The sequence below is a fragment of the Actinoallomurus acanthiterrae genome, from assembly GCF_054775715.1.
The window spans coordinates 2535666-2593336 of sequence record NZ_BAAHCO010000001.1; the positions used below are offsets into that span (position 1 = coordinate 2535666).

Sequence of the window (57671 nt, forward strand, 5' to 3'; positions counted from 1 at the left end):
GTCCGTGTCATCCTCGCGACGTAGGAGCGGGACCAGCCGTCCGGCCGCGACCAGCCGTACCTCGGCGTCGGGGTGGTCGGCGTACCGCTCGTACACCTCCCGCGCCCTCGCCGGCTCACCCGCGGCGACGAACAGGTCGGCCACCTCGATCCGCTGCCGGGGGTCGAGGTCCACGAACTCGGCCGCGCCGTACACGTACATCGCGGCGCTCACGCGGTCCCCGGCCTCGGCGCACTCGGTGGCGCGCCGGCGCACCACGTCCACCGCCTCGCGCACGTCGCCCGCCTGGGCGGCCAGGGCAAGCGCCCGCACGGCCTCGGCGTGTCTCCCCTCGGCGAAGGCCTTGTTGGCGACGACGAACAGGTTGCCGGCCGCCGCCTCGACCAGCTCGGCCGGCGCGTCCCCGCCGTCCGCCTCCACCTCGATGGCGGCCACGCGGCCGAAGGCCTCGGCCGAGGCACCGAGGTCTCCGTCCTCGAACGCCCAGGCGCCGAGGATGCTGCCGGCCCGGGCGCGCACCGCCGGGTCGGAGGCGTCGGCCGCGCGCTCCATCTCGGCGTGGGCCTGCGGGCCCTCACCCCGGTCGCGCAGCGTACGGGCCAGGCTGACACGGATGCGCGGGGTGACGTCCTCGTGGCCGACGTCGATGCCCCGCCGGTACAGCCGGATCGCCGCGTCGGCGTCGCCGCGGTCCAGCCGGGAGTCGCCCCACAGCCAGTAGCCGACCGCCGTCGTCTCCGGGTCGCCACTGGTCACCGCGCGCTGGGCGGTCTCCACGACCCCGTCATGATCTTCGGCCTCGGACAGCGTCAGAATCAGGCTGCGCAGCGGGACCAGCGCGGCCGGGTGATCGACGTCGGAGCCCTTTCGGTAGGCCGCGAGGGCTGCGCCCATGTCCTCCTCGTAGTAGCGGTGGATGTCCCCGATGTCGTCGTAGGCCGTGGCCACCTCCGCCGGGTCGCCGTACTCGACGACCAGCTCGAGCATCGCGCGGGCCTGGGCGGGGTCGGTGTCCATCGTCTCGCGGGCGGTGCGGATGACCTGCCGTCCGGCGGCGCCCGCGGCCGGGGTGCCGCTCCGGTTGCTCATCAGCCAGCGCATCGAGTCGATGCCGTCCGGCCCGTCAGATCCGCCGTAATCCTCCGCGAGCGCGAACAGCCCGGCGCGCAGGCGTTCGAGGCCGTCGTCCTCGTGCGCGGGCGGCTCCGCGTGACCGGCCTGTTCGGGCCCACCGACCTGTTCCACGTCGCCGATCTGTTCCACGTCGCCGGCCGGCTGCGGGGCGTCGGCCGGTTGCGAGCCGCCGACGGGTTGCGGGTCGCCGGCCTGTTCGAGCTCACCGGCCGGCTGCGGTTCATCGACCGGCTGCGGCTCGCCGACCGGCTGCGGCTCGCCGACCGGCTGCGGCCCGCCGGCCCGTTCGGGCTCGCCGGCATGCTTCTCGACGCGATCGGGGTTCGGCGCGGCGGCGCCGGACGGCCGGGAGGTCTCCGGCTCGGTGTTCTCGCCCGTGGGGACGGGCGGCTCCTGCCCGGCGGCGCGTGCCGCGATCTCGAGAGCGCGGTCGTTCTCACCGGCCGCGTTGAGCAGCGCGACGAGCTGCATCGTGGCCGCGAGACGGACGCGCGGATCCTCGGAGGCGGCGAGCGGCTCCAGGATCGCCCGGGCCTCGGCGGAGGCGTCGTGCTCGGTGAGTAGTTCGGCGAGTTCCACCAGCAGGCGGGGGTCGCAGTCCGGCGGGAACGCGGCGGCGCCCTTGTAGTAGGTGCGTGCGGCGTCCAGGTCGCCGTTCTCGGCGGCCGCGGTCGCCTGCTCCTTGGCGATCCGCCGGGCGCCATCGGGCGCCGCGACCGCCGCCAGGTGCAGCGCGCGAACGGCCACGGCGTGGTCGCCGGCCTGGTTGGCCTGGTAGGCGACGGAGGCCAGATTGTTCAGCACTCCGTCGCGATAGTCCTCATCCGCGGTCGCGATCCGGGTCCCGGCGGCCACGGCGACTCCGAGCGCTTCGGCGGCGCCCGCGAGCCGTCCCTCGTCGGCCAGCCAGACCCCCAGGTGGCCGCCCGCGAACAGCGCGAGCTCCGGGTCGTCGCAGGACAGCACCTCCTCCAGCGCCCGATACGCCGCCGCCGTCTCGCCGAGCTCCCGCAGCACCTTGCCGAGCTCCAGCCGGAGGTGCGGGACGGCGTCCGGCTCGGCGGTCTCGATCGCCGCGCGGTACCGAGCCGCGGCCTCCTTCAGGTCGCCACGGGCCTTGGCCAGGTCGCCGAGCGTCCAGACACCGATGGTGACCGTCTCCGGATCGCCGCTGTCCTCCGCGCGCCGCGCGGCGGCCTCGGCCGCGCCGTATTCCTCACTCATGACCAGCAGGCCGAGCAGCCGCCGCAGGCAGGAGAGCGCGCCCGGATGGTCGACGTTCGAGCCCCGCCGCAGCACGTCCACCGCGGCGTCGATGTCACCGGCGAGGTCGTACGCGTGACCGAGGTTGTCGCACACGATGGCCACCTGCTCGGGGCCGCCGAACTCCAGCACCAGCTCCGCCAGTTCGGCGGCGCCGTCCGTTCCGCCGCGCAGCCGGTCCAGGACGGCGGTGAGGACGAGGCCAGCCGCCCGTTCGGCATGCTCCGTGCCCGCCGCTCGCTCGACCAGCGATCGCGCGGTCACGGTCTCCCCTTCCACCAGCGCGACGTGCAGTTCGGCGAGCATCGGCGTGCCGTACTCCTCGGCGAACAGCGTCAGCGCGCCCGCCCGGTCGTTCTCGCGCAGTCGCAGCAACGCGCGTTCGCGGGGACTCGCCGTGCCGAGACGTTCCTTGGCCGGGATTCGGATGCCCGGGTCGGCCGACGCGGCGGCCCGCTCGTACGCGGTGCGCGCGCCTTCGGCGTCGCCGGACTCGGTCAGATAGCCGCCGAGCTCGTACGCCACGGTCGCGATGCTCTCCTCGGCATCCACGCCCGCCTCCGCCAGCCGCTCGAAGGCGGCGATGGCGCGCCGGGCGACCTCGGCGGCCCGCGCGGCCTCGCCCTTGCCGGCGAGCAGGCGGGCGAGCATGACGCCTGCGGTCGCGCCGACTTCGCCGCCTGCGGTCGCGGTGACCTCGCCGTCCGCGTCGCCGATCGCCGCCTCGTAGTGCGCGGCGGCGGCGTCGAGATCACCGTGGGCGTCGAGTGCCGTCCCGATCACCAGGTCCACGTGGGGGCCGTCGCCGACCTCCTCCACCTGCAGCGTCCGGGCCTCGGCCGCCCGGCCGGCGGAGACCAGCACCTGGGTCAGGCGATCGATGAGCCCGGGGCGGTCCTCGTCGTCGAAGTCCATCAGGTCGAGCGCCCGCCGGTACGCCGCGGCGGCGCCGTCGAGGTCGCCGAGGTCGCGCCGCGCCGCGGCCAGCCACGAGGCGGCGGGCCCGGCCCAGCGCTCGTCGTCGCCCGCCGCGGCGTGGGCCCACGCTTCGGCGGCACCCGCGCGATCGCCCGCGTCGTTGCGGAGCACGCCGAGGAAGCTCGCGGCCTCCTGAACGCCGTCGGGGGGACCACCCGTGACCGCCAACGACAGGGCGGCGTCGGTGGCCGCAGTGTCCCCGGCCCGCTGCCAGGCGTGCGCGGACTCCAGGATGAGCCGGGTGGTCATGAACGCCCGGTGATCGTCGCCGCGCCCGCGTACGGCGCCCAGCGCGGCCGCGGCACCCGAGAAGTCGCGGTCGAGCAGCCGCCGGGCGAACTCACCGTCCTCGGCGACCTCCGGATGATCCGCGGGAACCCGTGCGAAGGCGGCGCGCGCGGCGTCGAAGTCGTCCAGGCGCACCCGGGTGAAGCCGAGCAGCCAGGCGCTGCGCGGCGCCTGGAGCCGGTCGCCGCGGGCCACGATCCGTTCGTGCACCTCGGCCGCGCCGGCCAGGTCGTTCCGTCCCTCCAGGATCTGGAGCAGCTTCGCCTCGGCCTCGGAACGCAGGCCCGGATGCCCCGAATCGGCGACCGCCTCGTAGGCGCTCAGCGCGTCCTCGAGGTCACCCGGCCGGTCGCGTCCTTCGAGAGCGACGGCGAGCGCGTGGCACACCCATGGCGCCAGCGCGGCATGTCCCTCGGCGCGGGCGCGGCGCAGCAGTTCGATCACCTCGTCGGTCTCCTCGTCGGGGCGGACGATCCAGGAGAGAACGGAGGCGTGGGAGAGCGCGAACGGATCACCGGCCGCCGCGGCCTCGTCGAGCAGCTCGACGCACTGGGAGCGGGGCACCCCGAACGACACGTACACCTGCGCCAGCATGCTCTTGCCCAGCGCGGCCACGGCCGGATCGGCGTGCCCGGCGCACTCCTGGTGGCGCGCGACGCCCGCCTCGCGGCCGAGCCGCTGGTAGTCGACGATGGCGGTGAGCACCGGATGCTCCGCGCCGGCGCCTCCGCCGGAGGCGATCAGCTGCCGGTCGACCGCGGCGGCGAAACCCTCCGCGAAGGCCGCGCCGTCGGCGACGTGCTCGAGCAGTTCGTCGGCCTGCTCGGGGTCACCCGCCCCCACCTCGAGCAGCGCCAGCATGCGCGAGGCGCGCTCGGACGGGCCCGCGATCTCCGCGTCCGTCACCCGCCGCAGCAGAGCACGGGCCGCGTGCGGGTCACCGCCGCGCAGCCGTTCGAGCGCGGCGTCGCAGTCGTCCACGGCCTGTTCGAGCTCCTCGTCCGGCCCCCGGACGGCCGCTTCGGTCTGCGTCAGGATCAGCCGGGCCTGGAAGGCCACGTCCGGGTCGTCGAGCTCGGCCGCCTGGCCCAGCAGCGTGAGGATCTCCTCTCGCCGGGGGTCGTCGTCCGGCAGTCCGTGCAGCAGCGTTCCGAGGAAGTGGACGGCGCCCAGGTGGAAGCCGGAGTCGCTCGCGAGGACCACCCGCCAGCAGGCGACGGCCTGCTCGACCTCGCCCGCCTCGGCGTACACCTGCCCGAGGCAGGCCCGCGCCTCCACGGCGAACCGCGGATGGCCGGACTCGACCACGCGCCACAGGATGGCCCGGGCCCCCTCCTCGTCACCGAGTTCCCGAGTGAACTTCGACTCCTGGATGAGCGCGTCGAGCCGGATCTCCGGGCGATGGTCCTCGGCGGCGCGCCGATACGCCTCCCGGGCCTCCCCGTACTCTCCGAGGTCGAACAGCGCCGCGCCGAGCAGCTTCTCCGCCATGCCGCGCTCGGCCGGACCACCGACCGCGATCGCGTGCTCCATCACCCGGCGGCATTCCCCGAACTCGCCTCGGTCGGCGTAGATCGTGTACAGCCGGAAGGCCGCCTGTGAGCACAGCTCCGGGATACCGTGGGACAGCATCGCGGTCAGCCCGGTCACGATGACCTCGTGGTCGGCCTCGCCCTCGTCCAGGAGAGCGGCGATCGCCTCGTACGCCGCCCAGGCCTGGCGTTCACGCTCGCCGCCGTCCTCCGGCCACTGGGCGACCTCGAGTCCCTCCGTGAGCTCGGCGACGTCCGGGCCCTCGCCGCCCCTGACCCGTTCCAGCGTCTCCGCCGACCCGGTCAGGTCGCCCAGCATGCGCAGGACGCGGACCAGGAGGATGTCGGCCATCACCGCGATCTCGGCGTCGGCGCCGGAGGAGGCGATCCGCAACGGCCGGTGGGCGAGCGCCCACTGCTCCGCGTCCGTCAGCATCATGCCGAGGGCGATCGCGGAGCGCTGCGCGAACACCGGATGCCCGGTGGAGATCACCGACCGGTGGGCGGCCCGCGCGCCGTCCAGATCACCGCGTTCTTGGAGGAGACGCCCAAGAGTATGCGACGCCTCGGGGACGACGGTGTCGTCGCCCGAGACCACGATCTCCCGTAGCAGCGCCGTGGCGCCGTTCAGGTCGCCTTCCTGCCATTTGTCGATCGCCATCTGGAAGCCGTCGGCCGACGAAGACATGCCTGACCCCTGTTTCGAAACCCCGGTGATGATCTTTTCGTGTTGGTTACGGAACGTACACGATCATGAACGGGATTTTGGGTATTTCGCATGGTTGACGCGGTCGCGCATCGCGTGTGGCGCCGTGGGCGGCCGCGATCATTTCGCGGCCGCCCACGGCTGGCTGATCAGGTATTCGAAAATCCGAGCGAGGCCAGCCGTCAGGACATCGACCGCCCACCGGCGAATCCGCATCGAGCGCACCCCGTTTTCGCCATCGTGACCAACCACAGCAACTCAACACCCTCCAGCGACCGCTATCTAACATCACGGATCCCCTAAGGAACCCTCCGAGCCTCAGGTCTCCCGGCATCTCAAGCGCCTACGCCAGGTCGGCCTGGTCACCTCCCGCCGGGAGGGCCGCATGATCTACCACCGCCTGCATGCCCAGCTGCTCCTGAGCCTGGGCTCCGACATACTGACCACGCTCATGCGCTGACGGCGAGCGCCCCCGGACCTGCCCACGTCCGCGACCCGACGGGTACCCCTTCCCGAGGATGGCCACCCGGCCTCTGGCGACCCGCGGCCACCGGACGGATCCGATCTTCGAGGGCTGCCGTCGATAGGATGTCGGCATGCGGTCGGTGCGGGCGGTCTTCTTCGATCTCGACGCGACGCTCGTCGACTACGACCGCGCCGCCTGGACGGCGACGGTGCGCCGGGTCTGCGCCGAGCTGGAGACGGACCTTCCGGAGCTCCGCTCAGACCGCCTGTTCGACGCGTACACCCATGCCTATGCCGCCCATCTGCGGGCGACGGAGGCGACCATCGCGCGTTCGCCCAGCGGAGCCTCGGACGCTCGTTCCATCTGGAAGGAGCTCTGGCAGCGGGCGCTCGCCGAGTGCGGGCACGAGAGCGACGCTCTGGCCGGACGCGCGCTCGACCTCTATGTACGCGACCGGAATCTCAGTTACCGGCTGTTCGACGACGTGACGGACGTCCTCGCCGCCCTGCGGGAGCGCGTCGGCACGCTGGCCGTCGTCACCAACGGCCCGGTCGACGCCCAGCGGGACAAGCTGGCGGCGACAGGGCTCGACCGCCACTTCGACCTGATCGTCGTGTCCGCCGAGGTCGGCGTCGCCAAGCCGGACAAGGCGATCTTCGACCTCGCGACCCGCCGGTTGGGCGTCGAACCGCGGTCCGTGTGGCATGTCGGCGACAACCTCACCACCGATGTCGGCGGTGCCCGGAACGCACGGCTGGGCGCCGGCGTCTGGCTCAACCGGGCCGGTGCGGCGCGTGGTGTCGACGACCCGTTCCCGGGGCATGAGATCGCGTCACTGCGCGAGCTGCCGGCCTTGGTGGACCAATAGTGATCGTCGAGGCTTTTCGGCACCGGGACCACACCGGAGGACGGGCATGACGTATCTGGGTGTCGACGTGGGCACGTCCGGGACCAAGGGCGTGCTGGTCGAGGAGGACGGGACGGTGCTCGCCAGCGCCGTGCGCCCGCACGCGGTGGAGCGTCCCGGCCCGGGGCACGTCGAGATGGACGCCCGGATCTGGTGGGAGGAGTTCGTCTCGATCGCCCGCGAGCTGGCCGCGCCGGCGACCCGGTCACCGCCGTCGGCGTCAGCGGCATGGGACCGTGCGTGCTCCTGGCCGACGAGGCGGACACGCCGCTGCGCCCGGCGATCCTGTACGGCGTCGACACCCGCGCCACCGCGCAGATCGCCCGCCTCGACGCGGAGCTGGGCCGCGAGGACGTCCTGCGGCGCTGCGGCTCCGTGCTGTCCACGCAGGCGGTCGGCCCGAAGATCGCCTGGGTCGCCGAGCACGAGCCGGAGGTCGCGGCGCGGGCGCGGCGGCTGTACCTGCCCGCGTCCTATCTGGCGAACCGGCTGACCGGCGCGTACGTCCTCGACCATCACTCGGCGAGCCAGGCCGTGCCGCTGTACGACTCCGTCGCGCGGGAGTGGTACCAGCCGTGGGCCGAGCGCGTCGCGCCCGGGATCGACCTGCCGCCGCTGCGCTGGCCCGGCGACGTCGCCGGGCAGGTCACCGCCGACGCGGCGGCCGCGACCGGCCTGCCGGCCGGGATCCCGGTGATCACCGGCACGATCGACGCGTGGTCGGAGGCGCTCAGCGTGGGCGCGCAGGGCGTCGGCGACCTCATGCTGATGTACGGCAGCACGATGTTCCTCATCAACACCGTGCCCGACCGGCTGCTCGTCCCCGAGCTGTGGAGCACCGTCGGCGCGCTGCCGGGCACCCGAAACCTCGCCGGCGGGATGGCGACCTCCGGGATGATCACCGAGTGGCTGCGGGAACTGTTCGGCTCCCCGGACCACGCCACCCTGCTCGCCGAGGCCGAGGCGTCCGGTCCTGGTGCGCGCGGCCTGCTGATGCTGCCGTACTTCGCCGGCGAACGGACCCCGATCGCCGACCCGCACGCGCGCGGCGTGATCGCGGGACTGACCGTCGAGCACACGCGTGGCGATCTGTACCGTGCCGCCCTGGAGGCGACGGCGTTCGGCGTCCGCCACAACGTGGAGGCGATGCGCGCGGCGGGCGGCGACGTCCGCCGGATCGTCGCGGTCGGCGGCGGCACGCGCGGCGGCCTGTGGACCCGCGTCGTCTCCGACGTCACCGGGCTGGAGCAGGAGATCCGGGCCGTCACGATCGGGGCGTGCTACGGCGCGGCGTTCCTCGCCGCGAGCGCGGTCGCCGCGCCCTCGATCGACGACTGGAATCCGGTACGCGAGCGGGTCGAGCCGGACCCGGCCGTCCGGCCTCGGTACGACCGGCTGTACGAGCAGTACCAGCGGCTCTATCCGGCGACCCGCGACATCGCCCACGCCCTCGCCTCGTCCTCTTGACGATATGCAGCGGATTGTCGGCGGACTGCCCTACGGTTTCGCGGCATGGAGACCTTCCCCGACCTGCCGGACGAGGACGCCTTCGCCCTCCCGGACGCCTGGCGCAAGCAACTGCATCCGCGACGCGGTGGCCTGCGCGTCGTGCCATCGCCGGCCCCCGAGGCCGACGGGGGGCTCAGCCGGAAGCTGCGATCCGCGATCACAGAGGTGCTTCGTCACGCGACCACCGACCCTGAAGCGGCCGACCGGGGACTCGCCTACCTGAGCGGCTCGGCGAGCCCCCTTGGCGCGGCCGTGGTCGCGACGGCCTTGGCCGCGATCCGCGACGCGAGGCCGTCGAGTTTCGCCGACACCTGGATCGCCGAGCACGGCGCCGTCTTCGCCGCCTGCGCGTTCGCCGATCTCAGCACCCTCGTCGCCGACTGGGACGGCCGTCACGGGTGGCGGGGTGTGCGGTACGCCAGGCCCGGTGACAGCTTCCACTCCTGGTGGGCGCCGATGGCGCGCCGGTGCCGGGCGGCCCTGGTGGACGCCTCCGACGATGAGTACACGGAGGCCGTTGAGCGTCTCGCGGGCTGCCGCAGGACCCCGGTGCAGCGGGTGGCGGTCTCCTATCTCGTGCCGACCCGGCAGGACTGGGTGGACGACTGCTGCGCCAACCCGCCGAGCGACACGGAATGGTCGCTCTTCCACAACCAGTGGATGCTGTTGTGCGCGCTGGGTTCCGCCCACCAGCTCGACCTGCTCGGCGGACGGCTGTCCCTCGGCTGGCAGGAGCGTTCCGCCGGGATCATCGGAACCCTCCTCGAGGGCGTCGGCCCGGCGGCCGCCCCGCTGCTGGCCGCGGCGCTGGACGACCAGGAGGCGAGCAACGACGACCGCAGGCTGGTGCTCGACGCGCTCGCGTTGCTGCCCGTCGACGAGGCGTTCCAGGCCATGATCGACCGCCTCGACCAGAAGCACGTCCAGGCAGCGGCGCTGACCACGATGAAGCGATTCCCGGTCCGGGCGCTGCGGCTGCTGGCCTCGGCGTCCCGGGGCACGTCCCGGTCCGCCGCTCTGGCCGGGGAGCTCCTGCGCGGCCACATGCGGACCAACGCCGAGCTGACCACCGCCGTCCTGCCGGACCTGCCGGCCGAGGCCCACGCCGTCGTCGAGTCGGTCCGCGCCGCTGCGGCGAAGGTCCCCGACGCACCGGCGGAGGCACTGCCGCCGGTCCTGGTCACGCCACCGTGGACCCGCCGGCGCAAGGCCGTGAAACCGGTGGTCATCGAGGGCCTGACGCCGCCGCACGAGCGGCGTGCCGACTGGGCGCCCGGCGAGCGCGAGACCTGGCGCAAGGCGCCCGCGGCCTACTGGCGCGCTCCCGAGGAGACCGACTGGGCGAAGACGGCCGCGCAGTTCCGCAAGGGGGACCTGAACTGGTATCACCAGCCCGGCCTCTTCGTGGACGGGCCCGAGGACCGGGTCCGTCCGCTGGTGGCGGGCTGGCGGCCGACGGACATGTGGGACGCCCCGGCGTGGATGCGGCCGGTCGTCGCGCGATTCGAGCTCGACGCCCTGCCCGTCGCCCTCCACGTCGCCCGGTTGGAGCCCGCCGCCGGCGGTGCCCTGCTGCCTTTCCTGGACACGGAGACGGCGCTGCTGACGGCCGAGTGGCTGATGCGCCTCAAGACGGCCCGCAGACACGCGCTCGCCTGGTTCGGGCGGCACGGCGTGAGCGCCGTTCCCCACCTGGTGCCCGCCGCGCTCGGCAAGGCCGGCCCGGACCGGCGCGCGGCCGAGGGCGCGCTGCGGTTGCTCGCCTCCCGGCACGGCGCCGAGGAGGTCGTGGCGTCCGCGCGGGCGTACGGCGACGACGCGGCCCGGGCGGTCGAGACGGTGCTGGCCGCCGATCCGCTCGAGCTGCTGCCCACCCGGATGCCGAAGGTCGGCGGCTGGGCGGACCCGGCCGCCCTCCCGCAGGTGCTGCTGCGCGACCGCGCGACGGCCCTTCCCGCCGAGGCGACCGGTCACCTGCTCACCATGCTCGCGATCTCCCGGCTCGACGAGGTGTACGCGGGGCTCGACCTCGTCCGCGGGCTGTGCGACCCCGAGTCCCTGACCGCGTTCTCCTGGGCGGTGTTCGAACGCTGGCAGGCCGCCGGCGCGCGGCCAAGGACGGGTGGGCGCTGACCCAGCTCGGCGCGCTCGGCGACGACGAGACCGTACGCCGCCTGACCCCGGTGATCCGTGCCTGGCCCGGCGAGGCCGGCCACAGCAAGGCGGTGACCGGGCTCGACGTGCTCGCGGCCATCGGTACGGACGTCGCGCTGATGCACCTGCACGGCATCGCGCAGAAGGTGAAGTTCAAGGGCCTGAAGGCGCGGGCGCAGGAGAAGATCCAGCAGGTCGCCGCGCAGCTGGAGCTGACCCCCGAGCAGCTGGCCGACCGGCTCGTCCCCGACTTCGGCCTGGCCGCCGACGGCAGCATGACCCTCGACTACGGGCCCCGCCGGTTCGTCGTGGGCTTCGATGAACAGCTCAAACCGTTCGTGACCGACGAGGGTGGCAAGCGCCGCGCGAGCCTCCCCAAGCCCGGCGTCAAGGACGACCCCGACGTGGCCGCCGCCGCGTACAAACGTTTTGCCGCGCTGAAGAAGGACGTGCGTACGGTCGCGGCCGACCAGATCCGGCGTCTGGAGGCCGCGATGGTCACGCGGCGCCGCTGGTCCATGGCGGAGTTCGGTGAGTTCTTCGTCTCTCACCCGCTCGTGTGGCACATCGCGCGCCGGCTGGTGTGGGCGGCGGAGGCCGACGGCCGTACGACGACGTTCCGGATCGCCGAGGACCGTACGTTCGCCGACGTCTCCGACGACGTGCCGGCCCTGCCGGACTCCGCGCGCATCGGTCTCGTCCATCCGCTCGACCTGGGCGACGACCTGGAGGCATGGGCGGAGGTGTTCGCCGACTACGAGATCCTGCAGCCGTTTCCGCAGCTCGGCCGCGTCGTGCACCGGCTCACCGACGACGAGGCGGCCGAGGGCCGGCTGGCGCGTTTCGAGGGTGTCACGGTGCCCGTCGGTAAGGTCCTGGGGCTGGACCGCCGCGGCTGGCGGCGCAGCGAGCCGCAGGACGCCGGCGTCGAGCACTTCATCTTCAAAGAGCTCCCCGACGGCCGGTACGCCGTGATCGACCTGGATCCGGGCATCGCGGTCGGCGCGATCGACGTGCTGCCCGAGCAGAAACTCGACGTCGTCTGGCTGGCCGACGCGCCACAGGACTACCGGCCGAACCGCGGCACCACGCGTCGTTTCGGCGAGCTCGACCCGGTGACCGCCTCGGAGCTGCTCGCCGACCTGACCGAGCTGACCGGGGCGGTCCGATGAGCGCGAGCACCGAAGAGACGCTGCAGCGGCCGCCGGCCGAGGTCCGGTTCGCCGACGAGCTCGAACGCCTGCGGGAGACCGACACCGCGCCGCGCCCGCCGGGCTGGGCGCTCAGTCTGGAGGCGGCGCGCCGGTTCATCGTCGGCGACGACGACCGCGGCATCCGCCGCAAGTTCGTCGGCGACCCGTCGCTGATCGACCGTGCGCTCGTCGCCCTCGCCACGAGCCGGGGCCTCATGCTGGTCGGCGAGCCCGGCACCGCCAAGTCGCTGCTGTCCGAGCTGGTCGCCGCGGCCGTGAGCGGCGACTCCACGCTGACGATCCAGGGCGGCGCGGCCACCACCGAGGACCAGATCAAGTACTCCTGGAACTACGCGCTGCTGGTGTCCGAGGGGCCGTCCACCCGGTCGCTGGTGCCCGCGCCGCTGCTGCGCGGCATGGCCGAGGGCAAGGTCGTGCGCTTCGAAGAGATCACTCGTTGCCCGCTGGAGGTGCAGGACTCCCTGCTGTCCCCGCTGTCCGACCGGGTCCTCGCCGTTCCCGAGCTGGCCGGTCCGGACGCCATGGTGTTCGCCCGCGAGGGGTTCAACATCATCGCCACCGCCAACACCCGCGACCGCGGCGTGAACGAGATGAGCGCGGCCCTCAAGCGCCGGTTCAACTTCGAGACGGTGTTCCCGATCGCCGACTTCGCCACGGAGCTCGACCTCGTGGAGGCGGAGGCCACCCGCCTGCTGGAGCAGTCGGGGGTGGGCGTGCCGCCGCGCCGCGACGTGCTCGAGGTGCTCGTGGCGACCTTCCGCGAGCTGCGCTCGGGGACGACCGAGACCGGCCGGGCCATGGACCGGCCGTCGACGGTGATGAGCACGGCCGAGGCGGTGTCCGTCGCGCACGCTGTCGGCATCCGCGGCTGGTTCCTGCGCGGCGAGGCGGGCGCCCCCGCCGACATCGTCGAGTGCCTGGCCGGCACCGCGGCCAAGGACGACCCCGACGACCTCGCCCGGCTGCGCCGCTACCTCGAGCAGGAGGCGCCACACCGCAAGGGCCGCCAGTGGAAGGCCCTGCACGCCGCCCGTCACCTGCTGCCCGGCTGATGGCGGTCACGTATGTCGGGGTCCGGCACCACAGCCCCGCGTGCGCGCGGCTGGTCGCCCGGACCATCGAACGGCTGCGGCCGGCGTACGTCCTGGTGGAGGGGCCGGTCGACTTCGGCGAGCGGATCGACGAACTGCTCCTCGGCCATGACCTGCCGGTCGCGATCTTCAGCCACTACCGGGACGCGTCGCGGGCGCACGCCTCGTGGACGCCGTTCTGCGCCTACTCTCCGGAGTGGGTGGCGCTGACCGCCGGCCGGGAGTGCGGGGCGCGGGTGCGCTTCATCGACCTGCCCGCCTGGCACCCCGCCTTCGCCGACCGGCGCAACCGGTACGCCGACGCCGAGGAGCGGTACGCCGAGGTGACGCGCAGGCTCTGCCGGTCGTTCGCCGTCGACAACACCGACGCGCTCTGGGACCACCTGTTCGAGGTGGAGCCCGGCGACAACCTGGCGGAACGGCTCGCGACCTACTTCGACCTCGTGCGCGGCGAGTCGGCGGCCGGACCGGACGACACGGTGCGCGAGGCCTACATGGCGCGCTGGATCCGCGCGGCCGCCGCCGACGCGGGGGAGCGCCCGGTCGTGGTCGTCACCGGCGGCTTCCACCGGCCGGCGTTGCGTGCCCTCGCCGAAAAGGGCGACGGGGAATGGCCTGAGGTGCCGCGGCCGCCCGAGGGAGCGGTCGGCGGCAGCTACCTGGTGCCGTACTCCTTCCAGCGGCTGGACTCCTTCACCGGCTACCAGTCCGGCATGCCGTCGCCGGAGTACTACCAGCGGCTCTGGGAGAGCGGGCCCGAGCGCGCCGCCGCCGCGCTCACCGAGATCGTCGTCACCCGGCTCCGCCGACGGCGGCAGCCGGTCTCGACCGCCGACCTCATCGCCGCCCGTACCCTCACCGACGGGCTGGCCCGGCTGCGCGGCCACCGCGTACCCGCGCGCACCGACCTGCTCGACGGCCTGGTCGCCGCGCTCGTCGCCGACGACCTGGAGCACCCGCTCCCGTGGACGGTCCGGGGCCACCTCGCCCCGGGCGCGCATCCCGCCGTGGCCGCGATGGTCACCGCGCTGAGCGGGGACCGCGTCGGACGCCTGCACCCCGGCACGCCCGCACCGCCGCTCCTGCACGACGTGACCGCCGAGCTCGAACGCCTCGGGCTCGACGGCGAAGGCATGGTCGTCCTTCGCCTGACCGGCGACCGCGACCTGCTCCGCAGCCGCGCCCTGCACCGCATGCGCGTGCTGGGCATTCCCGGCGTCGAGCGCGAATCCGGCCCGGCCGCCGCCGAGCCGATGGCCGAAGAACGGTGGACGCTGTCGCCCGGCGAGCACCGGCTCCCCGCCCTGATCGAGGCAGGCGCGTACGGCGCCACGCTCGCCGACGCCGCAGGGGCCGCGTTGGAGGAGCGGACCGCCCAGGCGGGGGCCGATATCGGGCGGCTCGCCACCGTGCTGTTCGACGCCGCACTCTGCGGCCAGGCCGATCGGTCGGAACGGATCGCCGGGACCCTCGCCGCCGGGATCGCGGCCGCGAGCGAGGTCGGAGCCCTCGGCCGGGTGCTGGGCACCGTCCTCGGCCTGTGGCGGCACGACCGGCTGCTCGGCACCGCGGGAAGCCCCCTGTTCGGCGCGGTCATCGGCGAATGCGTCGGCCGCGTTCTGTGGCTGGTCGAGGGCGTACGCGGCGGCCCCGCCCCCGCCGACCTGGAGCGTCTCCACGCGCTCGCCGCGACACGGGACGCGCTGCTGCACGCCGGCGGCCCGCTCGGCCTCGACCGCCACGCCGCGCTCGGCGTGGCCGGACGGGTGGGCGCGAACACCGACGCGCCGCCGGACCTGCGCGGCGCCGCCTTCGGCCTCGCCTGGCGCCTCGGCGGCACGGCCGACCCGGTCCGTGCCGTACGCGGCGTCGCCGGCCCGAAGACCCTGGGCGACTGGCTCGCCGGCCTGTTCGCCCTGGCCCGTGACGAGGTGCTGGCCGACGAGCCCGGCGAGGACACCGCCTCGGCGGGAGACGCTGAGGCGGGGGGAGAGCCCGGACCAGCCGCCTCGACGGCAGAGCCCGAGCCGGCTGCCTTGACGGCAGAGATCGAGTCGGCCGCCGGGCTGGGGGGAGCCGGGCGGGCCGTCTCGACTGGACATGCCGGGTCGGCGGCCTCGACGGCAGAGCCCGAGCCGGCTGCCTCGACGGCAGGGACCGAGTCGGCTGCCTTGACGGCAGGGACCGAGTCGGCCGCCGGGCTGGGGGGAGCCGGGCGGGCCGTCTCGACTGGACATGCCGGGTCGGCGGCCTCGTCGGAGCCTGGGCTGGCCGCCTTGACGGCAGGGACCGAGTCGGTCGCCGGGCCTGGGACATCGCAGACCGGGCGTGGCGGCCCCGGTCTGCTCGGCACGCTGGACGAGCTGATCAGCGGGCTGCCCGAACGCGACTTCCTGGTGGCCCTGCCCGCCCTGCGGCAGGCTTTCGAGTTCTTCCCGCCGCGCGAGCGGGAGATGATCGCCCGGCGCCTCCTCGACCGCCGGGGCGTACGAGACTCGGCCCGGGCGCTGCTGCGGACACCGGCCGATCCGCTGGTGATCGCGGCGGCGATGGATCTGGAGGACAGAGTGGACCGGCTGCTCACCGCGGAGGGTCTCATGGCAGGAAGGGAACCGGCGTGACCGAGCCCGACCCGGATCTCGAGCGCTGGCGGCTCATCCTGGGCGCGCCCGCCGAGCGTCACACCGGCGCGCCGACCGGCGACGCGGCCGCCCGCGACGCCGCCCTGGACTGGCTGTACGGCCGCGATCCGGACCTGGAACGCCGTGGCGTACGGCGCGGTGGGGTCCGGCCCGAGGACCGGCAGGGCGGGTCCGGGCCGTCGGTGGTCACCACCGTCGACTGGCTCGATGACGTCCACCGGCTGTTCCCCAAGGAGACCATCGAACGGCTCGAACGCGACGCCGTCGAACGGTACGAGATCCACGAGGTGGTCACCGACCCCGCCGTCCTCGAACGCGTCGAACCCGACCCGGCGTTGCTGCGGGCGGTCCTCCGCACCAAGCACCTGATGAACCCCGAGGTGCTCGCCCTGGCCCGGCGAATCGTCGAACAGGTCGTCCGCGAGCTGATGCGGCGGATGGCGACGGAGGTGCGCCAGGCGTTCCACGGCACCCGGTCTCGGCGGCCCAGCCGCGCGCCCCGGGCGCGCGACTTCGACTTTCACGGCACGATCCGGGCGAACCTCGCCCACTATCGGCCCGAAGAGAAGCGCATCCTCATCGAACGTCCCCGCTTCCTGTCCCGGACGCGACGGCATCTCGACCAGTGGCAGCTGATCCTGCTCGTCGACCAGTCCGGTTCGATGGTCGGCTCGGTGATCCATTCCGCCGTGACCGCCGCCTGCCTCTGGGGCCTGCCCGGGCTCAAGACCCACCTCGTCGCGTTCGACACCGCCGTCGTCGACCTCACCTCCGACGTGACGGACCCCGTCGAGCTGCTGCTCAAGGTCCAGCTCGGCGGCGGCACCGACATCGCGCGCGCCGTGGAGTACGGCGCCAGGCTGATCGAGAACCCGCGCCGGGCGATCGTCGCCGTCGTCACCGACTTCTACGAGGGAGGCGACGAGTACCGCCTGGTCCGTACGGTCCGGGAGATGGTGGGACAGGGCACCCAGGTGCTCGGCCTCGCCGCGCTCGACGAGGACGCGAACCCCTCCTACGACCGGGATCTCGCGCGCCGCCTGGCCGCCGTCGGCGCCCACGTCGGAGCGATGACCCCGGGGCAGCTGGCGGAGTTCGTCGCCGAGAGGATCGGCCGATGATCCGCGCCGACCTTCTCGCCCTGACGCCCGACGCGCTCGCCGCCCTCGCCAACCGAGGACTCGTGAAGCGCGCCACCAAGGAACTCGACGCCGGGAACGCGCCCGCGCTGGATGTCACCCCGGACGGCACCGTCCACGGTCGCTTCCCCGACGGGTCCGAGGCCACGCTCCCGGCCGGCGGCGGGCTGGAGGGCGCATCCTGCACGTGCGCCGCCACCGGCGTCTGCCGTCACCGGATCGGCCTGATCCTGGCCTACCAGCGGCAGGCGGCCGAAGGGGGAAGAGCGCCCGACGCGGAGAGCACCGCACGCGGAGAGGCGCGCACCGCACCGGTGGGCACCGCACCCGGCAAGGGAGCCATCGCGGGTGGCGAGAGGAGCGCGCCGGATCCCCCGGCCGATGAGACGGACGCGCCGGGTGCTCGGGCCGCGAAGATGGGGGAGGGTAGTTCGCCGACCGCGCCGGCGGGCATCGCGTCCGGCAAGGGAAGCATCGCGGGTGGCGAGAGGAATGCGCCGGATCCCCCGGCCGATGAGACAGACGCGCCGGGTGCTCGGGCCGCGGAGATGGGGGAGGGCACTTCGACCGCGCTGGCCGGCGGTGCGGGTGCGGTGGGCCATCCGGCCGAAGCGACGGGCGACGGCGTGGAGTCGACCCTGGCCGACCCGCACGACCCCGTCGACCGGCAGGACCTGCCCGCCCCGGCCGACCGGCCCACCTCGGCCGACGTTGCCGACCGATCCGCTTTGGCTGACTTGCCCGCCCCGACCGACCGGCCCGACCGGCCCGCTTTGGCTGACCTGGCCGACCTGCCTGACCCGGCCGATCGGCCTGCCTTGCCCGACCGGACCGACCCGCCCGACTTGCCGGACCGGCCCGCTAGGGCTGGCCAGCCCGCCTTGGCCGGCCGTCCCGACCCGGCCGACCTACCTGACCGGCCCGCCTTGGCCGACCTGCCCGACCCGGCCGACCCGGTCGGCGCGGCCGGGGCCGGGGCCTGGGCCGCTGACTTCAGCGGAGTCGCCGGCCCACCTGGGAACGTCGGTCCCCCGTCGTGGTCCCCGTGGTCACCGGGCGCCTTCGACGATGAGGCGCTGACCCGCACCCTCGGGCAGCGGGCGCTGACCGCGGCCCGCCGGACATACCGGGCGGGCTATTCGGCGCGGATCCGCCGGCCCACCCCCGCCGACCCGGTCGCGGCCGTCGAGCTGCCCGCGTGCACGGTCCGGTTCCTCGTGCCGGGGGAACTCGGGTACGTGCACACCGACGCCGCCACCGGGCTGCGCGGGGAAGTGATCACGCTCGCGGTCTGGGCGTTCCGGGCGGCCGACGAGCGCGGGTTGCGAGGGGAGGATGTACGGGTCGACGTAGGCGGCCGGACCGGCGGTGGGCCGGGGCGCTCGGGGCTGGAGGCCGTGGTCGGGCTCGTGGACGAGGTCCTCCTCGAAGGCGCCGTGCACGCCGGACCGCTCCAGCCGGCGGCGCTGCGCCGAGCGTCCCGGGAGCTGACCGCCCGCAACCTGCACTGGCCCGCCTCGGCCCTGGACGATCTCACGGAACAGCTCGCGGCTTACCAGGACCGGGCCGCACGGTACGCCCCGGAGACGCTCGCCGGGCTGCTGGCCGAGGTCCATGCCCGGCATCGTGCCGCCCGGCACCCGGGCGGCCTGCCACGTGCGCAGGTCCTCGGCACCGACGAGTCGGCGGAGACGCCGTTGCGGCAGGTCCGGCTCACCGCGCTGGGCTGCCGTGTCGGCGGCACCGAGGACGAGCGCACGGCCGACGTCTTCCTCGCCCATGCCCACAGCGGCGTGGTCCTCGTGCTGAAACGGCGTTGGGAGATCGCCGAGGGACAGGCTCTGACCGGCGGTGACCTGGCCTCGCGCCGGATCCTCGGTTCGACGCTGGGCTCGCTCGCCGCCGCCAACGTCGTCTCCGAGAACGCCTCCCGCAGCGCCGGCCGCGTCGTCCGGCTCGCGGCCGGGTGGGTGTCCCGCACGACGGTCACGCCGGCGGGAGCGGCCTGGAAGGACCTGCCCGGTTCCGTTCTCGTCCGTGACCTACAGGCGCTCGACCGGGAGGTGGCGGCGTTGCCTCCGGCCCTCATCCGGCCGCGGGTCGAGGCCGAGCTGATCCGCGTCGTGGAGGCCGTCGCGGTCCACGAGATCGGCTACGACCCCGGCGGTCAGCGGCTGGAGGCGGTGATCGCCGATGCGAACGGCGCGACGGCCGTCGTGTCCGCCGTTCACAGCCCGTACCGCCCGGGGGCGCTCGACAGCCTGGCCGAGGCGCTGAAGGAGCAGGCGGCCGGCCCGCTCCTGCTCAGCGGCGCCGTCCGCCGTACCGGAGGCTCCCTCGTCCTCGATCCGATCGCCGTCATGGCGGGCGGGGCCGTGATCGTGCCGGATCTGGCACCGGGCGCGGGCGGTGCGGCGCTCGACCCGTACGCCGGGCGGCAGGCGGATCCACTGGGCGCGGCGCTGGACGACGCCGTCGCAGCCTGCGCCGACGCGGCGCACCGGGGACTCCGTCACGCCACGGACGGCGTCCGTACACGCGTCGAGAAGGCAGCGCACGGGCTGCGCCGCGTCGGCCTGCGAACTGCGGCCGACCTGGTCGCCGGACTCGGAACGGCGCTGCGGAGCGATGACCCGGACCGGATGACCGGTGCGTGGATCGATGCCTGGGTTCGCCTCGCGGCTCTCGTGGAGTTGCGATGACCCGGACCGGAGGACGGTGCGTGGGCCGATGCGTGGGTCCGCCTCGGGGCGTTTGTGGAGCCGCGATGACCCGGACCGGAGGACGGTACGTGGATCGATGCCTGGGTCCGCCTCGCGGCCCTTGTCGAGTTGCGATGACACAGACCGGAGGACGGTACGTGGATCGAAACCCGGACCCGCCTCGCGGACCATTCTCGAGGTGCGATGACGCGCCGCCGTTCGACCCCGGTGCGCATGTTCCTTGTGCGAGTCAGGTACTTATGGCCTCATGACCGATTCTGCGCTGCGGGATGCCCCGTCCGAATCCGAGCCGACCGGGTCCGGGCACGGCTCAGGGCTTTGGACGCTGATGCTCGGCGCCCTGGGCGTCGTGTACGGCGACATCGGCACCAGCCCGCTGTACGCCCTCCAGACCGTCTTCTCCATCGACAACGGCGCGGTGCGGCCCACGAGCGGTGACGTCTACGGCGTGATCTCGATGGTGTTCTGGTCGGTCACGCTCGTCGTCTCGGTGAAGTACGTGACGTTCATCCTGCGTGCCGACAACGACGGCGAGGGCGGCGTGATGGCGCTCGCCGCCCTGGTCCGGCGGGTTCTCGGCGACGTCCGCGGCAAGGCGGCGGTGGCGATGGCGCTCGGCGTGTTCGGGGCGTCGCTGTTCTACGGCGACAGCGTGATCACGCCGGCCATCTCGGTGCTGTCGGCGGTGGAGGGCCTGAAGGTGTCCACGCCCGGCATCTCCCACCTGGTCCTGCCGATCGCGGCGACGATCGTCGCGCTGCTGTTCGTGGCGCAGCGGTGGGGGACACACCGCGTCGGCGCCTTGTTCGGGCCGGTCATGGTGGTCTGGTTCCTGGCGATCGGTGTGGCGGGCCTCGGTGAGGTCCTCCGGAAACCGGGCATCCTGCTCGGACTCTCGCCCACGTACGCCGGCGCGTTCGTGATCGACCACCCGTACATCGCGTTCATCGCGATGGGCGCCGTGGTGCTGACGATCACCGGTGCGGAAGCGCTCTACGCCGACATGGGCCACTTCGGCCGCAGCCCGATCCGGCGGGCCTGGTTCGCCGTGGTCTTCCCGGCGCTGACGCTGAACTACCTCGGCCAGGGCGCGCTGATCCTGCGTGATCCCAAGAGCGTGACGAGCCCGTTCTTCCTGCTGATGCCCGGCTGGGCGCGGCTGCCGATGGTGATCCTCGCGACGGCGGCCACGGTCATCGCCTCCCAGGCCGTGATCACCGGGGCGTTCTCGGTGTCCCGGCAGGCCGTGCGGCTCGGCTTCCTCCCGTACCTGCGGATCCGCCACACCTCGCCGCGTGAGATCGGGCAGGTGTACGTGCCCGCCGTCAACTGGATCCTGTTCGTCGGCGTGCTGGCGCTGATGTTCGGCTTCGAATCCTCCGAGCACCTGGCGACGGCGTACGGCGTGGCGGTCACCGGGACCCTCATCATCACCACCGCGCTGTTCCTGGTGGTGGCGCGGGCGCACTGGAACTGGCCCACCTGGCGGCTCGTGGTCTTCGGGGTCGTGATCGGCGGCGCGGAGATCACCTACTTCGCCGCGAACCTGACGAAGGTCACGCACGGCGGCTGGCTGCCGCTGCTGATCGCGATCTCGGTCTTCACGGTCATGAAGACGTGGGAGCGCGGCCGGGAGATCGTCACGGCCCGCCGCAACGCCAAGGAGGGCCCGCTGCCGGAGTTCATCGAGAAGCTCCGGGAGAAGAAGGTGACGAAGGTGCCGGGCACGGCGGTCTTCCCCCACCCGGGCAAGCAGACCACGCCGCTCGCCCTGCGGGCCAACCTCGACCACAACCACGTCGTGCACGAGCACGTCGTGATCGTCTCGGTGACCTCGGAGAACGTGCCGCACGTCCCGGTCGCGGAGCTGATCACCGTCGACGACCTCGGCTACCACGACGACGGCGTCGTCCACCTCACCGTGCGGTACGGCTTTCAGGACGAACAGGACATCCCCGCCGCCCTGCGCATGGCGGCGGCCAAGCAGCCGCGTTCCGAGCTCCTCGACATCGACCCGGACAACGCGTCGTACTTCCTGTCCCGGGGAACACTGCGGCTCACCGGCGAGCCCGGCATGCGCAAGTGGCAGAAGAAGCTGTTCCTGGCGCTGGCGCACAACGCCGCCAGCCCGGCGGAGTACTTCTGCCTGCCCGAGGCCCGCACGGTCGTCATGGGCACCCAGGTCGACCTCTGAGTCAGCCCCGGCCGCTACCGCGCCGCAGCCGGGCGCGGTAGTGGTCGCGGACGTCCTGGCGGAGCAGGTACCCGAACCCGGCCGCCTCGATCCGCCGGACGAGCTCCGTCTCGGTCGCGCCGAGCGCGGCGGCCGTGGCGGACAGCCGCCAGTCGCAGGCGGCGAGCCGGGTCAGCAGGTGGCCGCGCCGGACCTGGTTCTCCGACAGCCGGAACGTCTTGAGGTACGCGAGCCGGCCCGCGTCGTCGTCGATGAGCTCGCCGATGTGCTCGTCCCGCTGCCGCTCGAAGGAGGGCATCACCCGGGACAGGCGGTACGGCCCCATCTCGTAGACGTGCTCGTACGTGTAGTCCCCGCCGAGCAGACCGCCCGCCATCACCTCGTCGTGGAACGCCGCCCACTCGTCCTGCCGCGCGCGGGCCGCGGCGCGGAGGTCGGCGAGCGAGCGCACCGCCGTGTCCTCGATGCGGGCGCGGAACTCCGGCACCGGCCGCCCGTACATCGCGTACTGGTGGATCAGCTCGCCGTACAGGTCGTGGACCAGCGTGGGGTGCAGGGCCCGGTAGTCGTCCGGGTGCGGCACGACGAACGCGGCGGCGAGCGCGTCCGACACGTAGACGAGGACGCCGCACTGCCCCGGGTGGATCTCGAAGACCCGCAGGGCGTCGGCCAGGCCCCGGACGGCGGCGCCCGTGTAGGCCTCCTCCGCGCGCGGCGACAGCCCCTTGCGGAGCGCGCGCTCCGACCACTCCACCCAGGCGATCGCCGGCCCGCCGAAGTGCAGCGCGAGGTACCCCTCCAGCGCCAGGTGCAGAGGCAGGAACCGCAGCCGGTTCTTGTCGACCCGGCGCGCCATCCGGCGGTGGAACCGCAACGGCATCCGGGCCGGCGCGCGGTCGTCCGACGCGTCCCGCAGCTGGGTGCCGTACGCGGCGGCGGGCGTACCGTCGTCGGTCCAGGTCGCCACGAAGCCGTGCGGGATGTAGGACCAGTAGCCGGTCCGCCGGCCCACCGCGACGACGCCGGTGTCCGCGTCGTAGAGGCGCGACGCGAGCCGCAGGTCCTCGATCGGCTCGTCGCGGACCAGCGGAACGAGACGGACGCCGCCCCACACCTGCGCCGGCCGGGTGACGAGCCCGTTCAGCGACAGATCCGTCATGGGACCTCCTTCGCCGGTGGGTCCTCCTGGAGGAAGTCCGCGACGCGCCGCGCGAGGTGGGCGCGTAGCTCCGGCAGGCCCGTACGGCCCTCCGCGAACTGCGCCAGCTCCACCAGCGCGACCAGGTTCTCCGCGTCCCGGATGCCGGCGGTGGGGACGGTCGGAGCCAGCCGCCGCACGTCGAAGTCGGCGGCGTCGTACACGGGGTTGAGGTGGACGACGCCGCACGCGTGGGCCGGGTCGAGCCGGGTACGCCAGATCCGCAGCACCTCGCCCGCCAGCCCCGCCGGCGCGTTGTCCCACCCGTCGGAGACGATGACGAGCCGATCCGGAGCGAGCTCGAGGCCGTCGAGGATCCGCTCGCCGAGCGGCGTCGGCCCGTACGGCCGGGCCGTCAGCGCGTCGGCGCGGCCCGACAGCCACAGCGGCGCGTAGTCGGCGGCCAGCGCCTCCAGCAGGAAGTGGCAGGCCAGGGCGACGGCGAGGGGCCGGCGGCGCTTCTGCCCCGAGCCGTACGCCGAGAAGCTGTCGTCGAGCACGGCGGCCACCGTCCCCCAGCGCCCGGCCTGCTCGCCGGCCGTACGGCGGGCCGCCGAGCGCAGCGCCCCGGTCAGCTCGGCACGGCGGCGCTCCCGGTCCTCCAGGGGCAGGGCGAGCACGTACGACGCGAGCCGGGTCAGCGGCATCGTCGTCAGGTCGGCCCGGACCGCATCCGCCTCATGCGCACGCGCGGACTCCTGCAGGCGCAGCCGCTCCAGCCGGGTGAGCCGGGGCGCGATGCGCTCCAGGAACGCCCCGCGCGGCACCCCGTGCCGGGCGGCGAACCCCTCCGCCACCGTGTACGGCAGGTCGTACAGCGCGGCCTTCTCGTAGTGGGCGCGCCGCCAGGTCTCCAGGATCGGCGTCGCGTAGGCGGCGCGCCGGCCCCCAGCGAACAGGAAGGGACCCAGCTCCCCGCCCGGCGTCAGGTGCGCGTGCCGGACCGCGTCCTTGACCGCGGAGCGGTACTTCACCGCGTCGAACGCCGGGTCCGGCCGGGCCGCCATCCAGTCCCGGATGATCGCGCGGGTGCGCCGGTTGTTGACCCGGGCGCGCCGCAGGTCGCGGAACAGCCCGTACACCCGCTGCGGCGGCAGCAGGGCGAGCCGTCGCGCGATCAGCCGGCCCTCCGCCCGGCGCTGCGCGGGCGCCGCCTCCGAAGCGGTGACCAGGAGGTTCCGCGCGATGACCACCGCGTTGTGGTCGTTGACGTCCAGGGCGAGCGTCGCGGCGTACAGGTCGCGGTAGTTGCCCAGCAGGTACTGGTGCAGGAAGCCCAGCGAGAGACCCTGCTCGTCCGCGCCGGAGTGGAACTCGCGCTGGCCGGTCGACGTGATCGCCGCGTTGACGAACAGCAGGACGTCCTCGGCGGCGATCAGGTCCGCGCCGGTCTCGTCGCGCGTCACGCTGGGAGCCCTTCCGGTCGAGAGAGGCCGGCCGGGGAATGGGGGCACGAACTGCGAATCATCGCTTCACAGGCGGGTTCCGGAAGTCGCACCGTAGTCCCGCGGCCGGCCCCGGAACGGTAACACCGCCGTCATGCCCACCTCACCCCGATTTCCGGCACCGCACCCGGTATGCGTCGGGCGCCGCCGCTCTACGGGAAGGCGCCCGACGGCGCCGCTCGGCGCACGGGCGTCAGGCAGCGTCGCTCGGCGGGTACGCGTCGGCCAGCGTGGCTGTGCGTGTGGGCGTCGCCCGGATCGCAGGTTCGGGCAGCGTCGCTCGGCGAGTGTGCGCCGGGTGCCGTATCGGGCGGCGTCACTCCTCGATGGCGCCGCCCACGGAGCGCAGATGTTCGCGGAAGGTCAGCGACGGATTCTCGCGGCGCGCGGCGAGGTAGGCGGCGAAGCCCACCTGCTCGCGCAGCGAGACGCCCGCGCGGATCCGGTCGGCCTGGGCCCGTTCGGTGTCACGGATCCGCTCGGCGATCGCGAAGAGGTTCTCGGCCTCGGCGGCCGGCACGAACAGCACCCCGTCGTCGTCACCCAGGACCAGGTCCTCGCGGCTCACGACGTGGTCGCCCACCGTCGCGGACTCCAGCACGTCGGCGGGCCGGTCACGGAGGCTGAGCGGACCGGTCGAGATCGCGCCCAGGCTGAAGACCGGGAGCCCGATCGCCCGGATGTCGGCGGTGTCGCGGTGCAGGCCCCAGATCGCGATGCCCGTCAGGCCTGCCGCCTCGGCCTCCAGGACCACCAGGTCGCCGACGCACGCCTCGTCGAGACGCCCGCCGTTGTCGACCACCAGCACGTCACCGGGATCCGCCCCCTCGAACGCCTCCAGGAAGATGTCGACGCTGCCGAGATGACGGGCTGGACAGGCGCGCCCCAGCAGGCGGTCGCCGGGTTCGACGGCGCTCATCGGCGCCGGGGCGCAGCGCACGGGGAGACCGGCGCGGATGCACGCGTCCGCCAGGTGCGCGGTGGTCAGCGTCACGAACCGCTTCCGGAGATCCTGCTGGTCCATCCGTGGTTCCTCCCTACTCACACGGTCCGCGAGGCGGGCACGGACTCGCCCGTCTACGCGCCGCGACACAGCGTCTCACGGGCGGTCTTCGCCGTCGGCGTACGACCCCGCCGCACACCCACCCCTCACGCCCGCGCCGCCACGGACCGGCGGGGAACTCGAAGGCGATCGCTGGGCGTCTCCTCTCGGTCCGCGGTCGGAACCGCCGGGCGCGTCTCCCGTATGCGCCCGACGGTGAGTGACGGCGGCGAGCTGCCATGGTTCTCGGGGGCCCGCCGACCGGCGCGGGCCGCGCCCTCAACGTGGGCCGAGTCCCGGACCGGGGCCGTACGCGGGTGGCGGTCCGGCGTCGTACGGGTTGCTGCCCGGCCGGACATCGTAGGGAGCGGGCCGGTGGTGCATCGGGGCGGCCGATCCCGTGGGACGGCCTGCGGGGCGCGGGTCGTCGCGGTGCGCGCCGTACAGGACCAGAGCCCAGGCGAGGCAGGCGAACGCGGCGAGGTTGGCGACCGCGCGCACGATGTTCCAGGCGACCCAGCGGCCCTCGAACTGATGGCGCACGGCGGCCAGGTGGGCGATGTGGCGCGGATCCCCGGCCTTGTCGAGCTGGTTGTTGAGGGGGACGTTGATCCCGCTCGTGACGAAGAACATCACCAGGTAGAGCACGAGGGCGGCGACGATCCAGGGCAGAGCCGGCCGCCCGTGACCGCGCCAGGCCAGCACGGCCGCGCCGATGAGGAACACCAGCGAGCCGAGGAAGCAGGACATGAACCAGCCGTTCAGGATCGCCCGGTTGATGTTCTGCATCGCCTCGACGAACGTACGGTCGCCGCCGCGGTGCAGGGCGGGCATGACCGCGTACGCGAAGGCGGCGAACAGCCCGGCCATAAGCCCGGTCGTGACGGTCCCCGTCAGCAGCAGGGCGGTCTGCAGAGTTCTCATTGCTCGGCTCCGTTCCAGATGCCGGTGGCGGCGGTACGACGGGCGAAGTCGCGGAAGTCCGCGGGTGGGCGGCCCAGGGCGCGCTGGACGCCGTCGCCCAGGTGGGCGTTGCGGCCGTCGAACAGCGTGGTGAACAGGTAGGTCAGCAGGTCGACGGCCTCGCCCGGCACGCCCTGGGCACGCAGGCCGGCCGCGAAGGCGTCGGGGGCGACCGAGACGTACCGGATGTCACGGCCGGCCGCCTCGGCGATCTCGGCGACCGCGTCGGCGAACGTCAGCAGCCGGGGGCCGGTCAGCTCGTAGATCTGGCCGGTGTGCCCGTCCTCGGTGAGCGCCGCGACCGCGACGTCGGCGATGTCGTCGACGTCGACGAACGGCTCGCCCACGCCGCCGGCCGGGAGCACGACCTCTCCCTCCCGGACCGGGTCCACCAGCTCGCCCTCGCTGAAGTTCTGGGCGAACCAGGCGCATCGCAGGACCGTCCACTCGGCGCCCGCATCGGCCAGGGCCTTCTCGCAGGCCTGTGCCTCCTCCTCGCCACGGCCGGACAGCAGCACGAGCCGCCGTGTCCCGCCGGCCAGCGCGGTCTCGGTGAGCCGGCGGATCGCGCCGACCGCGCCGGGCACGGCCAGGTCCGGCTGGTAGGAGAGGTACGCCGCCGCGGCGCCGTCGAGCGCGGGCGCCCAGGTGCCCGGGTCGGTCCAGTCGAACGGGGGTGAGCCCGAGCGGGAACCGACGCGTACGGGCAGTCCGCGCTCCTTGAGCCGCTCGGCGACCCGGCGGCCCGTCTTGCCCGTGCCGCCCAGGACCAGGATCGTCTCGCCATCTCGCGTGATCGGTGTCATGGCTCAATTCAAGGCCGCGAGAGTGAGACCGAACATGGCTGAAGCTATTCAATTCATGTTCAATCGTCTACAGTCGGGCCGTGGACGTCGTCGCCGGTCTGCTCAACGGCCCCCGCGCGCAGGGGGCGTTCCTGCTCCGTTCGTCGCTCGTGCCACCCTGGTCGCTGCGCGTCCAGGATGAGGCGCCGCTGACCCTCGTGGCCGTGGTCCGGGGCACGGCCTGGGTGATCCCCGAGGGCGGGGCGGCCACGGAGCTGCATCCGGGCGACGTCGCGATCCTGCGCGGACCGGACCCGTACATCTTCGCCGACGACCCGGTCACGTCGCCGCAGGCGGTCATCCACCCCGGCCAGCGCTGCACCGCCCCCGACGGCAGCGAGCTGTCGGACCTGACAGACCTGGGCACCCGCACCTGGGGCAACACCGACGACGGCGCGACCATCCTGATCACCGGCACCTACCAGGTGCTCAGCGAGATCTGCCGCCCGCTGCTGGACGCGTTGCCCCCGCTCGTCGTGCTCCGGTACGACGCCTGGGACAGCCCGCTCGTCCCCCTGCTGGCCTCGGAGGTCGTCAAGGACGAGCCAGGTCAGGACGCCGTCCTGGACCGGGTCCTCGACCTGCTGCTGATCGCCGTCCTGCGCACCTGGTTCTCCCGGCCCGAGGCCGACCCGCCGCCCTGGTATCGCGCGCAGAGCGACCCGGTCGTCGGCACCGCCCTGCGTCTCCTGCACGACGCCCCGGAGCGCCCCTGGACCGTCGCCAAGCTCGCCGTCGAGACCAATGTCTCCCGCGCGGCGCTGGCGCGCCGGTTCGCCGAGCTGGTCGGCGAACCGCCGATGGCCTACCTCACCGCCTGGCGTCTCGCCCTCGCCGCCGACCTGCTGCGCGACCCGGAGCTCACCATCGGCCAGGTCGCCGAGCGGGTCGGCTACGGCAGTTCGTTCGCGCTCAGCACCGCGTTCAAGCGGGTCCGGGGCATCAGCCCCCGCGAACACCGCGCCGAGGTCGCCCGTACCCCGCAGCCGATCGCGGCCACCACCCCCTGGCAGCGCCGCCTCGCCTGAGCGGCGGCCCGGCCGTGCGGCGGGCGGACCGTCCGGCGGGCGAGCCGTTCGGTGAACGCGCGCCTGCCCGACGACAAGGCCGGCGACGACGTGAGCAGTGGTCGGCGAGCCATCCGACGCACGAAGCGGTTCGATGAGGGCGCGGGTGGGCGAGGCAGCCGGGCGAGGGCGAGGGCGAGGGCGCGCGAGGTGGTCAGGTGAGGGTGCGGCGGGCGAGGCGGCGGCTCTTCAGGGCCAGGTGTAGTTCCAGGCGGACGAGGCCGTCGGCGAGGTCGGCGCCGAGCAGGCCGGCGGCGCGGTTCAGCCGGTAGTACAGGCTCGTGCGGTGCAGTCGCAGCCGGGCGGCCGTGCGCTGCGCGTCGCCGCCCAGGTCGAGGTAGGTCTCCAGGGTCCGCGCCAGCATGCCGCCCGAGCCTCCCGCCCGGTCGAGCGGGGCGAGCACGTCGTCGGCGGGCGGCGGCGAGGCGTGCAGCAGCGAGCGGTAGGGCCCGAGCCGGGACCACGGCAGCGGCTTCGGGAGCGCGGGATCCAGCACGGCGAGTTCGGCCGCCGCGAGCGCCTGCGCGTACGCGGCGCGGGCCGTGCCGGCGGCGTACGGCGCGGGCTCGCCGGCGCCCACGGCGAACCGCGTCCCGGTCGGTGCCGTCGCGTCCTCCGTCACCTCGCCGACCGCGCGCAGCGCGCCGCACACGTCCTCAAGGTGGCGGAACAGCGCCACGGCGTGCGTCGCGCCGACGAAGGAGCCGACGTACGCGGGGTGCCGGCGGAGCGCCGGGGACATCGAGGCGGTGAGGCGCTGGAAGTCCGCGGAGGTGAGCGCTGCGACGCTCTCCTCGCCCGGCCGGTACGGCACGGCCGCGCAGACCTGGATCGTGGCGCCCACGAGTGCCGGGACCGCGGCGGCCAGGCGGTCGCGGGCGTCGGTGCCGGAGTCCTCGCCGAGGAGCCGCCGGACCAGGCCGTCCACGTCCCACTCGAGCGGGGGACCGGATCGCCGCGCGAGAACGTCGGCGAGGTCGTGGGCGCAGCGCAGGGCCGCGGTGACCGCGGTGTCGTCCAGCGGATCGCCGGGCTCCAGCACCCAGAGGTAACCGAGGCACCGCCGATCCTTGCGGATCGGTACGCAGACGCGCGGCGCCATGCCCAGGTCCGGGTTGGCGGGGACCCGGACCGGCCCGGTGGCCTCGGCGATGCCGTGCCGGTTCTGCCATTCCTGGATCGCCGGAGCGACCTGCCGCGACAGGATCGAGGTGACGCGCGCGGCGTCGGCGCCGGCGTCCTGCGCGCTGTAGGCGACGAGCCGGCCCTCGGGGTCGTCGACCGACACGCCGTGCCCGATGCGGGCGGCGAGCGCGTCGAGCTCAGCCTGGAGTCCACCGCCCGGCTCCACCGCCACCTCCCATCACGTCGCGCCGCCGCTCACGGCGCCTTCCCGGCCCGTGCGGCGCCCGCCCGTCCGTGCGGCGATGCCCGCCCGGCCGTGCGGCGCCCGGCCGGCCGCGCGGCGATGGCCGGCAGGGATCGCCATCGCCACCCGGGCGCCTGCCGTACCGGCCCGCGATCGCCGCGGTGACGGCCGGCCGGCACGCGCCGTACGGGCAGACCTCCTGCGTTCCTACAAGTGTAGGAACGGCGGCGCGCAGGTCCGGGCGTGCGTCCGATGCGCCGGGCGGCGATGGCGATCTACCGTCGCGGCGTACGGCCGGCGCACGCCGGCGGCCACCTCGTACGGTCAGGAGAGCACCCGATGGCTCGTTCCCTCGCGTTCCGTCCCTGGGTTCCGGCACCGAGCGAAGAGCGGGTCCGGGCGGTGTCGGAGTCCGTCGCCGACCGGCCGGCGCCCGCCGTGCTGGCCGAGATCGACCGGCTCGTCGCCGAGAACCACCGCATCCACGACGTCGAGTCGATCAACCTCAACCCGGCGACCAACGTCATGAACCCACGGGCCGAGGCGCTGCTGTCGGCCGGACTCGGCTCCCGGCCGTCGCTGGGCTACCCGGGGGACAAGTACGAGACGGGTCTGGAGGCGATCGAGCAGATCGAGGTCGTCGCCGCCGAGCTCGCGGCGGAGGTCTTCGGGGCCCGCTACGCCGAGGTCCGGGTCGGGTCGGGTGCGCTGGCCAACCTCTACGCGTTCATGGCGACCTGCCGGCCCGGTGACACGATCATCGCACCGCCGCCGAGCATCGGCGGGCACGTCACCCACCACGGTCCGGGCGCCGCCGGGCTGTACGGGCTCACCACGGTGCCGGCGCCCGTCGAGGCCGACGGCTACACGGTCGACGTCGGCGCCCTGCGCGCGCTGGCCGAGGAGACGCGTCCGGCCTTGATCACCATTGGTGGCAGTCTCAACCTGTTCCACCACCCGATCGCCGCCGTCCGGGAGATCGCAGACTCGGTCGGTGCGCGCGTGCTCTTCGACGCCGCCCACCTGTGCGGCATGATCGCCGGTCGGGTGTGGCCGCAGCCTCTCGCCGAAGGGGCGCACCTGATCACGATGAGCACGTACAAGAGCCTGGGCGGCCCGGCGGGCGGGCTCATCGTCACCGACGACGCCGAGCTGACCGAACGCCTCGACGCGATCGCCTACCCGGGCCTGACCGCCAACTTCGACGCGGGACGCACCGCCGCGCTGGCCGTGACCATGCTCGACTGGAAGGTCGCCGGGCGGGCGTACGCCGAGACCATGGTCGCGACCGCGCGCCGGCTGGCCACGGAGCTCACCGCGCTGGGCGTGCCGCTTTTCGCCGCCGAGCAGGGCGCGACCCGGTCGCACCAGTTCGCGATCCGAACGCCCGGGGGCGGGCAGCGGGCCGCGCGGCGCCTGCGCCGGGCGAACCTCCTCGCCTGCGGCATCGGCCTTCCGACGCCTCCGGTCGACGGCGATGTGGGCGGTCTGCGCGTCGGCACCCCGGAGATCGTGCGGCTCGGGATGACCGAGGCGGACATGCCGGTGCTGGCCTCGTTCATCGCGCGCGGCCTCGACCCGGACGCCGAGCCGGAGACCGTCGCCGCCGAGGTCACCGAATGGCGGACGGGGTTCTCCGGCGTTCACTTCACCGCCGGGTGACCGCGCCCGCGCCGTACGGACGGGACGCAAACGTTTACAGCGAGCATTCGGTTTACCAACCCTGCGCCGTTGCTTTGTCACATTCACTGCTTCTGGCTCGTTAGTTACTCACCTACCGTCGGGTTCGGATCCTCCCGCCAGAAAGGGGTCTGATGTGGCCTGGATCAGACGAAGCGGCCTGACGATCGGGGCGAGCGCGATGGCGATCGTGCTCGGCGTCTCGACGGCGAACGCGGCGACCGGCACGGTCAACACCAGCGGTACGGCCCTGACCGTGCGCTCCGGCGCCGGCACCGGCTACGGCTCGGTGGGGACCGTCGCGGACGGAGCGAGCGTCACGATCACCTGCCAGACGCGCGGCACCACGGTCACCGGTACCTACGGCACCAGCAGCGTGTGGGACAAGATCAGCAGCCCGGCCGGGTACGTCGCGGACGCCTACATCTACACCGGTTCAGACGGCACCGTCGCACCCCCGTGCGTCCAGACGGTCACCGACGATTACCCGTACAAGTCCGACTCGTGGAGCGACGCGGATCCCTGGCTCTTCTACAAGCGGGAATGCGTCTCGTTCGCGGCCTGGCGGGTCCGTCAGCGCCTCGGCGTCGACTTCACCAACTCCTACGGCGGCGTGCACTGGGGCAACGCCATCAACTGGGACAACGCCGCGGCGTCCGCCGGGGTGAAGGTCGACCACACCGCCAAGGTCGGCGCCGTCGCCCAGTGGAACACCGGGACCTACGGCCACGTCGCGTACGTCGCCCGCGTGAACAGCGACGGCACGATCCTGGTCGAGGAGTACAACTACCTCAGCGGCCACAACTACGACACGCGCACGATCAGCGCGAGCAGCGTCGGCAACTACATCCACTTCTGAGCCGGTCGGCCGGGGCCCGTGCGGGTGGGCGCACGGGCCCCGGTTCCGCTCACTCCAGGACGGACCGAACGGCCTCGGGGGAGCGGCCGACCACAGCGGTGCCGTCGTCGGCCGTGATGATCGGCCGCTGGATCAGGATCGGATGCTCGGCGAGGGCGTCGAGCCACCGGCCGCGGGTCGCGGGCTCCCGCTCCCAGGACGCCATGCCCAGCTCCCGGGCGACGGCCTCGCCGGTACGGGCGATGTCCCAGGGCTCGAGCCCGAGACGCCCCAGGACCTCCTCGAGCTCCTGCCGCGTGGGCGGCTCGTCGAGGTAGCGCCGTACGGTGTACTCCGCGCCCTCTTCGTCCAGCAGCGAGAGGGCGGACCGGCATTTCGAGCAGCGAGGATTGATCCAGATCTCCACGCGCCCATTCTCCCCCGCGCGCCGGCCGAAGCGCTAAGCAGAACGTGACGATCGACGGCGTACTCGAGACGGCGGCTGAGCGATCGGTCAGGTCAGGACGGGGCGCTTTCGGTGGACCCGCCCTGCTCGTCGCCGGCGGGCATCGGCCGGTCACCGCCGTCGAGGAGCACCCGCTCCAGCTTGGCGAGGAACAGCACCAGCACCAGCGCGGCGATCGGGATCATCACAGGTGTAACCAATGCCGTGATCAGCATCCGGCACGCCCCCTCTGTGCCGATCCGTACGCACCAAATGCCCTGCCCGCCCAGAAGGAGAAGTTTTTCTGTTTTGAGTAGATATCGCGTCAGATGGGCAAAGCTTGCGGCCGGTGACCAGGGAGGCGGGTGATCCGCGCGCTAGGCCCGAACGTGTTCGTTAAGAACTTGTTCGCAACGAACACGTTCGTTACAGTGCGGGCATGAGCACTCATGACCCCATCGCCATCGTCGGCGCCGGCCTCGGCGGCCTCGCCCTCGCCCGCATCCTGCACGTCAACGGGATCCCGGCCGCGGTGTACGAACGCGACGCCTCGCCGGAGGTCCGCACGCAGGGCGGCATGCTCGACATTCACGATGACTCCGGCCAGGTCGCCCTGCGGGCCGCCGGCCTCCACGACGAGTTCCGCGCGATCATCCATCCCGGCGGGGAGGCGGTCCGCGTTCTCGACCAGCACGCCGTCGTCCGGTTCAAGGAAGAGGACGACGGCGAGGGCGGCCGCCCGGAGGTCGAGCGCGGCCGGCTGCGCGACCTCCTGCTGGGCTCACTGCCCCCAGGCACCGTCCGCTGGGGCGCCGGGGTCACCGGGGCCCGCTCGCTGGACGACGCGCGTCACGAGGTGACCCTCGCCGGCGGCGCCGTCATCACCACCGACCTGCTCATCGGCGCCGACGGCGCCTGGTCCAAGGTCCGGCCGCTCCTCACCGGCGCCGTCCCGGAGTACACCGGCATCACCGTCGTCGAGGCCGACCTGCTGGACGCCGACACCCGTCACCCCGGCAGCGCCGCCCTCCTCGGCGGCGGCATCTTCTTCGCGCTCGGCGAGGGTAAGGGCTTCCTCGCCCACCGCGAGCCCGACGGCAGCCTCCACGTCGCCATCGCCCTGTCCACGCCCGAAGACCGAGTGGCCGGGATCGACTTCGCCGACACCGACGCCGCGAAGACCGCCGTACTGGAACACTTCGCCGGCTGGGACCCGCGCCTGCGGGCCCTGATCACCGACGCCGACGGGCGGCTCGTCCCGCGCGGGATCCACGCGTTGCCGATCGGCCACCGCTGGGACCGGGTCCCGGGCGTCACCCTGCTCGGCGACGCCGCCCACGTGATGTCGCCCTTCGCCGGGGAGGGCGCCAACATCGCCCTGGCCGACGCCGCCGACCTCGGTGCGGCCATCGCCGCGCACCCCGGCGACACCGAGGCCGCGCTCGCCGCCTACGAGCAGGCGATGTTCGCGCGCGGCGCGACCGCCGCCGCCGAGTCCGCCGCCGGCCTCGTCCTCTGTTTCGGCGAGGACGCGCCGCAGAGCCTGGTCGACATGTTGGCCGGCGCCGAATGACCCGGCGTTTCCAGCCCGGCGAGGGTGTGGTCGATCAAACGGTCGCCGGATGGCGGGGCAGGCGTGCGGTTCTCGTGAAGAAGCGGTTGATCTGCTGTACGGCGGTCGTGAAGTCGTCGAAGTCGACGGGCTTCGTGACGTAGGCGTTGGCGTGCAGCAGATAGGTGCCGGTGACGTCGTCGGTGTTGGCAGAGGTCGTGAAGACCACCACCGGGATCGAGCACAGATCCGCGTCGTTCTTGATCTGCTCGAGCACGGCGCGCCCGTCGTACTTGGGCAGGTTCAGGTCCAGCAGCACGAGGTCGGGGCGGAACGCGGCGGTGTGCGGGCCCCGCCGGTGGAGGAAGTCGAGGGCCTCCTCCCCGTCGCCGACCACCGTCAGCTCCGGGGGCGAATCGACGCCGGGCTCGGCGAACGCCTCCCGGATCAGCATCTGATCACCCGGATCGTCCTCGACGATCAGGATCGCCGTCGGCTGGCACGGATTCGTCATTGCGTCGTTCCCCGCTCGTCGGCCTCCGGTGTTTCCGGCGTGTGGTCGTCGTCGTGGCGGGTGAACACGGTGAGGAGTCCTTTGATGCGGTGGTCGGCGTCGGCCGGGTGCCGGAACGGGCGAGTCGGGTCGACGCTGTAGTGGTTGCGGCGCCCGACCCGGGTGCGGGTGATGTAGCCGGCCTCTTCGAGGTCGGTGACGATCGTCTGGGCGGCGCGCTCGGTGATGCTTACGGCGGCGGCGATGTCGCGGAGCCGCGAACTCGGGTTGCGGGTGATCTCGACCAGCACACGGGCGTGGTTGGTCAGGAATGTCCAGGTTTTTTCGCCGGGGCTGCTGCCGGCTTGGCCCACAGGTTCTTCTCCTTCGCGGGTAAGGCGCGGCTGAGCCGGCGACTACGGATGTCGTTTTACCGAATGTTATTTCCTGTAGCGAGACGACGGTAGCGTACGGCCGCTGCCTCAGGGGCGTGCCGGACCGGTGGCCGCCGGTGAAGTCCGGGCGGCCACCCCGGGTCACCATCCCGGGGGCAGATGACGGCCGAGGAAGTCCAGCAGCGTACGCGCGAGCCGCACGCGGTGGTCCGACAGGGCGTGGTCGGTGGCGAACACGTGATGTTCGAGACGCCGAACCGGGTGGGCCTCGTACGCGTCGACGACCGGCTCGTGGTGCACGGGCGCCGGGGTGACCGCGTCGCGTCCGGTGCCGATGAGCAGGACCGGCCGCTCCGCGAGCCGTGGAGCCAGCCCGGCCAGGCTCCACGCGTCACCCGCCGCCTCCATCTCGGCGACGAGCGCCTCGCCGCTGGTGCCGCGCAGCGGCGCGAGTTCGCCGTCGAATATCTCGACGTACGAGGCGCGCAGCGCCGGGTCGGCCCGGCAGGCGGCGGCCACCCGTCCGAAGTCGAACCCGGCCACCGAGGCGACGGCGGTGATCGACGGGTCGGCCGCGGCGGTCATCAGCGCGGCGAAGCCGCCGGCGCTGTGCCCCGCCACCGCCGTCCGCGTCGTGTCCAGCCGGTGAGCGGCCGCGAACTCCGGCTCGCGCACCGCCGTCACGACCCGCGCGGCGTCCTCCAGCACATGGCCCCACGACCAGGAACCGCCGACTCCCCATGAGCCGCGGTAGTGGAAGACGAGCGACGCGTACCCTGCCCGGCGCAGCACCTGGGCGAGGTCGAAGTTGCGCTCGTTGCCCGGAAAGCCGTGCAGCAGCACGACGACCGGATGCGGTCCGGGGCCGGCGGGGAGGTGGAGCACTCCGAGCAGCGCGGTGCCCGCGCTGTCGAAGGTCACCGCCGGAGTGCTCGCGGCGGGCGCCACCTCGGGCGCCGGGTCGGTCACGAGAGGGTCGAAGGTGGTCAACGGCGGCACTCCCAGAGATCGAACCGATCGTTACGATGACCCATTATGTCCATCGCGGTCCAACGGAGGCCGACGCCCTCCACCGGCGCGGCCCGTACGCGCGCTTGCGGCCAGGACTCCGCGCGGGCTCCGGACCGCGCGGCGCCGGAATCAGGCGAAGAGCGCGTGGTCGGGATCAGGCGAAGAGCGCGTGGTCGGCCAGGACCTCGTCGACCACGCGGCGATGGCCCGCCACCCGTTCGGCGTCGATGCCGTCGGCGAGGCAGAGGAGGGCCTTCCACAGCGCCCAGCCGCGGGCCCGTGCCCACGTGGCGGGGTCCTGGTCGACGGCGGTGCGGAACGCCCGCCGGCTGCGGCCGGAGAACAACGTCCAGGCGATCACCAGGTCGCAGGCGGGGTCGCCGACGCCGGAGGTGCCGAAGTCGATGACGGCGGAGAGCCGCCCGCCGTCGTCGACGAGAAGGTTGCCCGCGGCGATGTCGCCGTGGAACCACACCGGCGGCCCGGCCCATCGCGCCTCGAGGGCGGTCTCCCACACGGCCCTGGCCCGGTCGGTATCGACGCGGCCGTCGAGCGCGGCGAGGCAGCGGCGGGTCTCATCGTCGTAGTGCGCGAGTGGCGCGCCACGGTAAAAGGAGTGGGCGCCGGCCATCGGCCCGCCGGCGGCGTCGGCACGCTGAAGGGCGCGGATGAAACCGGCGACGTCGGTCGCGAATTCGCGCGGATCGGCGATGCGTTCGGGGGCCGCGGTCCGGCCGTCGATCCAGCGGCGGATCGACCAGTTGAAGCGGTAGCCCTCGCCGGGAGCGCCTTTCGCCAGCGGCGTCGGGACCGGCACCGGCAGGGAGGGCGCGAGGACCGGCAGCCACCGATGTTCCTTGTCGACCGCGGGCGCGTAGCCCGCCTCGGTCGGCAGGCGGACCGTCATCTCGTCCCCGAGGCGGTATGTGCGGTTGTCCCACCCGTCGACCTCGACCGGTGTCACGGGAAGCCCGCTCCACTGCGGGAACTGCGCCGCGACCAGGCGCCTCACCAGCGCCGCGTCGATCCCCGCGCGCCCGTCCCGATATCGATCGTCGATCACCCGACGAGTGTCGGCGTCGCCCCCGGGGCCGTGCAAAGGGTTTTTGTGTCCGGCGGAGGTCCGCGTCACGATCCGGTGAGTCCCCCGGCGCCGTGCGACGGGTTTTGTTCCCGGCGGAAAAAGGGTTTTTGCCTCCGGTGAAATACGCCGCAGTCGGTGAGTCCCCGACACGGACGGCCGTACGGGCGAAATCTCGCCACTTGTGTACGGGGAGCGGTGAACCGGCCACCCTTTGCTCCCGTCTCACATCTGGCGGACTCTTCCGGACGGAGGGACGATCGGGCCATGCGCGTTGGAAACAGGTACGAACTGCTCGGCAGGCTCGGTCAGGGCGGCATGGGAACGGTCTGGCACGCGCACGACGAGCTCCTCGGCCGTGATGTGGCGGTCAAGGAGGTGCAGTTCCCTCCGGAGCTGAGCGAGACCGAGCGCCAGGAGCGCCACGCGCGGACGATCCGGGAGGCGCGGTCGGCCGCGCGGCTCAGCCACCCGAACGTCGTCACCGTGCACGACGTGATCGAGGACGAGGGCCGTCCGTGGATCGTCATGGAGCTGGTCGCCGCCCCGTCCCTGCAGAGCGTGATCGACGCCGAGGGGCCACTGCAGCCACAGCGGGTCGCCGAGCTGGGGCGGCAGATGGTCGCGGCGTTGCGGGCGGCGCACGCCGCGGGCATCGTGCATCGGGACATCAAGCCCAGCAACGTCCTGGTGGCCGACGGCGACCGCGCCGTCATCACCGACTTCGGCATCGCGGCGATCGAGGGCGACGCGACGCTCACCGGCACCGGCGTGCTGATCGGCTCACCGGCCTACATGGCTCCCGAGCGGGCGAGCGGCGCGCATGCCGGGCCCGCCGCCGACCTGTGGTCGCTGGGCGCCACCCTCTACGCCGCCGTCGAGGGCCGGTCGCCGTTCGAACGGTCCGGGCCCGTGTCGACCATCGCGGCGATCATGGTGGAGGAGGCCCCGCCGTCCCGGAACGCCGGGCCGCTCGCACCGGTCCTCGCCGGCCTGCTCCGCCGGGAACCGGCGGACCGGATGACCGCGGCCGAGGCGGAGCGCCTGCTCGCCGCCGCCGCGGAGGGCACCCAGCCCGACGTCGTCGCGTGGACGATCCCGGTCGCCGCGCCCCAGCCGGCACCGGTGGCGGCCGCGGAGCCCTCACGCCGGCCCGCCGCGATGGTGCTCGCGAGCGCGCTCGCCGGAGCCCTCGTCGTCGCGGCGTTCGGCGCGGTGTGGCTGCTGGGCCGGCACTCGAACAAGACCCTCCCGACCGCGACCACCTCCACCGCCGCGAGCCGCTCCGACGGATCCGGCGGCTCGGGCGGCTCGGGCGGGACATCGCCGTCCACCGCTCCGGACTTCGGACAGGGCTCCAGCCCGGACTCGGGCTCTTCCCCGCGCACCGGCCGGTCGGCCTCCGTCTCTCCGGCGGCGGCCTTCCCCGGCAACTGGACGACGCAGAGCGAGAGCGACTTCTCGGTGTCGGCACCCTCCACCTGGTCCCGGCGCAGCGACGGGAACAACTTCTTCTACCAGGACTCCACGACCCGCTACCTGCTGCAGATCAGCACGACGTCCTGGAACGGCGACCCGCAGAGCCAGGCGCAGAGCGTGGGCGACCACCTGGCCGCCACCTTCCCCGGCTACCGGGAGGCCACGGTCACCCCCGTCACCTACCGCGGTGTCCAGGCCGCGGACCTCGACTTCGCCTACGACCGCTCGACCGGGGTCGAGCGCGTCAAGGACCGGTTCTTCCACGTCGGCGGCCAGGCCTTCGCCATCTACTTCCGGATGCCGGCGGACCAGTGGCCGGACTCCCAGCGGTACCTCGACCCGATCTTCAGCAGCTTCCAGCCACGCTGACGCATCGGCCCACCCGGCGCCCCCGGCACGCTCCGGCGCGCCGTCGCCGGTCCGCCTGGGTCGGATCGAACGCCGCGTCGCCGGGCCGAGGGCGCCGGGGTCCCGCTCAGGGCGTGGTCCGCAGGAGGAGCAACGCGATGTCGTCGGTGCGCGCGGCGACGGGGCGGGCACGGTGGAGAAGCTCGTCGATGAGCTCGTCCAGGGGGAGGCCGGCCGCGTCCGCGAGGTGGCGCGTGAGGTCGGCGGTGCTCTTCGTCATGTCGACGCCGGGGATCTCCACGAGGCCGTCGGTGTAGAAGGCGAGGATCGCTCCGGGCGGCAGGGGCAGGGTCGTGACCGGGTACGGGGCGTCGATCCCGATGCCGAGCAGCGGGCCGGGTTCGATGTCGAGGATGCGTGCGCTCGCCCGGGACCCGGGGTCGGCCATGAGCGGGGACGGGTGGCCCGCGTTGGCGAAGGCGATCCGGTGCTCGGCGAGGTCCAGTTCGGCGTACAGGCAGGACACGAACAGGTCGGTCTGGAAGTCGGCGAGGATGCGGTTCGCGCACGCCAGCACCTGGCCGGGGGACCCTCCGGCGGTGGCGTGGGCGTGGACGGCGGTGCGCACCTGGCCCATGAGGGCCGCGGCGGTGACATTGTGCCCCTGCACGTCGCCGATGACCGCGGCGGCGGTGGTGTCGCTGAGCCGGACCAGGTCGTAGAAGTCGCCGCCGATGTCCATGCCGTGGGAGGCGGGAAGGTACCGGGCGGCGACGTCGAGTCCGGACATCGCCGGGAGGGCGTGGGGCAGGAGGGCCTGCTGCAGCCCGTGGGCGAGGTCCTGCTTGGCGTCGTAGAGGCGGGCGCGGTCCAGTGCCTGGGCGACCAGGCCCGCCAGGGAGGTGAGGACGGCGCGTTCGTCGGCGGTGAAGTGACGCGGATGGTCGTAGGTGAGGGTGCAGTTGCCGACGGGCTGCCCGGAGACGATCAGAGGGAGGAACGCCCACGCCTGCTTGCCGCTGAGCTCGGGGAGCTCGGGATACGCGGCGGACATCTCATCGGGATCGGCGATGAAGTGGGGGACACCGTTGGCGAGGACGTGGCCGACGGGGGAGACGTCGGTGTCCAGCGGCAGACCGTCGAAGCGCTCGATCACCTCCGGGTCGTAACCGCAGTGCCCGAGGATCTTCAGTCGTCCGGCTTCGATGGCGGATATCACCATGCCGTCGGCGCCGAAGGCGGGCAGGATCTGGTTGGCCACCAGGTCGACGACGTCCCGTACGCCGACCGTCTCGGTCAGCGACGCCGCCAGGTGCACCAGCTGGTACAGCCGTCCGACGCGGACGGGGCGAGCGGCCGTGGCGTCCGTGTCGGCGGGAGGAGACGGGTGCGTGGGCCGGTGCTTCTCGCCCGTGTCGATCGGGGTCACGCGGACGCTGATGCCACTGGCGTCAGGGTAGAGCTGGAGCTCCAACCAATGGTCCGGCGGCCGCAGGACGGCGTAGGAGACCGGCTCGCGGCTCATCACCGCGGTGCGGTAGTGGTCTTCGTTGGCCGGGTCGTCCAACCAGGGCATCGACTGCCAGGGCCGGGTGCCGAGCAGCTGTTCGCCGCTGCGACCGAGGAGTTCGGCGGCGGTGCTGTTGACGAAGGTGATGCGTCCCTCGAGGTCCAGGGCGACGCAACCTTCGGGCAGGCGTTCGGCGAAGTCGACGGCCGCGAGGCCGAACCGCGTCGAGCGCGCACCCGACCGGCCGTGCACCGGGACGATGCGCGGCTGGTCGGGGATGTCGGCGGGGTGGGCGGCCTCGTCCAGCAGCCGGGCGATGCGCCGGGCGCTGGAGGTGATGTGGCTCCGTTCGCGGTGAGTGGCGGTCGTCGGGTGGCTGGGAGGCCACGTGAGCATCAGCGCCCCCCAGGGGCGGCGCGCGCCGATCAGCGGCGCCGCCGCGAGCGCGAGCCGGTAGGGCCAGGTGGCCGCGACACGGGGATACACGCGCGCCATGTCCTCCTGCCGGCCCATCCACACCAGGCGCTCCTCCCGCAGCGCGTCCGCGGCCGGGCTCGGCCAGGACAGGGGCACGTGCAGCCATGGCGTGACGAGCTCGGGCGGTATGCCGCACACCACGGCGAGCCTCAGCATCGGCTCGTCCTCGTCGATCAGGTAGATGCTCCCCGCCGAGGCGCCCGTACGGAGGACGGTCGCGGCCAGTTCCCGGTCCAGGAGGCCGAGGCCGTCCGGCCGCTCATCGCGCGCGGCCACTGAACTCTCCTCGCGGTCCCGCCGGACTCCGCCGGGCGCCATGGCCACAGAGGCCCTCGCCGGCGGATCCCCCGGGTCCGGCGCCGGTGGACGCTCCGCCGAGCGCGGCGTGGCCGGGGCCCGGCACATCGATCGTCGCCTCGACCGGACGGGCCTGCCGCCTGGCCGCGGGGAGCACCTCGGCGGTGCGTCGGCGCACGGGCGAGTGGTGCCGGCGGCCCCCGTGAAGGGCGTCCGGTCGCCGGGCCCCCCGCCGACGGCAAATGCCCATATCCGGACAATACGCCTCGTCGGCGGAGGTCGGCGCAGGGGTGTTCAGGCGATGACGCACTCGATCCAGTAGTGGCCGGTGTCGTCGCGGTGGGCGCCGTGGATGTCGGTGGCCATGAAGGGGAAGGCGCGGTCGAAGTCCTCCAGGGCGCGCAGGTAGTCCATCAGCGGTCCGTCGTCGGGACCGGTGGACTCGCCCGGCATCAGCATCGGGATGCCGGGCGGGGTGACCACGACGGTCGTGGCGGAGATCCGGCCCGCCAGCTCGCTCAGCGGGACCCGCTCGGTCCTCGACCGGATCAGAGCCTGGTAGCAGTCGGCCGGCGTCAGGACGGGCGCGGGCAGGTCGGTGAAGACCTGGTCGAGCAGTACACCGAGCTTGGAACCCCGGAGTCTGCCGTGGGCCTGGTCGCACAGCGTCCGCACCGTCACTCCGGACGGGCCGAATCCGGGCAGGATCTCGGCGAGGGGGAGGCCGCCGTCGTAGGCGTTCTTGAAGTCGATGAGGGCGTCGATCAGGGTGCCCCACTTGCCCTTGGTGATGCCGATGGAGAACAGCACGAGCAGGGTGTGGTCGCCGGTCTTCTCCACGACGATGCCGCGCCGCTCCAGGTAGGCGGCCACGATGCGGGCGGGGATCCCCCACTCCGTGGTGCCGCCGGTCGCCTCCGCGCCGGGGCAGGTGATCGTCACCTTGATCGGGTCGAGTATGCAGTGGCCGTCGTCCAGGCCGTCGAACCCGTGCCAGGCGGCGCCGGGCCGCAGCGTCCAGCAGCCGGGCTCGGTGGACAGCAGCTCCGGGTCGGCGTCCTCGAACGGCACCGTGACGCCGGTGCGCGGGTCGGTGGCCTCCGGAGGCTGCCAGACGCCGAAGAACCAGTCCGGGCGGGTGCCGTCCTCCCGGATCCGGCGGGCCAGCCGCACCATCGCCTGCCGGAAGCGGACCGCCTCGACGATCGCCTCGCCGGTCAGGAAGGGCCCCGACGGCCCGTCCATCATCGCCGCCGCGACGTCCAGTGAGGCGATCATCGGGTAGAGCGGCGACGTGCTGGCGTGCATCAGGAATGTCTCGTTGAGCCGGTCGTAGTCCAGCGGCGCGCGCGGCGACGGGCGTACGTGCAGCATCGACGACTGCGACAGCGCCGCGAGCAGCTTGTGCGTGGACTGCGTGGCGAACACCGTCGGGCGCGCCGGGCCGGGCACGGAACGCTCGTCGACGGACATGCCGTAGCGGTGCTCGTAGAGCGGGTTGAACCGGGCGTAGGCGAACCAGGCCTCGTCGAAGTGCACGCGCGGGACCGAGGTGCCCAGCAGCTCCGCGACCCGGACCGCGTCGTAGCACAGGCCGTCGTACGTCGAGTTGGTGATCACCGCGTATTTGGGCTCGGGGTCGGCCGCCCCCGCCGTCATCGGATGGTTCGCCAGCCGGTCGCGTACGGCCTGGCCCGACAGTGTCCCGGCCGGGATCGGCCCGGCCAGGCCGAGCCCGTTGCGCTCGGGGACGAGGTAGACCGGGCGGGCGCCGCTGATGGCGAGGGCGTGCTGGATCGACTTGTGGCAGTTGCGGTCGACCAGTGCCAGCTCGTCACGGGCCACCGCGTGGTGGCCGACGATGCGGTTGGCGGTCGAGTTGCCGTTGACGACGAAGAACGTCCGGTCGGCGCCGAAGATCCGGGCGGCGTTGCGCTCGGCGTCGCCGATCGGCCCGGTGTGCTCCAGCGGCGAACCCAGCTCCGGGACCGAGATGGACAGGTCGGTGCGGAGCAGCCGCTCGCCGTAGTAGTCGAAGAACGCCCGGCCCACCGGCGACTTCAGGAACGCCACGCCGCCAGCGTGGGCGGGGGTGTGCCAGGAGTAGCGGTGGCGGTCCTCCAGGTGCCGCAGCGCCTCGAAGAACGGCGGCAGGATCCGCTCGGTGTACTCCTCGGCCGCGTGCGCGATGCGCCCGGCGATGAAGTCGGGGGTGTCCTCCAGCGGGAAGACGTAGCCCTGGATCACCTCGTACACCCACAGGGGGACGTCGCGCGGCTCGCGCTCGGCGGTCAGGAGGAAGACCGGCAGGCGGTGGAACCGGCTGGTCACCGCCTCCATGATGTCCTCCGCGCCGGGGGCGTCCCACGCGGCCAGCACCGCGGTCAGCGTCGCGTCCGAGCGGATCACCGCCAGTGCGTCGGCGCTGCGGTGCGTCCAGCGGACCTGCAGATCATGCTCGTCCATCGCCGTACGAAGGCGGCGCAGCTGCTCGGCGATCGCCGAGTCCGCGTCGGGCCGCTCGTCGACGGCGACGAGAATCATTCGCTCCATTGCAGAACCTCCACGTCGCCGGGGAACGCCTGCCGGTGCGGGGGAGACCGGCCGACGGCCACGTTTTGTAGCTGAGGCAATGCGAAACGTAACAGTGGTAGTGATCGACGGATAGTATCCATCGAGTATCCGAGAGTGACCGTCGCGCCAGTGCATTCGCCCCCGGCGGTAAGCGCCCCGTGGATCGGGCGCCGCCGTCTCAGGGCAGGAGCGCGTCCCCGAGCAGCCGCCACTGCGGCATCGCGGACCGGCCCGGCTCGACCCCGATCACCTGCACGGCGACGTGGTCGGCGCCGGCCTCGAGGTGGGCGTGGAGCTTCTCGGTGATGGTGTCCGCGTCACCCCAGAAGACGAGGTCGTCGACGATGCGGTCGCTGCCGCCACCGGCGATCTCCTCCTCCGAGTAGCCCAGCCGGCGGAACTTCGCGACGTTGTACGGGGTGTTCAGGTACGGGTGCAGGTGCTCGCGGGCGATCGCTCGGGCCTTGCCGGGGTCGGCCTCGAACAGCACCGGGTGCTCGACCGCCAGGAACGCGTCCGGTCCGAGGATCTCCCGGGCCTGCGCGGTGTGCGCCACGGTGACGTGGTAGGTCTGGGCGCCGGCGGCGCGGTCGCGGGCCAGCTCGAGCATCTTGGGCCCGTACGCGGCCAGGATGCGGCGGATCGGGGCCTGCGGGACGGGGTTGGGCGTCTCGACCGCGTCCATCTCGTCGAGGTACTCCACCATGGCCGCCAGGGGCTTGACCCCCGGTCGCGGCTCGCCGCCGAAGCCGAGGCCGAGCACGTGCCGGTCGGGGTACGCGTCGGCGAGCAGGAGGGCGGCGCCGTACGTCCACCGGGCCCCGCGCGACCAGACCTGGGCGATGCCGTTGACGACGCGCATCCGTTCGGTCTGGGAGAGCAGGTAGGCCGCGTGCGTGAGCGCCTCCCGCCCGAGGAGCTCGGGGAACCAGAACGCCTGCCAGCCCTGCTCCTCGAGCTCCTGGATCGACTCGCGCATCCGCGCGGCCGGCTGGTGCTCGAAGTCGAAGGTGTAGACCCCGAACCTCCCGAGATCCAGTCCGTCGACGCCGCCCATCGCACTCTCCTTCATCGCGTCACGATCAGAACGCATCGAAGTATCGCAGAATTACGATATGAGTGCCAAATTGCGTTCGACGGTTCACCGAGTGCGAGATGTGCCGCGCGGCGCCGGCCGTACGGCGTCGCCGGGCTAGAGGGTCCGCCCGAGGTCGGCGACGAGCCGGGCGATGCGCTCCTCGTCGCGCTTGTAGTGGGTCCACTTGCCTACGCGCGTCGATCGCACCAGGCCGGCCCGTTCCAGTTCGGCCATGTACGCCGACACCGTCGACTGGGCCAGCCCCGCCTTGGCCTGGATGTGGCTGACGCACACCCCCACCTCGGCCGGGTCGGCGATCGCATCCTCCCGCGAGAAGTGGCGTTCGGGCTCGCGCAGCCACGCCAGCAGCTGCAGCCGCATCGGGTTCGACAGCGCCCGCAACGCGCGGATCAGGTCGGGATCCGGTGAGACCGCAGCATCCGTCATAGACGCGAAGTATAGGGCTCTATCGACGTTTCGCAGGAAGTCGATATGGCGGCCGAACGACGGGACCTGGCCGGCCAGGCGACCCGACGTACCGGGATCCGGGCGATCGCGAGATCATGTCTGCGCGATGTGACCGGCCGCCTCGTGAGGGCGGTGAGGCGAGGGAGGCGCAGTGACGTTCGGGCTGGGGGATCGCGCGGTCGTGGTGACCGGCGGCAGCAAGGGGTTCGGCCGGATCGTGGCGCGCCGGCTCGCGGCGGAGGGATGTTCGGTGGCGCTGTGCGCCCGGAACGCCGAGACGCTGGCGGCGACGGCGAGCGAGATCGAGACCGCGTACGGGGTCCGGGTGTTCGCGCGCTCGTGCGACGTCACCGTGCCGGACGAGCTCGGGGCCTTCGTCGACGCCGCCGCGGAGGCGCTGGGCGGTCTCGACGGGCTCGTGACCAACGCGGGGGACGCGTTCGGCGGCGGGCTGATGGACTCGACGCCGGAGGAGTGGACGAGGACCTTCGAGCTGAACGTCGGACACTCGGCGCACGCGATCCGGGCGTGTGTGCCGCACATGCGGGCGCGCGGGCGGGGCGACGTGGTCATCGTGTCGTCGATCTCCGGATGGAAGCCGAGCCGCAACACCCAGTACGGGGCGGCGAAGGCGGCGGAGATCTACATGGCGAGCACGCTGGCCCGGGAGCTGGCCGCGGACCGGATCCGGGTGAACACGGTCAGCCCGGGTTCGATGCTGATCCCCGGCGGCGGCTGGGACGAGTTCCGGCAGCGTGAACCCGAGCGCTACGAACGATTCCTGGCCGAGTTCCCCGGCGGGGCGCTGCCGAGCGGCGAGGACGTGGCGGAGGTGGTGGCGTTCCTGCTCTCGGACCACGCCAGGGCCGTCAACGGCGCGAACATCCCGGTGGACGCCGCCCAGAACGCCCCGGCGGCGAGCGGCTACTAGGGCGTGTCCGGTGGGATCTTGTTCGTAGCGAGCGGCGTCCAGGGTGTGCCTCGCAAGGCGGCTAGCACGGCGGTGACCTGGTCGGCGAGCTCGGTCCTTTAAGGCCGGGTTGTTGACTCCTGTCGCGACCGCGAAGCACGCTGATTCTCATGGCGCTTGTGCCGTCGCGCGTGGAGGCGGCCGTCGATGGGAAGGTGATGCGGGGCCGCGAACACGTGTGGAACGCCGTTACGAACCTCCTCCGCGCCTCCAGGTCCGCCGTTCTCCTCATCGACGGTGAGGCGGGGACGGGGAAGAGCCTCCTGCTCGCGGTCGCGGCGCGGGCGGCGGCGGAGCGCGGGTACTCCACGCTGGTCGGGGAGGGCCGGGAGTTCGGGCCGCCGACGTGCTTCGAGCCGTTGCTCTCCGCGCTCGGCGGCTGCGACGGTGAAGGACCGGTCCGGTGGGCGCACGAGCGGCCGTGGATCGTCGAGAGACTCGGGTCGGCGCTGGCGGAACGCGCTGGCGCCGGTCCGGTCATGGTGGGCCTCGACGACCTCCAATGGGCGGACCCGGCGGCGCTGACGGCGATTCAGACCCTCTCGCGGCGGCTCGCCGCCGTTCGCGTGGTGTGGCTGCTGACCCGCCGTACGACCGACCACGCGACGGACGCCGGCCGCCTGTTCGACCGGCTCGAGCGGGACGGCGCCGTCCGGTTCACGATCGGCCCGCTCGACGACGCCGCCGTGCGGCAGGTCGCGACGGACGTGCTGGGAGGCGTTCCGGACGCGGACGTTCTGCGCCTCGCCGGCGAGGCGGGCGGCGACCCCGCGTTGCTCACCGAACTGCTGACCGGGCTGCTGGCCGAGGGGGCCGTCCGGATCGTCGACGGGCACGCCCGGCTCGTGGCCGTACGGCTTCCCGGCCGGGTCGAGGACGACGTCAGGCGTCGTCTGGACGCCGTCGGCCCGGCGACACGCCAGCTGCTGGGCGTCGCCGCGATCATCGGGCGGTCGTTCGCTCCGGAGGACGCGGCCGAGCTGCTGGGGACCACGCCGGCCGCCCTCCTGCCAAGGATCGACGAGGCGTTCTCCCGGGGGCTCCTCGTCGCCGGACCGGACGAGCTCTCCTTCCGGAACGACCTGGTGTGGCGGGTCACCGCCCTCACCGTGCCCGCGCCGGTCCGGCGGGCGCTGCACCGGCAGATCGGGGACCTCCTACTCGAACGAGGCGGGACGGCCGCACTCCCCGCCGCCTCCCACCTCATCCGGGGCATCCGGGCGGGCGACGCCCGGGCGCTGACCGCACTCGACCGGGCGGTCGCCGAGGTGATCCCCGCCTCCCCACGAGCGGCGGCGGCCCTCGCCACGCACACCCTCCGGCTGACCGACCCCCGGGAGCCGGCCTGGCCCGCCCGGGCGCTGACGGCGATTCACGCCCTCACCGCGGTGGGCCGGCTCGAAGAGGCCGCGGAACTCGTGGATTCGCTGTTCACCCGGTCGTTGCCGCACGCCTCGTACCTCCGGCTGCACTGTCTGCGCGCCGAGCTCCTGTACCTCCGAGGGCGGGCGGCCGAGGCCGCGGCGGAGGCGACCGCCGTCCTCACCCGGCGGGGCGTCTCCCGCGAACTCCGGGACGACGCCGAGCTGGTCCTGCTCGACGCGCTGGCGGGGGCGGGCGACGACGCGGGCGTGCGCGCCCACGCGGATCGGATCGTGTCCGCCACGGCCGGGCACGGCGACCTGCTGATCACCGGGGCGCTGCTCCGGCTGGCCCTGTCCGACTGGGGTGCGGGGCGGCTGACCGACGGCCTGGGGCTCGCCCGTGAGGCCGTACGCCGGGCGCGGTCCGCGGAGGCGCGCCGCCTTCACCCCCGGATGATCCTGGCGATGCTGCTGACCGACGTCCGCCGGCTGGATGAGGCCCGCGCGGTGATGGGGACCGCGGGGGAGGACGCAGAAACGGTCGGGAACGTGGCCTGGGCGGCGGCGCCCGGCGTCATCCGCGCCCGTCTCGACCTGGCCGCGGGCCGGTTCCCCGAGGCCGTCGCCGAGGCCGAGGCCGCCCTGGCGGGCACACGCGACCTGGGACCGCACCTGCTGACGTCGTCCGCGCTGGCGGTGCTGGTCGCGGCGGCGCTACGGACCGGCGACCTGAGCGCGGCGTGGCGGTACGCCGAGGCGGAGCGGCCCGCGCTGTCCCAGTACGGATCGCCGCACGCGGAGGCCGCGTTCCGGCTCGTGCGGGCGCAGGTCGCCGTGGCCCGCGACGGGCCCGGGGCGGCGGAGGAGACCGTCGTACGGCTCTGTGACGAAGCCACGGCGAACTGCTGGACCTTGGTCGGCGAGCCGACCGCGGCGCCGTGGCTCGTACGGACGGCGCTCGCCCTCGGCGACCGGGCCCGCGCCGAGAGCGTGGTCCTGGCGATGGACCGGCTGGCCGCCGACCACCCGGTCTTCGACAGCGTCGGTGTCGTCGCGGCGCACGCGCGCGGCCTGCTCGACCGTGACCGGGCCGCCCTGCGACGCGCCGCCGAAGAACACGCCGACCCGTGGGCCCGTGCCTCGGCGGCGGAGGATCTGGGAAGCCTGCTCGCGGCGGACGGCCCCGGGACACGCGGGGAGGCCATCGCAGGCCTGGACGCCGCGCTGGCGGCCTATTCGGCACTCGGCGCGATCCGCGACGCCGCCCGGGTCCGCCGCCGGCTCCGGCGGCTGGGCATCCGGCGCCGGCACTGGAGCCAGGCCGACCGGCCGGTCTCCGGCTGGGCCAGCCTCACCGACACCGAACGCCGTGTCGCCGAGCTCGTCGCCCAGGGCCTGACCAACCGCGAGGTCGCCGACCAACTGTTCATGAGCGCGCACACGGTCGCCTTCCACCTGCGTCACATCTTCCGGAAGCTGGACGTGACCTCCCGGGTCCACCTGACCCGGCTCGCGGTGGAGGTCGGCGACTGACCCCCGGGCAGGGACGCCCCTCGGATCGTACGTGGCCTCTGACGTCACATCTGCATCATTGTGACAATTGGCATTTCTAGCCCCACAATGCCGCATAGAAAGCACCATGCTCATGTGTGGGGCTACATGACGCTGATCTCGGTAGTTAGGTGAGCCAGATCACACAAATGTCCAGTGTCGTCTGCGTGTTTTGTCCTGCTATGTTCCTATAACTCTTGCGGCGCTTGTCTGCGTCGCCCGCATATCCGCTGGTGACAGCTGGTACGTCGGCCCGGGCGAGGCGCGTTTGGTAAAACGCGTGTCCGGGGCGAGTTCGGCCGATCCGGTACATATCCAAAATCGCACGATCCCCCATACGCCGCCACCAGTGGCGGCCATTCCCCAATCCTCTTTTGACGCCGCCCGTCCTGCGGGCGACCCGCTGAATCCGCACCCCCGCGGAACCGGGGACCCACCAGAAGTCCCGGGGTGAATCGGCACGCCCCCCTTGTGCCGTAGGGCAGCTTCCACGCCCGAACCCGTCAGCTAACCCGGTAAGCGGCATGGAAGCCAAGGAGTTCCCCCGTGCCCTGTATCCCCCGACCCGAGAAAACGCCATCCGCGATCCGTCTCATTCCCGCCTTCGCCGGCCTCGCAACGGCCGGTGCGGCCGCGATCATTCTGAGCTCAACCGGGTCGGCCGAGGCATCGCCCGCCGTTTCTCTTCCCGGCCATGCCGCCGCGCTCCCGCTCCCCCCGGCAGGCCCGTGCAGTGGCCCGCGCAGTGGCCCATTCCCGGCAGGGGACTGGACGCCAGGCCCAAGGAAGAGCCCAAGGTGGCGAAGGTGCCCACCGCCGCCGACGCGCTGAAGCTGGCCCTCTCCCAGGTCGGCACCACGGAGACCGCTGCCGGGGGCACCAAGTACAACCAGTGGTTCATGGCCTCGCCCTTCGCCAAGAGAGGCGTCCAGCGCGACGGCGGGGCGATCAGCGACTATGCCGACGCGAGCTGGTGCGACATGTTCGTCACCTGGATCGGCGCGCAGGTGGGCATCAAGGGGATCGGCGGCGACGCCTTCACCCCTGAGCACGCCCGCTGGTTCCAGCAGCAGGGCCGCTGGGGAAGCGTTCCGAAACCAGGCGCGGTGGTGTTCTTCTCCTGGAGCGGCGGAGGCATCGACGGCATCGACCACGTCGGCCTGGTCATCAAGGACAACCACAACGGCACCATCCAGACCGTCGAGGGCAACACCGACAACGCCGTACGGATCCGTACCCGCAGCACCGGCCAGGTCGTCGGCTACGGCTATCCCCAATACGGCTGAAGACCTCCCTCCCCCCGCGTCGGCGTCGGGCCCTCTGAGGCCCGGCGTCGACGCACGCTGCCGTCGTCCCGCCGCTCGGAGGCGCCGGTGGCCGTGGCACGCACGGCTGAAAGTTTCAGCCGCGTTCCCGGTCCTGTCCCAGGTCGGCGTGCGTGCGCGTGCCCGGGGGCCAGGGCGCTCTTGCGATGCGATCGAGGGCGGGTGATCGTTGCCAGCGCCCGCAAACGCCGGAGCAGGACCGGGTGCCGCTTCGCCGCCTTTCGCCAGGGAGAACGCCCATGCCGATCCACCGGAGCTCGTGGTGCAGAGCCGTGATCGCCGCGGTCGCGGTGCTGCTCGCCGGATTGGGGCTCACCACGGTCCAGACCGCCGCACACGCCGCCGTTTCGTGTTCGGCCACGTACGCCAAGAGCTGGGACAACGGGAGCGCGTTCGGCGCCAACATCACGGTGACCAACACCGGTGATCCGCTCACCGGCTGGACGCTGAGCTTCGACTTTCCCGACAACCAGGTGATCACCCAGATGTGGGGCGGCGTGCCGTCTCCGGCGGTGCCCACGCCGGCCGGCGCGGCCGTCACCGTCAGCCCGACCTCGTACAACGCCGCCCAGGGCACCGGGGCGACCTGGACCGTCGGTTTCAACGGCACCTACACCGGCGCCAACAGCGCCCCGAGCGTCTCGTGCGCCGGCCCCGGGTCCGGAGGAACGCAGCAGGCCCTGGTGGTCTCCCCGACGAGCGTGAGCGTGCCCGAGGGCGGGACCGCCGGCTACACGGTCCGCCTGAACGCCCAGCCGTCCGGCAACGTGACGGTCACCAGCACCGCGGGCGCCGGTGACAACGACATCACCGTGGTGAGCGGCGCGACCCTGACCTTCACCTCGTCCAACTGGAACACGCCGCAGACCGTGAAGCTCGGTGCCGCCGAGGACCCCGACAGCACCAACGGCACCCGGCCGATCACCGTGGCGTCCAGCGGCCTGACGCCGGTCACGGTCAACGCCACCGAGGCCGACAACGACGGCGGCGGCACCGGGGGGCCGGCGCCCGCGCTGCACGTCTCCGGGAACCATCTCCTCACCTCGACCGGCGCCACGTACCGTCTGCTGGGCGTCAACCGGTCCAGTGGCGAGTTCGCGTGCGTGCAGGGCAAGGGCATGTGGGACAGCGGCCCGGTGGACCAGGCCTCGGTCGACGCGATGAAGGCCTGGAACATCCACGCGGTCCGGATCCCGCTGAACGAGGAGTGCTGGAACGGCACCGACGGCACCCCCAGCGGCGCCACGTACCAGCAGAACGTCAAGGACTACGTGAACCTGCTGGTCGCCAACGGCATCACGCCGATCGTCGAGATGCACTGGAACCACGGCCAGTACACGGGGCAGGGCGCGGGCTGCTCGGACGCCGCCGCGACCTGCCAGAAGCCGATGCCCGACGCGCAGTACGCGCCGACGTTCTGGACCGGCGTCGCGAACGCCTTCAAGGGGAACAACGCGGTCGTCTTCGACCTGTTCAACGAGCCGTACCCGGACGCCGCCGCGAACTGGGACGCGACCGCCGCCTGGACCTGCTGGCGGGACGGCGGCACCTGCACCGGCATCGGCTACCAGGTGGCCGGCATGCAGTCGCTGGTCAACACGGTGCGCGCCGCCGGCGCGACCAACGTGATCATGCTCGGCGGCGTCGCCTGGTCCAACGACCTGAGCCAGTGGCTGACCTACAAGCCGACGGACTCGACCGGCAACCTGATGGCCGCCTGGCACACCTACAACTTCAACACCTGCTCCAACACCTCCTGCTGGGACAGCCAGGTCGCCCCCGTCGCCGCGAAGGTGCCGGTGCAGGCCGGTGAGATCGGCCAGAACTCCTGCGCCCACGACTACATCGACCAGGTGATGGCGTGGGCGGACGCGCACGGCATCGGGTACACCGCCTGGACCTGGAACCCGTGGGGCTGCAGCCAGGGCAACGTGCTCATCAACGACTTCACCGGCACCCCCACCAGCACGTACGGCGAGGGTTTCAAGGCACACCTGCTCACCCAGAACCCGCTCTCGTAAAACCTCGCGGCCGGGTCCGTCACCTGGCGGGCCCGGCCCGGTTCGCGGCACAGGAGCCGTCCCATGCTTCGCAGATTCGACCTGTACGCCCTGCTCGCCGCGCTCCTCGCGGCGCTCGCCCTCTGTCTCGCCCTGCTCGCCCTCCCCGCGCGGTCCGCGACGACGACCGTCCGGATCATGCCGCTCGGCGACTCCATCACCGCCGGGCCCGGCTGCTGGCGCGCGATGCTCTGGCACCACCTGCAGACGGCCGGATACACCAACATCGACTTCGTCGGCAGCGTCCCCGACGGCGGCTGCAACTACGGGTACTCCTACGACGGGGACAACGAGGGCCATGGCGGCTACGCCGCCACCGGCATCGCCGACCAGAACCAGCTGCCGCCCTGGCTGGCCGCGGCCAAGCCCGACATCGTCCTCATGCACCTGGGCACCAACGACATGTGGGGCGGCACCATCCCCACCGACAAGATCCTCGCCGCGTACACGAAGCTGGTCGGCCAGATGCGGGCGAACAACCCGAACATGAAGATCCTCGTGGCGCAGATCATCCCGATGAACCCGTCCGGGTGCTCCACCTGCGCGGCCGGTGTGGTGGCGCTCGACAAGGCGATCCCCGGCTGGGCCGCGGGCCTCACGACCGCGCAGTCACCCGTCGTGGCCGTGGACCAGTGGACCGGCTTCGACGCGGCCACGGACACCGGCGATGGCGTACACCCGAACGACGCGGGCTTCCAGAAGATGGCCGATCGCTGGTACCCGCCGCTCGCCCAGGCGCTGGGCGCGGTCCCGCCGCCTCCGAGCTCTCCTCCGCCGACCGGTTCCCAATGCACCGCCACCTACCGGGTGGCCTCCCAGTGGAGCGGCGGCTTCCAGGGCGAGGTCACGGTGAAGAACGGCTCCTCCGCCGCCTCCTCCGCGTGGACGGCCACCTTCTCGTTCGCCGACGGGCAGCAGATCAGCCAGTCGTGGAACACCGTCCTCACCCAGAACGGAGCCGGCGTCACGGCACGCAACGCGAGCTACAACGGCAGTCTGCCGGCCGGCGCGTCGACCGCGTTCGGGTTCACCGCCACCTGGAACAACACCGCCAACACTCCACCCCAGGTGACGTGCACGCTCGACGGCACGACGCCATAGGACCGGGCTCAGGGTGCTCTGGCGCACATGATCCTTCCGGGTGATGATGATCTGCCCGAACGCGTGCCGGCACGACGCGGTTCTGACGCGCGGTTCGGTCCCCCGTCCCCACCTCGGAAGCAGGAACGATCCGTGCGGCGTACCACCACACTCTCCGCCCTGGCCCTCGCTCTCATCACCGCCGTCGGCGGTGCCGTCTTCACCACCGCGCAGGCCGGCTCCGCCGCGCCGTACGGCACCCGCACCCTGCTGGACGCGGTGCCCCGGCGCGGTGTGCTGCGGGTGTGCACCACCGGTGACTACCGGCCGTTCAGCTACCTGGATCCGAAGACGAACACGTACAGCGGCATCGACATCGACATGGCGAAGAACCTGGCGAGCAGCCTGGGGGTGAAGGTCGGTTTCGTGCCCACCACGTGGGCGAAGATCGTCGATGACCTCGCCGCGCGCAAGTGCGACATGAGCATGGGCGGCGTCTCGGTGACCCTGCCGAGGGCACGGAAGGCGTACTTCAGCACGCCGTACCTCACCGATGGCAAGGCCGCGATCGCGCGCTGCGCCGACAAGGACAAGTACCAGACCCTGGAGGGCATCGACCGGCCCGGCGTCCGGGTGATCGTCAACCCGGGCGGCACCAACGAGCAGTTCGTCACGGCGAACATCAAGAAGGCCACGGTCATCAAGCACGCCGACAACAACACCATCTTCGGCGAGATCGTGGCCGGCCGGGCCGACGTCATGATCACGGACGCGAGCGAGACGAAGTACGAGGCGAAGCTTCACCCCGAGCTGTGCGCCCTCAACCCCGACAAGCCGTTCACCTTCGCCGAGAAGGCGTACCTGCTGCCACGGGGCGACGAGGAGTTCAAGCAGTACGTCGACCAGTGGGTCCACCTCACGACCAACGACGGCACCTACGCGCACTTCGCAGCCGCCTGGCAGTGACGTGCCGCACCCGGCGCGTGCCTCGCCCTGGGGCCTACCAGGGCGGGGACGCGCCGGAGCCGGCGATGTGCAGGGGGACGCCGCGGGCGCGCAAGGTGGCCAGCTCGTCCTGGGGGGTTTCGGAGTCGACGACGACCAGGTCGAAGGCGGTCAGCGGGGCGAGCTGGTGCAGCCCGTTCTTGGCGAACTTGCTGTGGTCGACCAGCAGCACGCGACGGTCGGCGGAGTCCATCAGCGCCCGCTTCACCGCCACCGTCTCCTGCGACTGGTGGTAGCAGTAGCCGTTGGTGATCGCCGTCGTCGACATGAACAGGATGTCGGCGTGCAGTGAGCGGATGGCCTCGCTGGTGCGCAGGCCGAGGAAGGCGTCGTAGGCCGGGTAGTACGCGCCGCCGAGGGCGATGAGGTCGATGCCGGGCTTGTCGGCCAGCAGGTTCACCGCGGCCAGGAAGTTCGTGATCACGGTGAGCGGGCCGCGCGCCGGCAGCAGCTCGGCGATGGCCAGGCCGGTGGTGCTCTCGTCGATCATGATCGACGCGCCGGGGAAGACGAGGTCGACCGTCGCCTGGGCGAGCTGCCGTTTGGCGTCGGCCATCGCCTGCAGCCGATGCCGTACGTCGCCGTGGTAGATCGCGGACGGCTGTGCGGTGGCGCCTCCGCGGATCTTGCGCAGCCAGCCCTCGCTCTGCAGCGTGTCCAGGTCGCGGTGGATGGTCATGACGCTCACGTCGTACGTCTCGGCGAGGCTCTTGACGTGCACGAACCCTTCGTCCGCGACGCGCTTGCGGATCCTCTCCCGCCGGTCCCGCGCGCCCTCGGCGTCGTTCGCGGCCGGTGCCGTCGCATCCTCTGCCACCTGCGCTCCTCGGCCCCCGATGTGATGTAGATGTGAACGTAACACACGCCTGACCGTCGGTGCGAGGACGTAAAACACGACACCAACGGCACTATCGGCACAGACGGGCCGCTTTGGATCACGCTGGTTAACGCGATTAGACGTTAAAATCTCTCAGATACTTGACACGGTTTGGGCGTCGGGTGTTTCGTTCGTCACCTGAACAGGCGGTTCGCGCGGGCCGCCGCGCCTTCTCGTTCCCGAGCCTTCGGAGGACAACGTGACACTGTTCCGCACCAGAACGGTCGCCGCGGCCACGGCCGCCCTCGCCCTGCTCACCGCCGCCACGGCCTGCGCGAAGAACTCTGGAGGAGCCGCCGGCTCCGGCGACGCGAAGAACGCCAAGGTCGCCTTCCTGATGCCGGACATCGCCTCGACCCGGTACGAGCTGTACGACGCGCCGCTGTTCAAGGCCAAGATGAAGCAGCTGTGCCCGGGATGCACGGTGCTGTACCAGAACGCCGGAGCCGACGCTTCCAAGCAGCAACAGCAGGCCAGCTCGGTGCTGGCCCAGGGCGTCAAGGCCATCGTCATCGACCCGGTGGACTCCACGGCGGCCGCCTCGATCGTACGGACCGCGCAGGCGCAGAAGGTCGCGGTGATCGCGTACGACCGGCCGATTCCGGCCATCAAGGCCGACTACTACGTCTCGTTCGACAACCAGAAGATCGGCGCGTCGATCGCCCAGTCCCTGGTCGACCATCTCAAGCAGACCAAGGCCAAGGGCGGCATTCTTGAGGTGAACGGATCACCGACGGACGCCGCGGCCGGTCTGATCAAGAAGGGCATCCACAGTGCCGTCGACCCCAGCGGGCTGAAACTGCTCGCCGAGTACGACACGCCCAACTGGGAGCCGGCCAAGGCGCAGGACTGGGTCAGCGGGCAGATCAGCAAGTTCGGCAAGGGGCAGATCGCCGGCGTCGTCGCGGCCAACGACGGCACCGGTGGCGCCACCATCGCCGCGTTCAAGGCGGCCGCCGCGCCCGTGCCCCCGGTGACCGGGAACGACGCTGAGCTCGCCGCCGCGCAGCGGATCATCGCCGGCGACCAGTACAACACGATCTCCAAGCCGATCAAGATCGTGGCGGAGGCCGCGGCCACCGTGGCGAACCAGTTCCTGCAGGGCAAGCCGCCTGCGGGACAGACCACGCTGTTCAACACGCCGTCCCAGCTGTTCACCCCGACCGTGGTGACCCAGCAGAACATCGGCCAGGTGCTGCTCGGCCCCGGCGGCGCCCTCAAGGTCTCCCAGGTCTGCACCCCGACGTACGCGGCAGCCTGCGCGAAGCTCGGCATCAAGTAGCGGTCCGCCGGCACCGGTCCACACGACCGGGGCCGGCGGCTTCGGCCGGATCGACGAAGGATCAGCATGTCCTCATCGCCTTCCCAAGCGGGCCCGCTGCTGTCACTGCGGGGCATCAGCAAGACCTTCGGTGCCGTCGCCGCCCTGACGGACGTCGATCTCGACGTCTCGGCGGGTGAGGTCGTCGCCGTCGTCGGTGACAACGGCGCCGGAAAGTCCACCCTGGTCAAGGTGCTGTCGGGGGTCCACCAGCCCGACGCGGGCACCATCGCGTTCGACTCGCGCACGGTCACGGTCCCCAGCCCGGCGGCGGCGCAGCAGCTCGGCATCGCCACCGTCTTTCAGGACCTGGCGCTCTGCGAGAACCTCAACGTGATCGAGAACCTCTTCCTCGGCCGGGAGATGCGCGCGCTGCGCCTGGACGACGTCGCCATGGAGGTCCGCTCCCGCGAGCTGCTCCGCCGGCTGTCGGCGAAGATCCCGAAGCTGTCGGTCCCGGTCGCCGCGCTGTCGGGCGGCCAGCGGCAGACCGTCGCGATCGCCCGTTCCCTCCTCGGCGAGC

General features: G+C 72.8%; 40 protein-coding genes, 2 pseudogenes and 1 riboswitch (2 of these 43 cut by a window edge). Of the genes and pseudogenes, 24 read left to right on the forward strand and 18 right to left on the reverse strand.

Features of this window, described 5'->3' with window-relative positions; all coding sequences use genetic code 11:
- Positions 1-5883, reverse strand: partial view of a tetratricopeptide repeat protein gene (locus ACYVF7_RS12440; RefSeq protein WP_460339039.1) — the 5' portion only. Its footprint begins 771 nt before the window's first position; the window shows 5883 of its 6654 coding nt (coding positions 1-5883); its start codon is at positions 5881-5883; the stop codon falls past the left edge of the window.
- 331 nt (positions 5884-6214) lie between these two features.
- Here ACYVF7_RS12440 and ACYVF7_RS12445 point away from each other — a divergent pair.
- The 11 genes and pseudogenes from ACYVF7_RS12445 to ACYVF7_RS12495 form a co-directional block, all read left to right on the forward strand.
- A pseudogene (locus tag ACYVF7_RS12445) lies at positions 6215-6361 on the forward strand (ArsR/SmtB family transcription factor); the annotation flags it as partial.
- Positions 6362-6497: 136 nt separating this feature from the next.
- Positions 6498-7235: an HAD family hydrolase gene (locus tag ACYVF7_RS12450; RefSeq protein ID WP_460339041.1), complete on the forward strand. Its 738-nt coding sequence runs from the start codon at positions 6498-6500 to the stop codon at positions 7233-7235.
- A 46-nt stretch (positions 7236-7281) separates the two neighbouring features.
- Positions 7282-7404, forward strand: a pseudogene (locus ACYVF7_RS12455) (hypothetical protein); the annotation flags it as partial.
- A 23-nt stretch (positions 7405-7427) separates the two neighbouring features.
- The gene (locus ACYVF7_RS12460) at positions 7428-8741 is read left to right on the forward strand and encodes an FGGY-family carbohydrate kinase (RefSeq protein ID WP_460339043.1); all 1314 of its coding nucleotides are present in this window, start codon (positions 7428-7430) and stop codon (positions 8739-8741) included.
- 45 nt (positions 8742-8786) lie between these two features.
- A complete protein-coding gene (locus ACYVF7_RS12465; protein ID WP_460339045.1) occupies positions 8787-10916 on the forward strand; it encodes a hypothetical protein in 2130 nt (709 codons plus the stop codon).
- On the forward strand, positions 10826-12109 hold the full coding sequence (locus ACYVF7_RS12470) for a DUF4132 domain-containing protein (protein ID WP_460339047.1): 1284 nt from the start codon (positions 10826-10828) through the stop codon (positions 12107-12109). Before ACYVF7_RS12465 ends, ACYVF7_RS12470 begins: the two co-directional genes overlap by 91 nt.
- The gene (locus ACYVF7_RS12475) at positions 12106-13203 is read left to right on the forward strand and encodes an ATP-binding protein (RefSeq protein WP_460339049.1); all 1098 of its coding nucleotides are present in this window, start codon (positions 12106-12108) and stop codon (positions 13201-13203) included. The genes ACYVF7_RS12470 and ACYVF7_RS12475 overlap by 4 nt, the downstream gene beginning before the upstream one ends.
- Positions 13203-15863: a DUF5682 family protein gene (locus ACYVF7_RS12480; RefSeq protein ID WP_460339052.1), complete on the forward strand. Its 2661-nt coding sequence runs from the start codon at positions 13203-13205 to the stop codon at positions 15861-15863. Before ACYVF7_RS12475 ends, ACYVF7_RS12480 begins: the two co-directional genes overlap by 1 nt.
- Positions 15860-17005 carry a VWA domain-containing protein gene (locus ACYVF7_RS12485; protein WP_460339054.1) on the forward strand — a complete coding sequence of 382 codons (1146 nt, stop codon included), beginning with the start codon at positions 15860-15862 and terminating at the stop codon, positions 17003-17005. The genes ACYVF7_RS12480 and ACYVF7_RS12485 overlap by 4 nt, the downstream gene beginning before the upstream one ends.
- Positions 17002-19725, forward strand: coding sequence for a hypothetical protein (locus ACYVF7_RS12490; protein ID WP_460339056.1), 2724 nt, complete (start codon positions 17002-17004; stop codon positions 19723-19725). Before ACYVF7_RS12485 ends, ACYVF7_RS12490 begins: the two co-directional genes overlap by 4 nt.
- Positions 19726-19993: 268 nt before the next feature.
- Positions 19994-21940, forward strand: coding sequence for a potassium transporter Kup (locus ACYVF7_RS12495; protein ID WP_460339058.1), 1947 nt, complete (start codon positions 19994-19996; stop codon positions 21938-21940).
- Position 21941: 1 nt separating this feature from the next.
- Here ACYVF7_RS12495 and ACYVF7_RS12500 read toward each other — a convergent pair whose 3' ends face one another.
- The 5 genes from ACYVF7_RS12500 to ACYVF7_RS12520 form a co-directional block, all read right to left on the reverse strand.
- Positions 21942-23099: an ARPP-2 domain-containing protein gene (locus tag ACYVF7_RS12500; protein WP_460339060.1), complete on the reverse strand. Its 1158-nt coding sequence runs from the start codon at positions 23097-23099 to the stop codon at positions 21942-21944.
- A complete protein-coding gene (locus ACYVF7_RS12505) occupies positions 23096-24544 on the reverse strand; it encodes a hypothetical protein (protein WP_460339062.1) in 1449 nt (482 codons plus the stop codon). Before ACYVF7_RS12505 ends, ACYVF7_RS12500 begins: the two co-directional genes overlap by 4 nt.
- A 355-nt stretch (positions 24545-24899) precedes the next feature.
- Positions 24900-25607 (reverse strand): RraA family protein, encoded by a 708-nt coding sequence (locus ACYVF7_RS12510; protein WP_460339064.1) that lies wholly within the window; start codon positions 25605-25607, stop codon positions 24900-24902.
- 297 nt (positions 25608-25904) lie between these two features.
- Positions 25905-26549: an anthrone oxygenase family protein gene (locus ACYVF7_RS12515; RefSeq protein ID WP_460339066.1), complete on the reverse strand. Its 645-nt coding sequence runs from the start codon at positions 26547-26549 to the stop codon at positions 25905-25907.
- On the reverse strand, positions 26546-27394 hold the full coding sequence (locus ACYVF7_RS12520) for a Rossmann-fold NAD(P)-binding domain-containing protein (protein ID WP_460339068.1): 849 nt from the start codon (positions 27392-27394) through the stop codon (positions 26546-26548). The genes ACYVF7_RS12515 and ACYVF7_RS12520 overlap by 4 nt, the downstream gene beginning before the upstream one ends.
- Before the next feature lie 80 nt (positions 27395-27474).
- On the opposite strand from ACYVF7_RS12520, the gene ACYVF7_RS12525 reads away from it, so the two are divergent.
- Positions 27475-28461 carry an AraC family transcriptional regulator gene (locus ACYVF7_RS12525; protein WP_460339070.1) on the forward strand — a complete coding sequence of 329 codons (987 nt, stop codon included), beginning with the start codon at positions 27475-27477 and terminating at the stop codon, positions 28459-28461.
- Positions 28462-28654: 193 nt separating this feature from the next.
- Here the strand turns inward: ACYVF7_RS12525 and ACYVF7_RS12530 are convergent, their stop codons facing one another.
- A complete protein-coding gene (locus tag ACYVF7_RS12530) occupies positions 28655-29851 on the reverse strand; it encodes a PucR family transcriptional regulator (protein ID WP_460339072.1) in 1197 nt (398 codons plus the stop codon).
- 357 nt (positions 29852-30208) lie between these two features.
- Here ACYVF7_RS12530 and ACYVF7_RS12535 point away from each other — a divergent pair, with 357 nt between their 5' ends.
- On the forward strand, positions 30209-31531 hold the full coding sequence (locus tag ACYVF7_RS12535) for an aminotransferase class I/II-fold pyridoxal phosphate-dependent enzyme (RefSeq protein WP_460339074.1): 1323 nt from the start codon (positions 30209-30211) through the stop codon (positions 31529-31531).
- 154 nt (positions 31532-31685) lie between these two features.
- Complete coding sequence (locus tag ACYVF7_RS12540; RefSeq protein ID WP_460339076.1) at positions 31686-32408, forward strand: CHAP domain-containing protein; 723 nt, start codon at positions 31686-31688, stop codon at positions 32406-32408.
- A gap of 49 nt (positions 32409-32457) precedes the next feature.
- On the opposite strand, the gene ACYVF7_RS12545 is transcribed toward ACYVF7_RS12540, so the two are convergent.
- Both ACYVF7_RS12545 and ACYVF7_RS12550 read right to left on the reverse strand, forming a co-directional pair.
- On the reverse strand, positions 32458-32814 hold the full coding sequence (locus ACYVF7_RS12545) for an arsenate reductase family protein (RefSeq protein WP_460339077.1): 357 nt from the start codon (positions 32812-32814) through the stop codon (positions 32458-32460).
- Positions 32815-32906: 92 nt separating this feature from the next.
- Positions 32907-33068: a hypothetical protein gene (locus ACYVF7_RS12550; protein WP_460339079.1), complete on the reverse strand. Its 162-nt coding sequence runs from the start codon at positions 33066-33068 to the stop codon at positions 32907-32909.
- A gap of 203 nt (positions 33069-33271) precedes the next feature.
- Between ACYVF7_RS12550 and ACYVF7_RS12555 the strand changes: the two genes are divergently transcribed.
- On the forward strand, positions 33272-34405 hold the full coding sequence (locus ACYVF7_RS12555) for an FAD-dependent oxidoreductase (RefSeq protein ID WP_460339081.1): 1134 nt from the start codon (positions 33272-33274) through the stop codon (positions 34403-34405).
- A gap of 34 nt (positions 34406-34439) precedes the next feature.
- Here the strand turns inward: ACYVF7_RS12555 and ACYVF7_RS12560 are convergent, their stop codons facing one another.
- From ACYVF7_RS12560 to ACYVF7_RS12575, 4 genes are all read right to left on the reverse strand, one after another.
- Positions 34440-34898, reverse strand: coding sequence for a response regulator (locus ACYVF7_RS12560; protein WP_460339083.1), 459 nt, complete (start codon positions 34896-34898; stop codon positions 34440-34442).
- Complete coding sequence (locus tag ACYVF7_RS12565) at positions 34895-35251, reverse strand: helix-turn-helix transcriptional regulator (RefSeq protein WP_460339085.1); 357 nt, start codon at positions 35249-35251, stop codon at positions 34895-34897. The genes ACYVF7_RS12560 and ACYVF7_RS12565 overlap by 4 nt, the downstream gene beginning before the upstream one ends.
- A gap of 162 nt (positions 35252-35413) precedes the next feature.
- On the reverse strand, positions 35414-36262 hold the full coding sequence (locus ACYVF7_RS12570; RefSeq protein WP_460339087.1) for an alpha/beta hydrolase family protein: 849 nt from the start codon (positions 36260-36262) through the stop codon (positions 35414-35416).
- 175 nt (positions 36263-36437) lie between these two features.
- A complete protein-coding gene (locus ACYVF7_RS12575) occupies positions 36438-37346 on the reverse strand; it encodes an aminoglycoside phosphotransferase family protein (protein WP_460339089.1) in 909 nt (302 codons plus the stop codon).
- A 285-nt stretch (positions 37347-37631) separates the two neighbouring features.
- Between ACYVF7_RS12575 and ACYVF7_RS12580 the strand changes: the two genes are divergently transcribed.
- Positions 37632-39212, forward strand: a complete 1581-nt coding sequence (locus ACYVF7_RS12580) for a serine/threonine-protein kinase (RefSeq protein WP_460339091.1) — start codon at positions 37632-37634, stop codon at positions 39210-39212.
- A 106-nt stretch (positions 39213-39318) separates the two neighbouring features.
- On the opposite strand, the gene ACYVF7_RS12585 is transcribed toward ACYVF7_RS12580, so the two are convergent.
- From ACYVF7_RS12585 to ACYVF7_RS12600, 4 genes are all read right to left on the reverse strand, one after another.
- Entirely contained in the window at positions 39319-41454 is a 2136-nt protein-coding gene (locus ACYVF7_RS12585; protein ID WP_460339093.1) for a SpoIIE family protein phosphatase, read from the reverse strand.
- 315 nt (positions 41455-41769) lie between these two features.
- Positions 41770-44028, reverse strand: a complete 2259-nt coding sequence (locus ACYVF7_RS12590) for an Orn/Lys/Arg family decarboxylase (RefSeq protein WP_460339095.1) — start codon at positions 44026-44028, stop codon at positions 41770-41772.
- A gap of 199 nt (positions 44029-44227) precedes the next feature.
- Complete coding sequence (locus ACYVF7_RS12595; RefSeq protein ID WP_460339097.1) at positions 44228-45121, reverse strand: TIGR03620 family F420-dependent LLM class oxidoreductase; 894 nt, start codon at positions 45119-45121, stop codon at positions 44228-44230.
- Between the two features lie 120 nt (positions 45122-45241).
- Entirely contained in the window at positions 45242-45574 is a 333-nt protein-coding gene (locus tag ACYVF7_RS12600) for an ArsR/SmtB family transcription factor (RefSeq protein ID WP_460339099.1), read from the reverse strand.
- Positions 45575-45746: 172 nt separating this feature from the next.
- Between ACYVF7_RS12600 and ACYVF7_RS12605 the strand changes: the two genes are divergently transcribed.
- From ACYVF7_RS12605 to ACYVF7_RS12630, 6 genes are all read left to right on the forward strand, one after another.
- Complete coding sequence (locus ACYVF7_RS12605) at positions 45747-46526, forward strand: SDR family NAD(P)-dependent oxidoreductase (protein WP_460339101.1); 780 nt, start codon at positions 45747-45749, stop codon at positions 46524-46526.
- A gap of 149 nt (positions 46527-46675) precedes the next feature.
- Positions 46676-49462, forward strand: a complete 2787-nt coding sequence (locus tag ACYVF7_RS12610; protein WP_460339103.1) for a helix-turn-helix transcriptional regulator — start codon at positions 46676-46678, stop codon at positions 49460-49462.
- A gap of 409 nt (positions 49463-49871) precedes the next feature.
- Positions 49872-50017: riboswitch (cyclic di-AMP (ydaO/yuaA leader) on the forward strand.
- Between the two features lie 260 nt (positions 50018-50277).
- Positions 50278-50766 (forward strand): CHAP domain-containing protein, encoded by a 489-nt coding sequence (locus ACYVF7_RS12615; RefSeq protein WP_460339105.1) that lies wholly within the window; start codon positions 50278-50280, stop codon positions 50764-50766.
- Between the two features lie 278 nt (positions 50767-51044).
- Complete coding sequence (locus ACYVF7_RS12620; protein ID WP_460339107.1) at positions 51045-52826, forward strand: cellulase family glycosylhydrolase; 1782 nt, start codon at positions 51045-51047, stop codon at positions 52824-52826.
- A 63-nt stretch (positions 52827-52889) separates the two neighbouring features.
- Positions 52890-53966: a cellulose binding domain-containing protein gene (locus tag ACYVF7_RS12625; RefSeq protein WP_460339109.1), complete on the forward strand. Its 1077-nt coding sequence runs from the start codon at positions 52890-52892 to the stop codon at positions 53964-53966.
- Positions 53967-54098: 132 nt separating this feature from the next.
- Positions 54099-54911, forward strand: coding sequence for a transporter substrate-binding domain-containing protein (locus ACYVF7_RS12630; RefSeq protein WP_460339111.1), 813 nt, complete (start codon positions 54099-54101; stop codon positions 54909-54911).
- Positions 54912-54945: 34 nt separating this feature from the next.
- Here ACYVF7_RS12630 and ACYVF7_RS12635 read toward each other — a convergent pair whose 3' ends face one another.
- Positions 54946-55767 carry a DeoR/GlpR family DNA-binding transcription regulator gene (locus ACYVF7_RS12635; protein ID WP_460339113.1) on the reverse strand — a complete coding sequence of 274 codons (822 nt, stop codon included), beginning with the start codon at positions 55765-55767 and terminating at the stop codon, positions 54946-54948.
- Positions 55768-56026: 259 nt separating this feature from the next.
- Here ACYVF7_RS12635 and ACYVF7_RS12640 point away from each other — a divergent pair, with 259 nt between their 5' ends.
- Positions 56027-57109 carry a substrate-binding domain-containing protein gene (locus ACYVF7_RS12640; RefSeq protein WP_460339114.1) on the forward strand — a complete coding sequence of 361 codons (1083 nt, stop codon included), beginning with the start codon at positions 56027-56029 and terminating at the stop codon, positions 57107-57109.
- A gap of 66 nt (positions 57110-57175) precedes the next feature.
- Positions 57176-57671: the 5' portion of an ATP-binding cassette domain-containing protein gene (locus ACYVF7_RS12645; protein ID WP_460339116.1), read on the forward strand. Its footprint extends 353 nt past the window's final position; the window shows 496 of its 849 coding nt (coding positions 1-496); the start codon lies at positions 57176-57178; its stop codon lies off the right edge, out of view.

Excerpts from the sequence above, each read along its gene's own strand:
- ACYVF7_RS12535 (WP_460339074.1), top strand. The coding sequence starts at position 30,209 with ATGGCTCGTTCCCTCGCGTTCCGTCCCTGGGTTCCGGCACCGAGCGAA.
- ACYVF7_RS12475 (WP_460339049.1), top strand. The coding sequence starts at position 12,106 with ATGAGCGCGAGCACCGAAGAGACGCTGCAGCGGCCGCCGGCCGAGGTC.
- ACYVF7_RS12595 (WP_460339097.1), bottom strand. The coding sequence starts at position 45,121 with ATGAAGGAGAGTGCGATGGGCGGCGTCGACGGACTGGATCTCGGGAGG.
- ACYVF7_RS12500 (WP_460339060.1), bottom strand. The coding sequence starts at position 23,099 with ATGACGGATCTGTCGCTGAACGGGCTCGTCACCCGGCCGGCGCAGGTG.
- ACYVF7_RS12465 (WP_460339045.1), top strand. The coding sequence starts at position 8,787 with ATGGAGACCTTCCCCGACCTGCCGGACGAGGACGCCTTCGCCCTCCCG.
- ACYVF7_RS12515 (WP_460339066.1), bottom strand. The coding sequence starts at position 26,549 with ATGAGAACTCTGCAGACCGCCCTGCTGCTGACGGGGACCGTCACGACC.
- ACYVF7_RS12590 (WP_460339095.1), bottom strand. The coding sequence starts at position 44,028 with ATGGAGCGAATGATTCTCGTCGCCGTCGACGAGCGGCCCGACGCGGAC.
- ACYVF7_RS12625 (WP_460339109.1), top strand. The coding sequence starts at position 52,890 with ATGCTTCGCAGATTCGACCTGTACGCCCTGCTCGCCGCGCTCCTCGCG.
- ACYVF7_RS12555 (WP_460339081.1), top strand. The coding sequence starts at position 33,272 with ATGAGCACTCATGACCCCATCGCCATCGTCGGCGCCGGCCTCGGCGGC.
- ACYVF7_RS12480 (WP_460339052.1), top strand. The coding sequence starts at position 13,203 with ATGGCGGTCACGTATGTCGGGGTCCGGCACCACAGCCCCGCGTGCGCG.
- ACYVF7_RS12490 (WP_460339056.1), top strand. The coding sequence starts at position 17,002 with ATGATCCGCGCCGACCTTCTCGCCCTGACGCCCGACGCGCTCGCCGCC.
- ACYVF7_RS12560 (WP_460339083.1), bottom strand. The coding sequence starts at position 34,898 with ATGACGAATCCGTGCCAGCCGACGGCGATCCTGATCGTCGAGGACGAT.
- ACYVF7_RS12495 (WP_460339058.1), top strand. The coding sequence starts at position 19,994 with ATGACCGATTCTGCGCTGCGGGATGCCCCGTCCGAATCCGAGCCGACC.
- ACYVF7_RS12580 (WP_460339091.1), top strand. The coding sequence starts at position 37,632 with ATGCGCGTTGGAAACAGGTACGAACTGCTCGGCAGGCTCGGTCAGGGC.
- ACYVF7_RS12610 (WP_460339103.1), top strand. The coding sequence starts at position 46,676 with ATGGCGCTTGTGCCGTCGCGCGTGGAGGCGGCCGTCGATGGGAAGGTG.
- ACYVF7_RS12600 (WP_460339099.1), bottom strand. The coding sequence starts at position 45,574 with ATGACGGATGCTGCGGTCTCACCGGATCCCGACCTGATCCGCGCGTTG.
- ACYVF7_RS12520 (WP_460339068.1), bottom strand. The coding sequence starts at position 27,394 with ATGACACCGATCACGCGAGATGGCGAGACGATCCTGGTCCTGGGCGGC.
- ACYVF7_RS12510 (WP_460339064.1), bottom strand. The coding sequence starts at position 25,607 with ATGGACCAGCAGGATCTCCGGAAGCGGTTCGTGACGCTGACCACCGCG.
- ACYVF7_RS12450 (WP_460339041.1), top strand. The coding sequence starts at position 6,498 with ATGCGGTCGGTGCGGGCGGTCTTCTTCGATCTCGACGCGACGCTCGTC.
- ACYVF7_RS12550 (WP_460339079.1), bottom strand. The coding sequence starts at position 33,068 with ATGCTGATCACGGCATTGGTTACACCTGTGATGATCCCGATCGCCGCG.
- ACYVF7_RS12620 (WP_460339107.1), top strand. The coding sequence starts at position 51,045 with ATGCCGATCCACCGGAGCTCGTGGTGCAGAGCCGTGATCGCCGCGGTC.